The 54,458-nt window shown below is 69.3% G+C and carries 48 protein-coding genes; 27 read left to right on the forward strand and 21 right to left on the reverse strand.

Annotation, left to right across the window (positions count from 1 at the left end; genetic code table 11):
• From HNR76_RS13875 to HNR76_RS13915, 9 genes are all read right to left on the reverse strand, one after another.
• Window positions 1-95: serine dehydratase beta chain (locus HNR76_RS13875; RefSeq protein WP_183982109.1), on the reverse strand; the 95-nt coding region annotated here is incomplete at its 3' end.
• A gap of 17 nt (window positions 96-112) precedes the next feature.
• Window positions 113-673 (reverse strand): cytochrome b, encoded by a 561-nt coding sequence (locus HNR76_RS13880; RefSeq protein WP_162312016.1) that lies wholly within the window; start codon window positions 671-673, stop codon window positions 113-115.
• Window positions 670-1,962: an MFS transporter gene (locus tag HNR76_RS13885; protein WP_162312015.1), complete on the reverse strand. Its 1,293-nt coding sequence runs from the start codon at window positions 1,960-1,962 to the stop codon at window positions 670-672. Before HNR76_RS13885 ends, HNR76_RS13880 begins: the two co-directional genes overlap by 4 nt.
• Window positions 1,963-2,020: 58 nt before the next feature.
• Window positions 2,021-2,218: a tautomerase family protein gene (locus HNR76_RS13890; protein WP_162312014.1), complete on the reverse strand. Its 198-nt coding sequence runs from the start codon at window positions 2,216-2,218 to the stop codon at window positions 2,021-2,023.
• Between the two features lie 2 nt (window positions 2,219-2,220).
• Window positions 2,221-2,988, reverse strand: a complete 768-nt coding sequence (locus HNR76_RS13895) for a 2-keto-4-pentenoate hydratase (RefSeq protein ID WP_162312013.1) — start codon at window positions 2,986-2,988, stop codon at window positions 2,221-2,223.
• Window positions 2,985-4,037, reverse strand: a complete 1,053-nt coding sequence (gene dmpG / locus HNR76_RS13900; protein WP_162312012.1) for a 4-hydroxy-2-oxovalerate aldolase — start codon at window positions 4,035-4,037, stop codon at window positions 2,985-2,987. The genes HNR76_RS13895 and dmpG overlap by 4 nt, the downstream gene beginning before the upstream one ends.
• Entirely contained in the window at window positions 4,037-4,978 is a 942-nt protein-coding gene (locus tag HNR76_RS13905) for an acetaldehyde dehydrogenase (acetylating) (protein ID WP_162312011.1), read from the reverse strand. Before HNR76_RS13905 ends, dmpG begins: the two co-directional genes overlap by 1 nt.
• A 5-nt stretch (window positions 4,979-4,983) precedes the next feature.
• On the reverse strand, window positions 4,984-5,799 hold the full coding sequence (locus HNR76_RS13910; protein ID WP_162312010.1) for a 2-keto-4-pentenoate hydratase: 816 nt from the start codon (window positions 5,797-5,799) through the stop codon (window positions 4,984-4,986).
• Complete coding sequence (locus tag HNR76_RS13915; protein WP_162312009.1) at window positions 5,780-7,273, reverse strand: 2-hydroxymuconic semialdehyde dehydrogenase; 1,494 nt, start codon at window positions 7,271-7,273, stop codon at window positions 5,780-5,782. The genes HNR76_RS13910 and HNR76_RS13915 overlap by 20 nt, the downstream gene beginning before the upstream one ends.
• A 243-nt stretch (window positions 7,274-7,516) precedes the next feature.
• Between HNR76_RS13915 and HNR76_RS13920 the strand changes: the two genes are divergently transcribed.
• The 5 genes from HNR76_RS13920 to HNR76_RS13940 all read left to right on the forward strand — a co-directional run bounded on the left by HNR76_RS13920 (window position 7,517) and on the right by HNR76_RS13940 (window position 11,848).
• Entirely contained in the window at window positions 7,517-8,671 is a 1,155-nt protein-coding gene (locus HNR76_RS13920) for an amidohydrolase (RefSeq protein ID WP_162312008.1), read from the forward strand.
• Between the two features lie 67 nt (window positions 8,672-8,738).
• Entirely contained in the window at window positions 8,739-9,629 is an 891-nt protein-coding gene (locus HNR76_RS13925; protein WP_162312007.1) for a VOC family protein, read from the forward strand.
• Window positions 9,626-10,483, forward strand: coding sequence for a VOC family protein (locus HNR76_RS13930; RefSeq protein WP_162312006.1), 858 nt, complete (start codon window positions 9,626-9,628; stop codon window positions 10,481-10,483). Before HNR76_RS13925 ends, HNR76_RS13930 begins: the two co-directional genes overlap by 4 nt.
• Window positions 10,480-11,166: a class II aldolase/adducin family protein gene (locus HNR76_RS13935; protein WP_162312005.1), complete on the forward strand. Its 687-nt coding sequence runs from the start codon at window positions 10,480-10,482 to the stop codon at window positions 11,164-11,166. Before HNR76_RS13930 ends, HNR76_RS13935 begins: the two co-directional genes overlap by 4 nt.
• 43 nt (window positions 11,167-11,209) lie before the next feature.
• Window positions 11,210-11,848, forward strand: a complete 639-nt coding sequence (locus tag HNR76_RS13940; protein ID WP_162312004.1) for a ChuX/HutX family heme-like substrate-binding protein — start codon at window positions 11,210-11,212, stop codon at window positions 11,846-11,848.
• Window positions 11,849-11,883: 35 nt separating this feature from the next.
• Here the strand turns inward: HNR76_RS13940 and gcvT are convergent, their stop codons facing one another.
• From gcvT to kbl, 4 genes are read right to left on the reverse strand one after another with little or no spacing between them, the layout of a single operon-like run.
• A complete protein-coding gene (gene gcvT / locus HNR76_RS13945; RefSeq protein WP_162312003.1) occupies window positions 11,884-13,005 on the reverse strand; it encodes a glycine cleavage system aminomethyltransferase GcvT in 1,122 nt (373 codons plus the stop codon).
• A 38-nt stretch (window positions 13,006-13,043) separates the two neighbouring features.
• Complete coding sequence (gcvH, locus tag HNR76_RS13950; protein WP_162312002.1) at window positions 13,044-13,424, reverse strand: glycine cleavage system protein GcvH; 381 nt, start codon at window positions 13,422-13,424, stop codon at window positions 13,044-13,046.
• Window positions 13,425-13,468: 44 nt separating this feature from the next.
• Window positions 13,469-14,431 (reverse strand): NAD-dependent epimerase/dehydratase family protein, encoded by a 963-nt coding sequence (locus HNR76_RS13955; RefSeq protein ID WP_162312001.1) that lies wholly within the window; start codon window positions 14,429-14,431, stop codon window positions 13,469-13,471.
• The gene (gene kbl / locus HNR76_RS13960) at window positions 14,428-15,624 is read right to left on the reverse strand and encodes a glycine C-acetyltransferase (protein ID WP_162312000.1); all 1,197 of its coding nucleotides are present in this window, start codon (window positions 15,622-15,624) and stop codon (window positions 14,428-14,430) included. Before kbl ends, HNR76_RS13955 begins: the two co-directional genes overlap by 4 nt.
• Window positions 15,625-15,709: 85 nt before the next feature.
• Here kbl and HNR76_RS13965 point away from each other — a divergent pair, with 85 nt between their 5' ends.
• A complete protein-coding gene (locus tag HNR76_RS13965) occupies window positions 15,710-16,303 on the forward strand; it encodes a helix-turn-helix domain-containing protein (RefSeq protein ID WP_211373190.1) in 594 nt (197 codons plus the stop codon).
• Window positions 16,304-16,312: 9 nt separating this feature from the next.
• Here the strand turns inward: HNR76_RS13965 and HNR76_RS15705 are convergent, their stop codons facing one another.
• Complete coding sequence (locus tag HNR76_RS15705; RefSeq protein WP_162311998.1) at window positions 16,313-17,278, reverse strand: helix-turn-helix transcriptional regulator; 966 nt, start codon at window positions 17,276-17,278, stop codon at window positions 16,313-16,315.
• A gap of 232 nt (window positions 17,279-17,510) precedes the next feature.
• Between HNR76_RS15705 and HNR76_RS13975 the strand changes: the two genes are divergently transcribed.
• The 5 genes from HNR76_RS13975 to HNR76_RS13995 are packed head-to-tail and all read left to right on the forward strand — an operon-like array spanning window position 17,511 to window position 25,813.
• A complete protein-coding gene (locus HNR76_RS13975) occupies window positions 17,511-20,507 on the forward strand; it encodes a TonB-dependent receptor domain-containing protein (protein WP_162311997.1) in 2,997 nt (998 codons plus the stop codon).
• Window positions 20,504-21,088, forward strand: coding sequence for a hypothetical protein (locus tag HNR76_RS13980; protein WP_162311996.1), 585 nt, complete (start codon window positions 20,504-20,506; stop codon window positions 21,086-21,088). Before HNR76_RS13975 ends, HNR76_RS13980 begins: the two co-directional genes overlap by 4 nt.
• 32 nt (window positions 21,089-21,120) lie before the next feature.
• Complete coding sequence (locus HNR76_RS13985; protein WP_162311995.1) at window positions 21,121-23,007, forward strand: alpha/beta hydrolase-fold protein; 1,887 nt, start codon at window positions 21,121-21,123, stop codon at window positions 23,005-23,007.
• Complete coding sequence (locus tag HNR76_RS13990; protein ID WP_162311994.1) at window positions 23,004-24,896, forward strand: alpha/beta hydrolase; 1,893 nt, start codon at window positions 23,004-23,006, stop codon at window positions 24,894-24,896. Before HNR76_RS13985 ends, HNR76_RS13990 begins: the two co-directional genes overlap by 4 nt.
• 56 nt (window positions 24,897-24,952) lie before the next feature.
• A complete protein-coding gene (locus HNR76_RS13995; protein ID WP_162311993.1) occupies window positions 24,953-25,813 on the forward strand; it encodes an alpha/beta hydrolase in 861 nt (286 codons plus the stop codon).
• A 62-nt stretch (window positions 25,814-25,875) separates the two neighbouring features.
• Here the strand turns inward: HNR76_RS13995 and HNR76_RS14000 are convergent, their stop codons facing one another.
• Window positions 25,876-27,297 carry a HAMP domain-containing sensor histidine kinase gene (locus HNR76_RS14000; RefSeq protein WP_162311992.1) on the reverse strand — a complete coding sequence of 474 codons (1,422 nt, stop codon included), beginning with the start codon at window positions 27,295-27,297 and terminating at the stop codon, window positions 25,876-25,878.
• Window positions 27,275-27,976, reverse strand: coding sequence for a winged helix-turn-helix domain-containing protein (locus HNR76_RS15500; RefSeq protein ID WP_162311991.1), 702 nt, complete (start codon window positions 27,974-27,976; stop codon window positions 27,275-27,277). Before HNR76_RS15500 ends, HNR76_RS14000 begins: the two co-directional genes overlap by 23 nt.
• 141 nt (window positions 27,977-28,117) lie before the next feature.
• On the opposite strand from HNR76_RS15500, the gene HNR76_RS15505 reads away from it, so the two are divergent.
• Together HNR76_RS15505 and ydiJ are read left to right on the forward strand one after the other, a co-directional pair.
• A complete protein-coding gene (locus HNR76_RS15505; RefSeq protein WP_162311990.1) occupies window positions 28,118-28,858 on the forward strand; it encodes a hypothetical protein in 741 nt (246 codons plus the stop codon).
• A 139-nt stretch (window positions 28,859-28,997) separates the two neighbouring features.
• On the forward strand, window positions 28,998-32,066 hold the full coding sequence (ydiJ, locus tag HNR76_RS14015) for a D-2-hydroxyglutarate dehydrogenase YdiJ (protein WP_162311989.1): 3,069 nt from the start codon (window positions 28,998-29,000) through the stop codon (window positions 32,064-32,066).
• A gap of 30 nt (window positions 32,067-32,096) precedes the next feature.
• Here ydiJ and HNR76_RS14020 read toward each other — a convergent pair whose 3' ends face one another.
• On the reverse strand, window positions 32,097-32,825 hold the full coding sequence (locus HNR76_RS14020; protein ID WP_162311988.1) for a GntR family transcriptional regulator: 729 nt from the start codon (window positions 32,823-32,825) through the stop codon (window positions 32,097-32,099).
• Window positions 32,826-33,187: 362 nt separating this feature from the next.
• Here HNR76_RS14020 and HNR76_RS14025 point away from each other — a divergent pair, with 362 nt between their 5' ends.
• On the forward strand, window positions 33,188-36,178 hold the full coding sequence (locus tag HNR76_RS14025) for a TonB-dependent receptor plug domain-containing protein (protein WP_162311987.1): 2,991 nt from the start codon (window positions 33,188-33,190) through the stop codon (window positions 36,176-36,178).
• Between the two features lie 62 nt (window positions 36,179-36,240).
• On the forward strand, window positions 36,241-37,419 hold the full coding sequence (locus HNR76_RS14030) for an alpha/beta hydrolase (protein WP_162311986.1): 1,179 nt from the start codon (window positions 36,241-36,243) through the stop codon (window positions 37,417-37,419).
• 266 nt (window positions 37,420-37,685) lie between these two features.
• Here HNR76_RS14030 and HNR76_RS14035 read toward each other — a convergent pair whose 3' ends face one another.
• Both HNR76_RS14035 and HNR76_RS14040 read right to left on the reverse strand, forming a co-directional pair.
• Window positions 37,686-38,888 carry an amino acid aminotransferase gene (locus HNR76_RS14035; protein WP_162311985.1) on the reverse strand — a complete coding sequence of 401 codons (1,203 nt, stop codon included), beginning with the start codon at window positions 38,886-38,888 and terminating at the stop codon, window positions 37,686-37,688.
• Between the two features lie 163 nt (window positions 38,889-39,051).
• On the reverse strand, window positions 39,052-41,181 hold the full coding sequence (locus tag HNR76_RS14040) for a TonB-dependent receptor family protein (RefSeq protein ID WP_162311984.1): 2,130 nt from the start codon (window positions 41,179-41,181) through the stop codon (window positions 39,052-39,054).
• 206 nt (window positions 41,182-41,387) lie between these two features.
• Here HNR76_RS14040 and HNR76_RS14045 point away from each other — a divergent pair, with 206 nt between their 5' ends.
• Window positions 41,388-42,800: an FAD/NAD(P)-binding protein gene (locus HNR76_RS14045; RefSeq protein WP_162311983.1), complete on the forward strand. Its 1,413-nt coding sequence runs from the start codon at window positions 41,388-41,390 to the stop codon at window positions 42,798-42,800.
• A gap of 19 nt (window positions 42,801-42,819) precedes the next feature.
• Here HNR76_RS14045 and phhA read toward each other — a convergent pair whose 3' ends face one another.
• Complete coding sequence (phhA, locus tag HNR76_RS14050) at window positions 42,820-43,731, reverse strand: phenylalanine 4-monooxygenase (RefSeq protein WP_162311982.1); 912 nt, start codon at window positions 43,729-43,731, stop codon at window positions 42,820-42,822.
• 126 nt (window positions 43,732-43,857) lie between these two features.
• On the opposite strand from phhA, the gene HNR76_RS14055 reads away from it, so the two are divergent.
• Window positions 43,858-44,337: an Lrp/AsnC family transcriptional regulator gene (locus HNR76_RS14055; RefSeq protein ID WP_162311981.1), complete on the forward strand. Its 480-nt coding sequence runs from the start codon at window positions 43,858-43,860 to the stop codon at window positions 44,335-44,337.
• Between the two features lie 9 nt (window positions 44,338-44,346).
• Here HNR76_RS14055 and HNR76_RS14060 read toward each other — a convergent pair whose 3' ends face one another.
• Window positions 44,347-45,291 carry an integron integrase gene (locus HNR76_RS14060; protein WP_281383396.1) on the reverse strand — a complete coding sequence of 315 codons (945 nt, stop codon included), beginning with the start codon at window positions 45,289-45,291 and terminating at the stop codon, window positions 44,347-44,349.
• A 271-nt stretch (window positions 45,292-45,562) separates the two neighbouring features.
• On the opposite strand from HNR76_RS14060, the gene HNR76_RS14065 reads away from it, so the two are divergent.
• The 10 genes from HNR76_RS14065 to HNR76_RS14110 all read left to right on the forward strand — a co-directional run bounded on the left by HNR76_RS14065 (window position 45,563) and on the right by HNR76_RS14110 (window position 53,893).
• Entirely contained in the window at window positions 45,563-45,925 is a 363-nt protein-coding gene (locus HNR76_RS14065; RefSeq protein WP_162311979.1) for a hypothetical protein, read from the forward strand.
• Window positions 45,926-46,044: 119 nt separating this feature from the next.
• Complete coding sequence (locus HNR76_RS14070; protein ID WP_211373189.1) at window positions 46,045-46,626, forward strand: PIN domain-containing protein; 582 nt, start codon at window positions 46,045-46,047, stop codon at window positions 46,624-46,626.
• Between the two features lie 816 nt (window positions 46,627-47,442).
• On the forward strand, window positions 47,443-48,099 hold the full coding sequence (locus tag HNR76_RS14075; protein WP_162311977.1) for a DUF6804 family protein: 657 nt from the start codon (window positions 47,443-47,445) through the stop codon (window positions 48,097-48,099).
• Between the two features lie 1,268 nt (window positions 48,100-49,367).
• On the forward strand, window positions 49,368-49,769 hold the full coding sequence (locus tag HNR76_RS14080) for a VOC family protein (RefSeq protein ID WP_162311976.1): 402 nt from the start codon (window positions 49,368-49,370) through the stop codon (window positions 49,767-49,769).
• 787 nt (window positions 49,770-50,556) lie between these two features.
• Window positions 50,557-50,973, forward strand: coding sequence for a hypothetical protein (locus HNR76_RS14085; RefSeq protein WP_162311975.1), 417 nt, complete (start codon window positions 50,557-50,559; stop codon window positions 50,971-50,973).
• A gap of 101 nt (window positions 50,974-51,074) precedes the next feature.
• Window positions 51,075-51,443 (forward strand): hypothetical protein, encoded by a 369-nt coding sequence (locus HNR76_RS14090; protein ID WP_162311974.1) that lies wholly within the window; start codon window positions 51,075-51,077, stop codon window positions 51,441-51,443.
• Window positions 51,444-52,262: 819 nt separating this feature from the next.
• Window positions 52,263-52,514, forward strand: a complete 252-nt coding sequence (locus HNR76_RS14095) for a hypothetical protein (RefSeq protein WP_162311973.1) — start codon at window positions 52,263-52,265, stop codon at window positions 52,512-52,514.
• Window positions 52,515-52,693: 179 nt separating this feature from the next.
• The gene (locus tag HNR76_RS14100) at window positions 52,694-53,026 is read left to right on the forward strand and encodes a hypothetical protein (protein WP_162311972.1); all 333 of its coding nucleotides are present in this window, start codon (window positions 52,694-52,696) and stop codon (window positions 53,024-53,026) included.
• Window positions 53,027-53,086: 60 nt separating this feature from the next.
• Window positions 53,087-53,362 (forward strand): hypothetical protein, encoded by a 276-nt coding sequence (locus tag HNR76_RS14105; protein WP_162311971.1) that lies wholly within the window; start codon window positions 53,087-53,089, stop codon window positions 53,360-53,362.
• A gap of 57 nt (window positions 53,363-53,419) precedes the next feature.
• Complete coding sequence (locus HNR76_RS14110) at window positions 53,420-53,893, forward strand: hypothetical protein (protein ID WP_162311970.1); 474 nt, start codon at window positions 53,420-53,422, stop codon at window positions 53,891-53,893.
• Window positions 53,894-54,458: the final 565 nt, after the last annotated feature.

Here is a 54,458-nt window from a genome sequence, read left to right on the forward strand (position 1 = left end):
TGGACGAAGCGCGCGGCCGCGCGCATCGGCCCGACGGTATGCGAGGAACTGGGCCCGATGCCAATCTTGAACAGGTCGAACGTGCTGACGGCCATGAGTCTGCCTCCGCCGCTCAGCCGCGCCGGCCCGGCAGCATCCGCCGCAGGGTCGCGTCGCGCGCGATCCAGTGGTGGTGCAGCGCGGCGAGCACGTGCACGGCGACCAGGGCCGCCAGGGTCCAGAACAGCCACAGGTGCGCGGTGTCCGCCGGCTTGCGCCAGGCCGGGTTCCTGTCCGCCAGCGGCGGCAGGTCGACCAGGCCGAACCAGGGCAGCGGCTGGCCGGCGACCGAGTTGAGCAGCCAGCCCGACAGCGGCACCGCCAGCAGCAGGGCGTACATCAGCCCATGCGCCAGGCGCGCCACGCGCAACTGCCAGGCCGGCCCGGGCAGCGCGGCCGGCGCGCGGACGAGCGCGCGCGCCAGCAGGCGCAGCAGGGCCACGCCCAGCACGGCGATGCCCAGCGACTTGTGCAGCCCGTAGCACAGCTTGCGCAGCTCGCTGCCGCGCGGCATGTCCACCATCAGCAGGCCGAGCGTCGCCACCGACAGCAACAGCAGCACGCCCAGCCAGTGCAGCAGTTGCACCGGCAGGGCCCAGCGCGCGGGAGCGGCGGCGGCCACGGCGTGGCTCATGGCGTTCCGGCCACCGGGCGGCGGGTGGTCCCGAACGCGATCAGCGCCAGCGCCAGCGCCGCGCAGAACATGATGTAGTACGCCGGCACCAGCTTGCTGCCGGTCAGGCCGACCAGCGAGGTCATGGTCAGCGGCGCCAGCCCGCCGAACAGCAGCACGCCGAAGTTGTAGGAGATGGCCATGCCGGTGGAGCGCACGCCGGTGGGGAACAGCCCGGCCATCATTCCCGGGGTCGGCCCCCAGATCAGGCTGATGACGATGGCGATGCTGATCTGCGCGGTGAGCAGGCGCGGCAGGTCCGGCGCGGCCACCACCCAGGCGAACAGCGGGTAGGACATCAGCCCGAACACGACCGCGCCGGTGCACAGCACCCGGCGCGCGCCGAAGCGGTCGGCCAGCCAGCCGGCCGCCGGGCACAGCAAGAACAGGATCGCGCCGCAGATGAACGAGCCCAGCAGCGCGTCGGAGAACGGCAGGCCCAACTGCTGCACCACGAACAGCGGCATGTAGATGAACCACAGGTAGTTGGACACCGTGCCCACCACGCACACGCCCAGCCCGGCCACCAGCGCGCCGTAGTGGCGGGTCAGCAGTTGCTTGAAGGTGAGCTGCTCGCCCTGCCTGGCCTTCACGAACGAGGGCGACTCCTGCACCTTGCGGCGGATGTAGAAGCCCACCGGCGCGATCAGCACGCCGAGCAGGAACGGGATGCGCCAGCCCCAGCTTTCCAGGTCCGATGGCGCCAGCAGCGCGCTCAGGCCGAAGCCGAACAGCGCCGCCACCGAGATCGCCAGCGCCTGCGAGCACATCTGCAGGCTGCCGAACAGCATCTTCCTCCCCGGCGGCGCGTACTCCACCAGCATGGCGGTGGCGCTGGCGAACTCGCCGCCCACCGACAGGCCCTGCAGCACCCGGGCCAGGACGATCAGGATCGGCGCGGCGATGCCGATGGCCACGTACGGCGGGGTGGCGCCGATCAGCAGCGTGGACACGCCCATCATCAGGATCATCAGGGTCAAGGCCGGCTTGCGCCCCACCCGGTCGGCGTACAGGCCCAGCAGCACGCCGCCGAACGGGCGCACCAGGTAGGAGATGGCGAAGGTGGCCGTGGCCAGGAGGGTGGCCACGAACACGTCGTCGGCGGGGAAGAACGCCTTGGCGATCAGCCCGGTGAAGAAGCCGTAGATCAGGAAGTCGAACCACTCGAAGGCGTTGCCGATCACCGAGGAGGCGACCGCGCGGCGCATCGCCGCCTTGTCTATATGGACGTGTTCGGATGCTGCGGACATGCGGGTCTCCGGTGCTGCGGACGAGGGCGCGGACGGCACGACGTGGGGGAGGTGCGTATCAGCCGGTGGACGCGGGGGGCGATTTGGGCTCGCCGGCGGTGAACCACTGCGCCGGCGGGATCTCGTGGACCAGCACGCGCACCGCCGAGGCCGGCACCCCCAGGTGGGCGGTGGCCGCCTCGGTGACCGCGCGGGCGAAGGCCTGTTTCTGCTCGGGGCTGCGGCCGGCCAGGATGTGGGCGTGCACGATCGGCATGGCTATTCCTCGACGTGGAAGCCGCAGCGGCCCAGCGCCTCGGCCTCCAGCGACACGTGGGTGCCGGCGATGAGCGCGCTGGCGGCGGTGGCGCCGCCGGCCAGGACGATGTCGCCCGGCTCCAGGCGCTCGCCGGCCTCGGCGACCACCCGCGCGGCGGCCACCAGCGAGCGCAGCGGATGGCCCAGGATCGCGGCGGTGGACCCGAACGCCTGCGGCCGGCCGTCGAAGCTCATCACCAGGCCCAGGTTGTCCAGGTCGGTGGCCGGGCTGCGCCAGGGGCCGACCACGAAGCCGGACGAGGAGCTGTTGTCGGCGACCACGTCGGTCAGCGAGAAGCGGAAGTCGCGGTAGCGCGAGTCGATGATCTCCAGCGCCGGCGCCACCGCCTCGACCGCGGCCAGCGCCTGCGGCGCGGTGACCCGGCCGGCCAGCGGCCGTGCGATCAGGAACGCCACTTCCGGCTCCACCCGCGGATGCACGTAGTCGCGCAGGCGGATGGCGGCGCCGTCCTCGACCAGCATGGCCGAGGTCAGCCGGCCCCAGATCATGTCGGAGACGCCCATCTGCACCATCTTGGCGCGGCTGGTGAAGCCCATCTTGATGCCGATGCGGCGCTCGCCGCGGGCCAGGCGCCGCTCGATGCTCAGCTTCTGGATGGCGTAGGCCTGCTCCAGGCTGATCGCCTGCTCCAGTTGCGGGGTGGCGGTGGCGCCGTGGGCGGCGGCGTCCAGGCGCTGCGCCAGGGCGTTCAGGTCCACGGTATTCATGCGGCGGCCTCCTTGGTGTCGCGCTTGCGCGCCAGCAGGTCCAGCGCGACGTCGACGATCATGTCCTCCTGGCCGCCGACCATGCGCCGCCGCCCCAGCTCGATCAGGATCGAGCGCGCGTCCAGGCCGTAGTCGGCCGCGGCCTTCTCGGCGTGGCGCAGGAAGCTGGAGTACACGCCGGCGTAGCCCAGGCTCAGGGTCTCGCGGTCGACGCGGACCGGGCGGTCCTGCAGCGGCCGCACCAGGTCCTCGGCCGCGTCCATCAGCGCGAACACGTCGCAGCCGTGGTTCCAGCCCATGCGCTGCGCCGCGGCGACGAACACCTCCAGCGGGGCGTTGCCGGCGCCGGCGCCCATGCCGGCCAGCGAGGCGTCCACGCGGGCGACGCCGTTCTCCACCGCGACGATGGAGTTGGCCACGCCCAGCGACAGGTTGTGGTGGGCATGGATGCCGATCTGCGTTTCCGGCTTCAGCGCGTCGCGCAGGGCGCGCACGCGCTCGCGCGCGCCGTCCATGGTCAGGGCGCCGCCGGAGTCGGTCACGTACACGCAGTACGCGCCGTAGTCCTCCATCTTCCTGGCCTGCTCGGCCAGCTCGGCCGGGGCGATCATGTGGCTCATCATCAGGAAGCCGGCCACGTCGATGTCCAGCCGCCGGGCTTCCTCGATGTGCTGCCTGGCCACGTCGGCCTCGGTGCAGTGGGTGGCCACGCGCACCGAGCGCACGCCCACGGTCACCGCCGCGCGCAGTTCGTGCACGGTGCCGATGCCCGGCAGCAGCAGGGTGGTCAGCCGGGCCTGCTGCACGCTCTCGGCCACCGCCTCGATCCACTCCAGGTCGCTGTGGCGGCCGAAGCCGTAGTTGAAGCTGGAACCGGCCAGGCCGTCGCCGTGGGCGACCTCGATGGCGGCCACGCCGGCGCGGTCCAGCGCCGAAGCGATGGCGCGCACGTGGTCCAGCCCGTACTGGTGGCGGATGGCGTGCATGCCGTCGCGCAGGGTCACGTCCTGGATGTACAGACGGTCGGTCTTCGGATCGATGGCGGCCATCACGCCACCTCCTTCTGCAGCGACAGTTCGGCCATGCGCTCGGCCGCGGCCAGCGCCGCCGAGGTCATGATGTCGAGGTTGCCGGCGTAGGCCGGCAGGTAGTGGCCGGCGCCCTCGACCTCGAGGAACACCGAGACCTTCAGCCCCGGCGCGGCGCCGTGCTGGCGCAGGATCGCCGCGCAGGCGGCCGCGTCCAGCGCCTCGAACTGCACGTCCTGCTTGAGCCGGTAGCCGGGCACGTAGCCGGCCACGGTGGCGACCATGGCCTGGATCGAGGCGCGGATGGCGTCCGGGTCGCCGCCCTGGGTCAGGCAGTAGACCGTGTCGCGCATGATCAGCGGCGGCTCGGCCGGGTTGAGCACGATGATCGCCTTGCCGCGGGCGGCGCCGCCGACCGACTCGATCGCGCGCGAGGTGGTCTCGGTGAACTCGTCGATGTTGGCGCGCGTGCCCGGGCCGGCCGACTTGCTGGCGATGGAGGCCACGATCTCGGCGTAGCGCACCGGCGCCGCGCGCGCCACCGCGGCCACGATGGGGATGGTGGCCTGGCCGCCGCAGGTGACCATGTTCACGTTGGCCGCGTGCAGGTGCTCGTCCAGGTTCACCGCCGGCACCGTGTACGGGCCGATCGCGGCGGGGGTCAGGTCGATGGCGCGCTTGCCGTCGGCCTTCAGCAGCTCGGCGTGCTTCGCGTGCGCGCCGGCGGACGTGGCGTCGAACACGATCTCGATGTCGGCGTACCCGGGCATCGCCCGCAGTCCGTCGATGCCCTCGTGGGTGGTGGCCACGCCGAGCCGGCGCGCGCGCGCCAGCCCGTCCGATTCCGGATCCACGCCGACCATCGCCGCCATCTCCAGGTGGCGGCCGTGGCGCAGCAGCTTGATCATCAGGTCGGTGCCGATGTTGCCCGAGCCGATCACGGCGACCTTGCACTTGCCCATGTCTGTCACTCCCCGGAGAAGACGGCCGCGACCCGGCCCAGGCCGGAGATGCGTGCCTCGAAGACGTCGCCCGGCCGCACCGCGGCCATCGGGCCGAGCGCGCCGGACAGGACCGTGTCGCCCGCGCGCAGCGGGCGGCCGGTGCGCGCGGCGGTGCGGGCCAGCCACACCACCGCGTTGAGCGGGTTGCCCAGGCAGGCCGCGCCGCAGCCCAGCGAGACCGGCTCGCCGGCCTTCTCCAGGCTCATGCCGCACAGGCGCAGGTCGAACGCGTCGACCTTCCTCGGGCTGCCGCCGAGCACGTACAGGCCGGAGGAGGCGTTGTCGGCGATGGTGTCGAGGATGCTGATCTTCCAGTCGCGCACGCGGCTGTCGACGATCTCGATGGCCGGCAGCGCGTAGCCGATGGCATTGAGCACGTGGGCCAGGGTCGGCCGCTCCGCGTCCAGGTCGCGCTCGAGCACGAAGGCGATCTCGGCCTCGACCTTGGGCTGGATCAGGCGCGACAGCGGCATTTCCTCGCCGTCGCCGTAGGCCATGTCGTCGAACAGCATGCCGTAGTCGGGCTGGTCCACGCCCAGTTGCTTCTGCACCGCCACCGAGGTCAGGCCGACCTTGCGCCCGACCAGGCGGCGGCCGCCGGCCAGCGCCTCCTCGGTGAGCAGGTGCTGGACCGTGTAGGCGGCGTCGATGCCGTCGGTTTCGATCAGCGGCTTGACCGGGTCGCAGGCGGTTGCCGTGCGCGCGGCCTGCCCCAGCAGGCGCGCGGCCTCGCGGACCGGGCCGGACGCGGCCAGTACGTCAAAGCTTGATGCAGACATTGCGCAGCTCCGTGTAGAACTCCAGCCCGTGGACGCCGCCCTCGCGGCCGATGCCCGACTGCTTGGCGCCGCCGAAGGCGGTGCGCAGGTCGCGCAGGAACCAACTGTTGACCCAGGCGATGCCGACCTCGATGGCCGCGGCCACGCGGTGGGCGCGGGCCAGGTCGCGGGTCCAGATGGAGGTGGCCAGGCCGTAGGGGCTGTCGTTGGCGGCGGCCACCGCCTCGTCCTCGCGGTCGAACGGGGCGATGTGGCAGCACGGGCCGAAGATCTCCTCGCTCAGCACCGTCGAATCGGCCGGCAGCCCGGTCCAGATGGTCGGCTGCACCCACCAGCCGCCGGACAGCGGCGCCGGCAGCTCCGGCACGTCGCCGCCGGTGACCACGGTGGCGCCGTCGGCGCGGGCGCGGGCGTAGTAGCCCAGCACCTTGTCGCGGTGCTCGCGGCTGATCAGCGGGCCGAAGTCGGTGCCCTCGGCGTTCGGGTCGCCCGGGCGCAGCGCCTCGGCGGCGGTCTTGAGCCGCTGCACGAACGCGTCGAAAACCGGCCGTTCCACGTAGATGCGCTCGGTGCCCAGGCACACCTGGCCGGCGTTGAGGAAGGCGGCGCGGGCGATGCCGGCCACCGCCGCGTCCAGGTCGCAGTCGGCGAACACCACCGCCGCGTTCTTGCCGCCCAGCTCGAAGGACACCGGGCGCACGCCCGCTGCGGCGGCCTTCATGATCGCCGTGCCGGTGCGGGTCTCGCCGGTGAAGGTGATGGCGTTCACCCCGGGGTGCTCGGCCAGGTACTGGCCGGCGCTGTCCGGGCCGAAGCCGTGGACCACGTTGAACACGCCCGGCGGCACCCCGGCCGCGTTCATCACCTCGGCCAGCAGGGTGGTGGTGCTGGGCGTCTCCTCCGAGGGCTTGACCACCACGGTGTTGCCGAAGGCCAGGGCCGGCGCCACCTTCCAGGTCATCAGCAGCAGCGGCAGGTTCCACGGGCAGATCACCGCGATCACCCCGCGCGGGGTGCGCAGGCCGTAGTTCAGGGCCACGCCGCCGTCGGAGGTGGGCGAGCGGAACGCCTCGGTGGCCGAGTTGGAGATCTGGTCGGCGAACAGGTCGAAGTTGGCCGCGCCGCGCGGGATGTCCAGGTGGCTGGCCAGGCCGGCCGGCTTGCCGGTATCGCGGATCTCGGCGGCCAGGAACTCGTCGAAGCGGGCGCGGATGCCGTCGGCCAGCCGGCGCAGGATGTCCGCGCGCTGGGCGTCGGTGAACGCGCCCCAGGGCCCGCGCAGCGCGGCGCGCGCGGCGTTCACCGCCTGGTCCACGATGCCGGCGTCGGCCTCGTGGACGTGGCCGACCACCTGCCCGGTGGCGGGATCGACGTTGGCAAACGTCGGCCGGCTGGATGCGACCGGCCGGCCACCGATGTAGTGGGTCAGGACGGGGAGCGGGGCTTCCTGGAGTTGCGCTGCGGGATTGTTCATGGGCTGGCCGTAGTGGAGTCCGTTCGGATTTACGAAATTCCCGGGGGACGGCGCGATGCCGTAGGCGGCTGTCCGCGAGGAATCTAAGGTAAAAAGTCGAAATTCGTCAATTCAACGAGCCGGATCATGCACCATTTCGCGCCCGTTGTCGCGTAAATATCGAAATTATGTTTGACAATGCCAGGCGCCTCTGGTCTGATCGATGCTGTCAAGTCCTTCCCCGAACCGGAGCTGCGTTCCCCCATGGCCGTCGTCCCCGCCCCCCTGCTCGCCCTCGCCCCCCGCATGACCGAATGGCGGCACCGCATCCATGCCTGGCCCGAGCTGGGCTTCGAGGAGGAGCGCACCGCGGCGCTGGTGGCGCAGGTGCTGGGCGGGCTGGGCCTGGAAGTGCACGCCGGGCTGGGCGGCACCGGCGTGGTGGCGGTGATCGACAGCGGCAAGCCGGGCCTGTCCATCGGCCTGCGCGCGGACATGGACGCGCTGCCGATGGACGAGCACAACGACCTGCCGTACCGCTCGCAGCGTCCGGGCGTGGCCCATACCTGCGGCCACGACGGCCACACCTCGGCGCTGCTGGGCACGGCCGAGTACCTGGTCGCGCATCCGCCGGCCAGCGGCCGGGTGGTGCTGATCTTCCAGCCGGCCGAGGAAGGCGGGCGCGGCGCGATCAAGATGGTCGAGGACGGCCTGTTCGAGCGCTGGCCCTGCGACGAGGTCTACGCCTTCCACAACATGCCGCTGCTCGGCACCGGCCGGGCCAGCGTGCGCACCGGCGCCACCCTGCAGTCGCTGGCGGTGTTCGAGATCGGGATCGAGGGCGTGGGCGGCCACGCCGCCGCCCCGCACAAGGCCACCGACCCGCTGCAGGTGGCCGCGCGCCTGGCGGTGGACATCGGTGCGATCGTCGGACGCCACATCGACCCGATGGAGGCGGCGCTGATCAACGTCGGCAAGCTGCAGGCCGGCACCACCCACAACATCATCCCCTCCACCGCCTCGCTCAGCGGCACCATCCGCGCGCTGTCCAAGGACGTGCACGAGGAGATGCTCGGCCGCCTGCACGCGCTGTGCGAGGGCCACGCGCGGATCTCCGGCTGCACGATCGACCTGCAGATCCCGCATTCGTGCCCGCCGTGCGTCAACGCGCCCGAGCAGGCCGCCCTGGCCGCGCAGGCGCTGGGCGACGTGCTGGGCGCGGAGAACGTGGAGACCGACCGCCGCGCCTATCCGTTCTCCGACGACTTCTCCTACATGCTGGAGCAGTGGCCGGGCGCCTACCTGTTCCTGGGCATGGACAGCGCCATGTGCCACCACCCGACCTTCCGCTTCGACGACCACCTGCTGCCGGTGGCCGCCAGCGTGTTCGCCCGCATCGTGCAGCGCCGGCTGGGGTGAGGCCCGGCGCCCTGCGGCGCGCGGCAGCACCGAGGCCCCACGAGCCCACCGATCGAAGAGGCCCTTCATGAGCAAGCTGATCGAACAACTGCGCTACGTCCACCTCGGCAGCCGCGACCCGGAAGCCGCCGCCCGCTTCGCCGAGGACCGCCTGGGCCTGCGCGTCGTCTCCCGCGAGGACGGGCAGTGGCTGTTGCGCGGCGACGGCCGCGCCTACTGCCTGGCCTTTTCCGCCTCGCGCACCCAGGCCGTGGGCCTGCAGGTGCGCGACGAGCAGGCGCTGGACCTGGCCGCCGAGCGCCTGGCCGCGCACGGCATCGCCGCGCGCCGCGACGATGCCCTGGCCGCGCGCCGCCTGGCCAAGGCGCTGCTGGCCTTCACCCTGCCCGGCGGGGTGGAGGTGGAACTGGTGGCGCGGCCGCTGGACCAGGGCTGGCGCTTCTTCCCCAGCCGCGAGATCGGGCAGCAGGGGCTGGCCGACGTGGCCCTGCGCTCGACCCGGGTGGCCGAGGACGAGGCGGTGCTGGTCGACGCCCTGGGCCTGCGCGTGAGCGACTGGGTGGGCGACGCGGCCTACCTGGCGCTGGACGCGGCCCACCACCGCCTGTCGCTGCACCCGTCCCCCGCCACCGGCGTGCTGGCGGTGGAATTCCAGCTCGATTGCCTGGACCAGATGATGCAGGCCTGGTACCGCCTGCGCGACGCCGGGCAGGCGCCGGCGCACGGCCCGGGCCGCCGCCCGACCTCCGGCCAGGCCTTCCTTGCTTTCGACGGCCCGGATGCGACGTACTTCGGCTTCGTCGCCGAAGGCCGGGTGCCGGCCGAGGGCGAGCGCCCGCGCCAGTTCGCCCCGGACGCGGCCTCGTACTGCACCTGGGGCAGCGAATGCCGCATCGCCGAGTACGGCGCGCAGGCGCCCGTGCGCGGCCGCCCGCACCTGCGCGAGGTGGGCGCATGATCGAGCTGCGCGACATCACCTACGTGCGCCTGGGCACCCGCGACCTGGAGGGCGCCACCCGCTACGCCACCCAGATCCTCGGCCTGGAGGTGGCCGAGCGCAGCGGCCAGGCGGTGTACTTCCGCTCCGACGCGCGCGAGCACACCCTGTGCTACTTCGACGGCGACCCGGCCGACCACGTGGCCGCGTTCGAGGTGGCCAGCCGCGCCGAGCTGGACGCGGCGGCGGCCGAGCTGGAGCGCATCGGCCACCCGGTGCACGCCGGCACCCGCGCCGAGTGCGAGCAGCGCAAGGTGCGCGACTTCATCGCCTTCCACGACCCCACCGGCAACCGCATCGAGCTGGTGTGGCGGCCGCAGATGAGCGGCAGGCGCTTCCACGGCACCCGCGACGCCGGCATCACCGGCTTCAGCCACATCGGCCTGTGCACCACCGACGCCGCGCGCGACGAGGCGTTCTGGACCCGGGTGTGCAACGCCCGGGTGAGCGACCACATCGGCGAGGCGCCGCTGCTGCGCATCGGCAAGGTGCACCACACGCTGGCCCTGTTCCCGACCGACCGCAAGGGCATCCAGCACGTCAACCACCAGATGGCCAGCACCGACGACATCCAGCGCGCGTACAACTTCATCCGCGAGCGCAACGTGCCGGTGGTGTTCGGGCCGGGCAAGCACCCCACTTCCTCGGCGCGCTTCCTGTACTTCGAAGGGCCCGACGGCATGGTCTACGAGTATTCCTCGGGCGTGTGCGAGATCGACGACGAGGCCGCCTGGCGCAACCGCCAGTTCGAGGCCGCCCCGCGCGGCTTCTGCGAGTGGGGCGCCACGCCGGACATCAAGGAATTCAAGGCGTGAGCACGGACCTGGAGGCGCTGGCCCGCACCGTGCGGGTGGCCGCGCGCGCGCTGGGCCGGGCCGGGCTGGTGCACGCCTACGGGCATTGCAGCGCGCGGATCGACGCGGCTTCCTTCCTGGTCGCCCCCTCGCGCCCGCTGGGCCTGGTGCAGCCGGGCCAGGCGTGCAGCGTGGTGCCGCTGGACGGCCCGCTGCCCGAGGGCGTGCTGCCGGAAGTGCGCATCCACCGCGAGATCTACCGCCGCCGGCCCGACGTGGGCGGCGTGGCCCGCGTGCAGGCGCCCAAGACCATGAGCCTGAGCGTGCTCGGCCTGACCCCGGTGGCGCGGCACGGCTTCGGCGCGTACTTCCACCCGCGCCCGCCGTTGTGGGACGAGCCGCTGCTGCTGCGCTCGGACCCGCAGGCGCGGCAACTGGCCGAGCAATTGGGCCAGGCGCGCGCCATCGTGATGCGCGGCAACGGCGCGGTGACCGCGGGCGAATCGCTGCAGGCGGCGGTGGTCCTGGCCTGGTACCTGGAGGACGCCGCGCGGGTGGAACTGGACTGCCTGGCCGCCGGCCCGCACACCCTGCCGACCTGTTTCACCGACGAGCAATCGGCGGTACGCGCCACCTGGAACGGGCGCCTGCTCGAACGCATGTGGGACTACCTCACCGCGGGCGATCCGGAGACCAGCGGCTGAGGCTGGACCTGAATTTCCCTCCACTCCTTCCACGGGAACCGAAATGAAGAAGCTGTTGACCCTGTCGCTGCTGGCGACCCTGGGCCTGGCCGGCCACGCCAGCGCCTCCGACACCTGTGCCTCGGCCGACGACGCCAAGGTGGTGCAGCACTACTACGCCAAGGTGCGCCCGGGCGCGCCGCCGCCGCCGGTGGGCCGCCTGTTCCGCATCCCGGAAGCCACCGTGGTCAGCGCGCTGGCGGCCGACCAGGCCTACGGCATCCGCTCCAACCGCTTGTTCTTCGAGCAGGTGTGGAAGTCCATCGACGCATGGGGCAAGGACACCCGGATCGGCCTGGTGTTCACCTCCGGCGGCATGCACGCCTGGAACTTCCCCGGCACCGTGCCGCAGACCCAGGCCAGCTCCTCGCAGATCTGGTACGACATGTACGCCGACGACGGTGCCGGCGTGCACGGCCACATCACCCCGCAGGAGGTGGACCAGATCTGGGCGCTGCAACTGCCGACCACCGACCCGGGCAAGTTCACCCGCATCCTGTCCTTCTACGGCAAGGACGGGCACCTGATCGTGGGCCTGTACGTGTCCGAGGGCGTGAAGGACTTCGACCCGCGCGCGGTGGCCGGCTTCGAGAAGACCCGCGAGCTGCTCAAGACCCAGCCGCGGATCTGCAGCCGCGACTGAGCGTGGCGGCGCCGGCGTCCAAGGCCGGCGCCGTCTCAGTCCCGGTGGTAGCGGTGCGGCACGAACGGGGTACGGGCCACGCGCAGCGGTACTGGCCGGCCACGCACCAGGGCCTGCACCGGCGCATCGACCTTGGCCAGGGCCGCGTCCAGGTAGCCCATCGCCACCGGCGCGCCCAGGGTGGGCGCGAAGCCGCCGCTGCTGATGCGCCCGACCGCCTGTCCGTCCGCATCCACCAGCCCGGCACCCTCGCGCACCGGCATCCGGTCCTCGACGAGGAAGCCGACGCGCCTGCGGGCCACGCCCTCGTCCTGCTGCGCCTGGAGGCGGGCGGCACCCGGATAGCCGCCGGGACGCGCACCGCCGATGCGACGGCTGCGCGAGATCGCCCAGCCCAGCCCGGCCTCGATCGCCGTGGTGCGGGCGTCCATGTCGTGGCCGTACAGGCACAGGCCGGCTTCCAGGCGCAGCGAATCGCGCGCGCCCAGGCCCACCGGCCGGACCTCCGGCTGCGTCAGCAGGGCACGGGCCAGGGGCCCGGCAGCCGCCGCCGGGACCGATATCTCGTAGCCGTCCTCGCCGGTATAGCCGGAGCGGCTGACCTGGCACGGGTTGCCAAGCAGATCGGCCCGGGTCCACTGCATGAAGGCCATCGTCGCCAGCGACGGTGCCAGCCGTGCCAGCACGGTGGCCGCGGACGGCCCCTGCAGCGCCAGCAGGGCGCGCTCCTGGAACAGCGGCTCGATCCTGCAGCGGTCACCGATACGCTGCCTCAGGTGGGCCAGGTCGGCGTGCTTGCGGGCGGCGTTGACCACCAGCAGCAGGGACCGGCCGGTGTTGGCCACCATCAGGTCGTCGAGGATGCCGCCATCGTCGCCGGTGAACAGCCCGTAGCGCTGCCGGCCCGGTGCCAGGCCGACGATGTCCGCCGGCACGAGCGTCTCCAGCGCGCGGGCGGCATCGGGCCCGTGCAGGAGGATCTGGCCCATGTGGGAGACATCGAACAGGCCGGCGGCGCTGCGGGTGTGCAGGTGCTCCTTGAGCACGCCGGCGGGATAGTGGACCGGCATTTCGTAGCCGGCAAAGGACACCATGCGCGCGCCCCGTTCCAGGTGCAGGTCGTACAGGGGCGTGCGTCGGAGGGAGGGGTCGCTCACGGCGGTTCTCCGGGAATGGGCAGGGGGATGTCGCGCGGTCAGGCGCCGAGGCCCTGGAGCATCCGCGCGTAGGCGGCCGCGTCCAGCAGGGACGCCCACGGTCCGGCGTCGTCGGCGCGGATGCGGAAGCACCAGCCCTCGCCCAGCGCGTCCTCGTTGAGCAGGCCGGGCCGCCCGTCCAGGGCCGCGTTGACCTCCACCACCTCGCCGTCCAGCGGCATGAGGACGTTGCCGGCGGCCTTCACCGACTCCACCACCGCCACCTCCGCCCCATGCGCGTAGCGGCCGGGCCCGGGCAACTGCACGTAGACCACGTCGCCCAATGCCTGCGCCGCATACGGGGTGATGCCGACGGTCAGCAGGCCGTCGTCTTCCAGGCGGAGCCATTCGTGTTCGCGGGTGTAGTGCAGTTCGCTCATCGGTGTGTCCGTTCCGGGATAGCGGGGGCGTGGTACGAAGGAACTCAGGCCGCGGCGCCGGCCGGCCCTTCGCGCGGCGCGGCCAGATGGGCGAGCATGTCCCCGACCATGGCGTCCAGGTCGTAGCGCGGTGCCCAGCCCCAGTCGGCCCGGGCCTGCGAATCGTCCAGCGAGCGCGGCCAGGTGCGCGCGATCGCCTGGCGGAAGTCCGGCGCGTAGTCGATCCGGAAGCCGGGCACGCGCTCGGCGATGGCCGCGGCGATCTGCGCGGGCGTGAAGCTGATCCCGGCCAGGTTGTAGCTGCCGCGCTCGGCGATCGCCTCGGCCGGAGCTTCCATCAGCTCGATCGTGGCCCGCAGCGCATCGGGCATGTACATCATCGGCAGCGCCTGGTCCGCTTCCAGGAAGCAGGTGTAGTGCCGGTCGCGCAGCGCGGCGTGGAAGACCTCCACCGCGTAGTCGGTGGTGCCCCCGCCGGGCGGGGTCTTCCAACTGACCAGCCCCGGGTAGCGCAGGCTGCGCACGTCCACGCCGTGGTTGGCGTGGTACCAGCGGCACCAGCCCTCGCCGGCCAGCTTGGAGATGCCATAGACGGTGCCGGGCTCCATCACCGTCCGCTGCGGGGTCCGGTCCTGCGGCGTGGACGGGCCGAAGGCGGCGATCGAGCTGGGCCAGAACACCCGCTCTAGGGCATGCGTCCGCGCGACCTCGAGCACGTTGAGCAGTCCGGCCATGTTGAGGTTCCAGGCCCACATCGGCTTCGTCTCGCCGGTGGCCGACAGCGCGGCGGCCAGTTGGTAGATGCGGGTGATGCGGTGGCGCTCGACGATCCGGCGCAGCGCCTGCGCATCGGTGACGTCCAGGACCTCGTGGACCCGCCCAGGCCCCCGGCCCCGCGGGGCCAGGTCGCTGGTGATCACGGCGTCGGCGCCGTGGCGCCGCGCCAGGGCGTCGGCCAGCTCGGTGCCGATCTGGCCGTTGGCGCCGGTGATGAGGATGCGGGTCATGGCAGCAGCCCCAGTTCGTGGCCGGCCCGCACGAACGCATCCACCGCCGCCTGCAGGTGGTGGATGTCGTGGGCCGCGCTCATCTGCACGCGGATGCGGGCCTGGCCCCGGGGCACGACCGGATGGAAGAAGCCCACGGCGTACACGCCCAGTTCCAGCAGGCGCGCCGAGAGCGACTGGGCCAGTCCGGCCTCCTGGACCAGGATCGGCACGATCGGATGTTCGCCCGGGCGGATATCGAAGCCGGCCTCGGCGATGGCCCGGCGGAACCAGCGGGTGTTGCGCTCCAGCCGGTCGCGCAGCCCGGTCGAGGCCTCCAGCAGGTCCAGCGCGGCGATCGAGCCGGCGACGATGGAGGGGGCGACGGTATTGGAGAACAGGTAGGGGCGCGAGCGCTGGCGCAGCAGTTCGATGACCTCGCGGCGGCCACTGGTGAAGCCGCCGGAGGCGCCGCCCAGCGCCTTGCCGAGGGTGCCGGTGATGATGTCGACCTGGCCGAACAGGCCGCCGTGCTCGTGGGTGCCGCGGCCACGGGCGCCGAGCACGCCGGTGGCATGGCACTCGTCGATGCCCAGCAGCGCGCCGTAGGCATCGCACAGGGCGCGCATCCGCTCCAGGCGGGCGACGGTGCCGTCCATGGAGAACACGCCATCGGTGAACACCAGGCCGAAGCGCGCGCCGTCGGCGCGGGCCCGGGCCAGGCAGCGCTCCAGGTCCTCCATGTCGTCGTGCCGGTAGCGGTAGCGGCGCGCCTTGCACAGGCGGATGCCGTCGATGATCGAGGCGTGGTTGAGCTCGTCGCTGATGACCGCGTCCTGCTCGGCCAGCAGCGGTTCGAACAGGCCCGCGTTGGCGTCGAACGCGGCGGCGTAGAGGATCGTGTCCTCGGTCCCCAGGAATGCCGACAGGCGCGCTTCCAACTGCTTGTGCAGGTCCTGGGTGCCGCAGATGAAGCGGACCGAGCCCATGCCGTAGCCGTGGGTGCGCAGCGCCGAGGCGGCCGCCTCGACCACGGCCGGGTGGTTGGCCAGGCCCAGGTAGTTGTTGGCGCACAGGTTGATCACCTCGCGCCCGTCCGCCAGCCGCACGGTGGCGTCCTGGGTGCCGACGATGATCCGCTCGGACTTGTACAGCCCGGCGTCGTGGATGCCCTGCAGTTGTTCCTGGAGGTGCTGGAAGAAGGCTGCGCTCATGGTGGTCCGGCCGGGGGGATCTGTGGCAGGCTTGCCGTGCGTCACATCGAATTGTGTTCGATATATCGAACTAAGGTCCAGTATCGTGAATAAGATCGCAGCGGTCAACAGCCCGGCCGGCGAACCGCCGTGCGTCGGCGCCACCCTGCAGTCCCTGCGGCGGGCCCGGGGCCTGTCCCTGGACGAGCTTTCGCGCAGGGCCGGGGTGTCCAAGTCGATGCTTTCCCAGATCGAGCGCAACCAGACCAACCCCACGGTCGCGGTGGTATGGAGGCTGGCCAATGCGCTGGGCGTGTCCATCGGCGAGCTGCTGGACGGCGGACGCCCCGCCGAGCCGTCGCTCAGCGTGCTGCCGGCCCACGCCACTCCCACCCTCAGGAGCCCGGACGGGCGCTGCGAGCTGCGCATCCTCGGCCCGATCGATCTGGCCGGGCAGTACGAGTGGTACGAGCTGCACGTCCAGCCGGGCGGCGTCCTGGAGTCGCAGCCGCACGAGCCGGGAGCGCGCGAGCACCTGACCGTGCTGTCGGGCAGCCTGGAGGTGGAATCCGGCGGGGAGCGCGCGCGCGCGCGGCAGGGCGAGACCGTGCGCTATGCGGTGGACGTGCCCCACGCGATCCGCAACGGCGCCAAGTCGCACGCCACGGCCATGCTGGTGGTCGCCTACGGGCGGGGCTGAGCGCTACGCTCAGTAGCCGTGCCGCGCCTGGCGCGGGGTGACGCCGAACAGGCGCTTGAACGCGGTGGCGAAGTTGGCCGCGCTGGTGTACCCGGCGATCGCCGCGGCCCGCTCCACGTCGACCCTGTCCCGGCTCAGGGCGGCATGCGCCAGGTGCAGCCGACGCTGGCGCTGGTATTCGAAGATCGTGGTGCCGGCATGGCCGCGGAAGGCGCGCTGCAGGCTGGTCGGATTGCTGCCCACGTGGCGGGCGATGCGCTGCAGCGACCAGTCGTCGGCCACGCGGCTGTCGAGCAGCTCGACCAGGCGATCCATCCGCTGGCGCTCGCGCGGGTTCTGGCGTGGCGGCGGCCGGGTGCCGGCGATCATCCCCAAGGCCTCGACCACGATCTCCAGGCAGTGGGACTGCATCCACAGCGCCTGCAGGGCGGGCACCATCGGGGGAGGAGCGAGGATCCGCTCGGCGGCGGCGAGCACCCGGGGCGAGGGGATCCACTCGTGTTCGGACAGGTGCTGGCGCTTGAAACGCTCCAGCCCCCGGTACTCCTCCAGGCAGTCGAAACCCCCGGCCTCCAGCCACTCCCGCTTGAGGGTGATGGAGACCTTCCTTTCCTCGCGGCCGTTCCGCCATTGGCGATGGAACATGTCCGGCTCGGCCAGCGACACCAGCGCGCCGCGGTTGCGCGCGCCGGGCCGGGCCTGCGGTCCCAGGTGGTAGCGCCGGGTGCCGAAGGAGAACTGCGAGGCGCCGCCCACCAGCATGCTGAGCTTGATCCCCGGGTGCTGCATGACCTGGGTGTCCAGGTCCTTCAGGTCGCGCACCTGGGCGCAATGCAGCACCAGCCCGGGCTGCAACTCCTTCAGGAAGAACATGTGCCCTTCCAGCAGCGGCTCGGCATCGTCCAGGCGCTTGCTGAAGCGGAAGACGTCGCCGACCAGGTCGATGCCATGGGCCAGGTCGGCGTAAGTGAACACCCTGGGCGCGGCGGCCGCCCCGGATTGATGTTCCAGCAAAGATTTTTCTGTCGCCGGCACAGTTTTCATGGAGGGCAACCTGGAATACTGGAATTTCGAAATTCGGGTCTTCAATAGCGAGGGCCCGGGGCCAAGTCAAGGTCGATCGTGGGCCGGGAGGCCGTGCCGTTCAATGGCCGGCCGTCTCGACCCTTCCAGTCACCAGTTTCGGATGCATGAGGGGACAGTGCGGATGAGCAAGGCTTCGACGGGAATCAAGGGGCGCGGCATGGCGGTCACATGGCTCGCGTTGGCCATCTCCGGCGCGTTGCAGGCGCAGGAAGTGGACGGGGCGCAGCCCCGGACCCTGGACACGGTGGTGGTGACCGGCACCAACATCCGGGGCGCCAAGCCGGTGGGCAATACGGTTCTGACCATCGAGTCCGAACAATTGCGCGCCTCGGGCCGGGCCACCCTGGGCGACTTCCTGCGCGAACTGCCGGCCAACTTCGCCGGCGGCGTGGCCACGTCCGACAACATCCAGGGCGCGCAGGACGCCAGCTCGGCCGGCAGCAACCTGACCGGCGGCCAGGGCGTGAACCTGCGCGGCCTGGGCGCGCTGTCGACCCTGGTGCTGGTCAATGGCCGCCGGGTGGCCGCCTCCGGCCAGTTCGGCGACTTCGTGGACCTGTCCAACATTCCGCTGGCGGCGATCTCGCACATGGAGGTGCTGCTGGACGGCGCCTCGGCCGTGTACGGCTCCGACGCGGTGGGCGGCGTGGTCAATGTCATCCTCAAGCGTTCCGGCGACGGCACCGCCGATACCGTCCTCAAGGTCGGCACCACCACCCAGGGCGGCGGCGAGCAGGTACAACTGAGCCAGACCTGGGGCACGTCCTGGCAAGGCGGCGGCCTGTTCCTGGGCGTGGAGCATCATCAACAGAACCGGGTGCGCTCCTCCGACCGGAAGATCTTCAACGGCGGCGACTTCACCGACCGCGGCGGCTCCAACTGGCAGCGGGCCAACAACCGGGTCTCGCCGACGGCCAACATCTTCGCCGGCGGCGCCGCCGGCAACGGGACGGTCCGCTGGACCGTGCCCGGCGGCAACGGGGTGGGCCTGACGACGAACGACCTGGTCCCGGTGGCCGATGGCGTGGGCAACACCTTCGACCCGTGGAGCAACCTCGACATCCTGCCCGAGTCCAGGCGCCACAGCCTGTTCGCCTCCTTCGAGCAGTCCCTGGGCGATTCGGCCCGGCTGTTCGGCGACCTGCGCTACACCCGCCGCGAGAACGACTACAACACCGGCTACCTGATGCTGTACGGCAACGTGCCGTCCACCAGTGCGTTCCACATCCCCGGATCGACCAACAACTTCGGCGTGGTCGTCGACGACCTCGGGTTCAAGCGCATCGGCAAGGTGGACAGCCTGGGGCTGGACCTGGGCGTGTCCTTCGACCTTCCCCGCGACTGGCGAGGGGAGGCGGCCGTCACCTACAGCCGCGAGGACCAGAGCCGCGACGGCCATGCCCAGCGCAACCTCAACTACTACGACTTCATCCCCGGGGCGGGCGCGCCGGCGCAGGCGCCCAGCGCCACCGCCTGCGCCTTGATGGGCCTCACCCCCGAGAGCGTGGCCGCCCTGCCCGGCGGAGGCACCCCCGCGCAGCGGTACTGCGCCGCGCTGGGCTACACGGCATTCAACCCGTACTCCACCGAGCCGCTTCCGCGCGAGGTGGTGGACCAGTTGATCGGCTACGAGAACGTGGACTTCGATTCCTGGCTGGTGCAGGCCAGCGCCAAGGCCGACGGCACCGTGGCCGAGCTGCCCGGCGGCGCCCTGCGGCTGGCGCTGGGCGTGGACTGGCGCCGCGAGTTCATGAGCGGCCATCTGGATTTCAACACCCGCGGCACCCGCGATACCCACGTGCCCTACGGAGCGACCGCGCGCAACGTGCTGGCCACCTACGCCGAAGCGGCCATCCCCGTGGTAGGCAAGGGCAACGCCCTGCCGTGGCTGCGCGAACTGGAGCTTTCCCTGGCCGCGCGGCACGAGCGCTACACCGGCCTGGGCGAATACGAGACCACCAACCCCAAGCTGGGCATCCACCTCAAGCCGACCGACGCCCTGACCCTGCGCGGCAGTTGGGGCACCTCGTTCCATGCCCCGCCGATGCGCTTCATGTACACCGGTGCGCAGCCGGTGGGCGGCGGCAACGCGGCCAGCGTGCAGACGGTGGCCCGCATGGCCCCCTGCGACACCGCCCGGGTGCCGCTCAACGGGATCGTCGGCACGCCCGGCGGCGGCGGCAACTGCTCGTTCACCGCCTTGGTGGTGTCCGGCGGCGCCGGTCCGGAACTGCGTCCGGAGGAGTCCAGGACCTGGACCCTGGGCTTCGACTACTCGCCGGCCTGGGCGCCGGGCCTGAAGGTGGGGGCCGGCTACTTCAGGCTCAGCGTCGAGGATCGCATCGTCCGCATCCAGGGCGGCACCCTGCCGGGCATCCTGGACGAATACTTCGCCACCGGCACCACGCCGTACATGGGCAGCCTGCGGCCCAACCCGGACCTGGCCGAGGTCCAGGGCCTGTTCGACGACCCGCGCTTCATCGGGCAGGTCGGCGTCGGACCGCAGCAGGCGCCTTCGGACGTGGCCATGATCATCTACGCCACGCAGAGCAACCTGGCCACGCTGCGCATGGACGGCGTGGACTTCTCGGTCGGCTACGGCTTCGACCTGGCCGACGGCAGCGTGCTGGACCTGTTCGGCCGCGGCACCTCGCTGCGCTCGTACGAGGTCAAGGGCTCGCCGGCCGACGACTACGTCGACCAGCTCGGCAGCTACAGCTCGCTGGGCAATCCGGTGAAGCTGCGCAGCCAGCAGGGCGTGCGCTGGAGCAAGGGTGAATTCTCCGCGGCCCTGACCGCCCACTACGTGGACGACTACGAATGCCGGGTGGGCTGCTACGTGGCCGGCGCGAACGGGATGCCGGTGCTGGCCGCCGCGCCGGTGAAGATCGGTTCCTGGACCACGTTCGACCTGAACATGGATTACGACCTGTCCCGCTTCGGCGGCATGTTCGACGGCCTGCGCATGGGCTTGGCCGCCACCAACCTGGCGGACAAGGCCCCGCCATTCGTCAACGGCGGAACCGCCGCCTCCGACGCCATCCCGGACCCGTACGACGCGGCCAATGCCACGGTGATCGGCCGCACCGTGAACCTGACCCTGAGCAAGCGGTGGTGAGCCGGGGCATCGCCCGTTCCACCCGCGCCCCGTGCCGGCGGGCGGGCGGGCACCGGGGAGCGGCCGCCGCCGCGCTGCTGGTGGCGACGCTCCTGCTCCCGGCCCCGCGCCTGTCGGCGGAAGCCGCGCCGCCGCGGGTGCCCGATGCCTGGGAATACGTGGCCATGTCGCCCGAGCAGCGCCATGAACTGCGCGAACGCGTGCGCCTGCTGCCGCAGGCGCCGCGCCGCGCGTTCGATCGCGCGTTGATGGAGCAGGTCCGGAGCCTGCCGGACTGGCTGTACGAGGCGCTCAGCAACGAGCGCGTCGCGGTCGATTGCGCGGCCGGGCGGATGGGCCAGGAAGCGTTGCCGCCGCCGCCGGAACTGAGCGCGCGCCAGTACCTGGAGCGGGTGCCCCACCAGCGCTACCACTTCCGCCTGCGCGCCCGCGCGCTGCCGCCCCAGGAACGCCAGGGATACGAGGCCCGCCTGGCGGCCGAGCTCTCGACGCTGGCGCCATGGCTGCAGCGGGCGCTGGCCGAGGAGGCCGCGCGCGAGGACGCGCGCTACGGCCCGGTTCTGTGCCCGGCAGCGCCTTGAGACTCCCTGTTCCCGCTATGCCGGAGACCCGAATGAAACGCGCACTCAGCCTGGCCATTCTTCTGGCGGCCCTGTCGTCTGCCGTGGCGCCCGCGGCGCCCCCACCTCCCCCGGATACGCCGGTGCAACTGCCGGGCACGCACGCGTTCGGGCTGCATTCCCGCGCCGGCCTGGAATACCGGATCTTCGTGTCCGAGCCGGCCGCGCCGGCCCCGCCTTCCGGCTGGCCGGTGGTGTACGTGCTCGACGGCAATGCCTGGTTCGCCCACGCCGCCCAGCAGGTCCGGGTGCGCGGCGGCAAGCGTCCGGACAAGACCGGTGTGCTGCCGGCCCTCGTGGTCGGGGTGGGCTATCCGGGCGACGCCTATATCAACAGTCCCAGGCGGACCCCGGACTTCACCCCGGACGTGCCGTTGCGCACGCCCAATCCGGCCGGGTGGGCCGCCACCGGGGGCGCGGACACGTTCATGGCCTTCCTGGTGGACGAACTGAAGCCGCTGATCAATTCGCGCTACGCGACCGACCAGGACAAGGAGATCCTCTTCGGGCACTCGCTCGGCGGCCTGTTCGCCTTGCATGCCTGGTTCAACCATCCCGCCGCCTTCGACGGGGTGGTCTCGGCCAGTCCCTCGACCTGGTGGAACGAGGAGGTCGCCCTGGACTGGGCCCGCCGGTTCGCCGGCAGCGCCGATGCGGCCGGGCGCAAGCAGCCCTTGCTGGTGGCCACCGGGGCCGCCGAACTGGAGTCGATGGTGGCCGGCGCGCGCGGCCTGGAGCGGATCCTGGCCGGCGCGACGGCGGCGGGCGCGCCGGTGCAGGTGGCGCTGCTGGAGGACGAGGACCACCTGTCGGCGGCGCCGGTCGCCATCAATCGCCTGGTCCGGCGCTTCCTGGCGCCGTCGCGGGACGACATCGACCATGCCCTGGCCCTGCTGGCGGATGACGGCAAGGCCGATGCGCTGGTCGGCCGCGAGCGCAGCCTGGTCGGGGCGGCCGACGGCCGGGGCTACCGGGTGCGCGAGTATCGGCCGGCCGGCGTGGCCGCCGAGCAAGTGCGGCGGACGATCTACGTGCTGGAGGACGGCGAGGTCCTCCAGGCGGCGCTGCGCCAGGCGCGCGGATCGGCGGTGCCCACGGCGGTGGTCGGCTTGCGCCAGGGCGACGGCCGGCCGTTGCAGCCGCGCGCGTTCACGCCCACGCCCGACGGCGACCCGGAAAACCGGGCCGGCGCCGAGGACCTGCTGAAACTGCTGCACGCCCAGGTGGTGCCGGAAATCGCCGGCAGCCGTGGCCCGGGTGGCGAAGACCGGGTCCTGGTCGGCAGCGCCCGGGCAGGACTGTTCGCGCTGTATGCGGTGGCGAACGCACCGGAGACCTTCGCCGCGGTGGTGGCGGTGGCGCCGGAACTGGACTGGCGCGGCGGCTTCGTCCTCAGCCCCAACGTGATCGGCCGGATCGGCCCGAAGCTGGCGGTGCAGGGCCGCGCGGCGCGGGTGGTCCTCCTCCAGGAAGACATCGCCGATCCGCTGTCCGCGCGCCTGCGCCAGTCCCTGGAGGCCATCGAGGGCGTGCAGGCGCCGGGCCTGGCCCTGGGCGAGGCACCGGTCCAGGCCGTGGCGGCCGCCCTCGATACCGCCTTCGGGCTGGCGGATACGGCGCGTCCGGCGCGCATGCCGGTGTTCGCGGAGGACACCGGGCTGCCGGTACCCGATGCCGACGCCTATGTCGCGCTGACGCCACAGCAGCGCTTCGATCTGCGCATGCGGTTGCGGGCGCTGCCCAAGCCGCGGCAGGACGCCTGGGTGCGCCGCTTCAAGTTCAACCTGGATGCGGCCCTGTGGTTCTACGAGCACCGGCTGCTGCACGAGGAGAAGACCCGCATGGACGCGATCAACGCCTACGAGGCTCCGGCCCCATGACGCCATCCCGCTTTTGCGCGCGCGCCGGCGCCTTCTTTCCGGCCCGTCCGACCCGTCTCGCGGCCGCCCGGGACGCGACCCTCGCCCGGGCCGTGCGCCGCGCCGCGCCGGCGCTCCTGCTCGGCGCATTGGCGTGGCTGCCCGCGCATGCCCGCGCGGCCGAGACCACCGCCGCCTCCAGCGTACCCGACGCGGCGTGCGCCGCCGCCGCTTCCCCCGCCTCCTGGAGCGAATACAGCGTCCCCGTGGAGGGAACCGAGGTCCGGGTGATGCAGGCCGACAACGGACGCCGCCACCGTGTGTACGTCTGGGCCCCGCCGGGTCCGGCACCGGCGCACGGCCGCCCGGTGATCTACGTGCTCGACGGCGAGACCACCTTCATGCTGGTGCGCGACCTGGCCCTTGCGCTGGCGGAGCACTATCCGGGCACCGAGCTGCCGGTGGTGGTGGCGCTGGGCTACGACTACGCGCAGCCGTATTCGGCCGAGGCGCTGCGCGGCACCCTGGTCGAGCGCACCTTCGACTACACCCCGGCCGTGCCCGAGTCGCTGCTGGGCGAGTCGTTCAACGCGCAGCCGTGGCCGCCCAGCGGCGGAGCCGACGAGTTCCTGGACTTCATCGAGTGGCGGCTCAAGCCCGCCATCGCCGGCGAGCATGCGATCGACCCGGACCGCCAGGTCCTGATGGGCCATTCTTTCGGCGGGCTGCTCACCCTGCATGCGCTCTTCACCCGCCCGTACATGTTCGACACCTATGTCGCGTCCAGTCCTTCCCTGTGGTACGGCGCCGGGTACCTGGGCCGGGCGCAGGCGCGCTTCGCCGAAGCCTGGGCCGGGCGCCTGGCCGGCAAGCGCCTGCTGCTGACCGTCGGCGACCTGGAGCAATCGCGCGCTCCGGACCGCGGCGAATGGGGCCGGGCCGAATGGCTGGCCGGCAACCGCATGGTCGAGGGGCTGGAGCAGATGGTGCGGCGGCTGGAGCCGCTGCGCGCCCTGGGGCTGGAACTGCGGTCCCGGCGCTATGAGAACCAGACCCACCTGAGCGTGAAGCCGCCCGCGCTCGACGAAGGGCTGCGTTTCGCGCTGCGGCCGCCGACGGGCGCGGGCCGGTCCAGCCCGGCCGGGGCGGCGTCCGCTGCCGGCCGCCCCCCCGTCTACCGCATGCCCGCCCGCCAGCGCTGGGAGATGGACGGCCACGAGGTGAGCGTGATCCTGCCGGTGTTCCCGGACAGCCTGCAGGCGCCGGAGGCGGGCTATCCGGTGGTGTTCCACCTGGGGGGATCGCCGGGCATCTATGCCGACAGCCTGCGCCGGCTGGAAGGCGCAGCGGTGACCGAGCCGGCCATCGTGGTCGGCGTGCGCTCCCTGGATGCGGACCGTGCCGCCCCCGGCGAGGCGGCCCTGGCCGCGATCGGGCGCGCGGTGCTGCCCTGCCTGCGCGCGCGCTATCCGGTCGATGCCTCGCGCCTGTCGTTGCTGGCGCATGGCCGCACCGCCGCCGCCGCGCTGCGCGAACTGGGCCGCGACGGGTCCGCGTTCGGCACGGTGGCGCTGCTGCATCCGGATGCGGAGGCCATCGAGGCGGCCGCTGCCGATCCGGGCCTTGCCGAGCACGCCAGGGCCGCGCGCGGTCGCCGGTTGCTGGTGATGGTGGGCGATGCGCCCAACGGCCGCGATGCGCCTGGTTCGGCGGACGACTCCGACCGGGTCCCGGCCGCGGCGCAGGCGCTGGTCGGCCGCCTGCGGGCCGGGGCGCCGCGGGCACCGGAGGCCGGCGTGCGCGTCCTGCATGGCGAGGACAACGTCTTCAGCATCGCCGCGGTCGCCGAAGCGCTGATGTTCAGCGTCGGCCGCGCGGCTTCCCTGCGCGCCGTCGACCCCGGCCCGTGACCGCCTTCGCGCCAGGCATCATGCATCCGCCCGTTCGTCTCGAGGAAACCCCGCCGATGTTCCTTCGCCGCCTTGCCCTGCCACTCGCCCTCCTGCTGGGATGCGCCGCCGCCGGGCCGGTCATGGCGCGCCAGGGCGCGGCGCCGGAAGGCGTTGCGGCGACGATCGCCGACGCACGCCAGTTCGACCTCCAGTCGGCGCAGGGGCACGCCTACCGGATCTTCGTCGCGGCCCCCCAGGGCGAAGCGCCGGCGGCCGGATATCCGGTGATCTACCTGCTCGACGGCAACTCGGTGTTCGGCACCGCGGTGGAAACGGTTCGCCTGCAGCGCGCCGCCCTCGGCCCGGCGGTGATCGTGGCCGTCGGCTATCCGGTCGGGACGCCCTTCGACGGCCCGGCCCGCTTCCGCGACTACACCCCGCCGACCGATCCTCGGCACATACCGGAGAAGTTCGACCGCAGCGTGGTCACCGGGGGGCAGGACGCGTTCCTGGACTTCCTGGTCGCGCAGGTGCGCCCGCTGGTCGAGAGCCTGCATCCGATCGACCCGCATCGCCAGGCGCTGTTCGGTCATTCCCTGGGCGGGCTGTTCGTGCTGCACACCATGTTCACGCGTCCGGAGCTGTTCCAGAAGTACGTGGCGGGCAGCCCCTCGATCTGGTGGAACGGGCGGTCGGTGCTGGCCGAGCTGGACCGGTTCGCCGCCCTGCCGAGCGCGGCGCGGCGCGATGTCGGCCTGATGGTGGTGGTCGGGGGCGAGGAACTGGGCCACATCGTCCTGGATGCGCGCGACCTGATCACCCGCCTGCCGCCCATCCGCGACCGTTACCTGGAGGTCGCCGGCGAAGGCCATGTGTCCGTCCTGCCGACGGCGATCAACGAGGGCCTGCGGTTCGCGCTCGGATCCGGCCACTGAGCCGGGCGCCGGGGACGTCCGATCCTGCCGGACGCCTGCATCCGCTCGGGCGCGTCGCGCGATCACCCGCGCGCGGAAGGCGAAGCCGCGGCGCCGGGCAGGCGCACCCGCACGCGCAGGCCCGGCGCGTTTTCCTCCAGCGCGATGCGCGCGCCGTGCATGCGCGCGATCGCCTCCACCAGGGCCAGCCCCAGGCCGCTGCCGGGCGTGGTCCGGCTGCGCTCCAGCCGGTACAGGCGACGGAACACCCGTTCGCGCTCGGCCTCCGGGATGCCGGGGCCGTCGTCGGCTACCGTCACCCACGCGCCGCCGCCGTCGGCCGCCGCGTCCAGGGCGATGCGCGCGCCCTCCGGGCAATGGCGGCCCGCGTTCTCCAGCAGGTTGGCGAAGAGCTGGCCGAGCAGGTCGCGGTCGCCGTCCACCTCCAGCCCCGGCGCGATCGCCGCCGTCAGGCTCTGCCCGCGCGCCTCGAACGCCGGCTGGTAGACCTCGGCCAGCGTCTCCAGCAGCGTCGACAGGTCCAGCGGCCGCCGCCGCGCCTGGCGCGGGTCGCTGCCGATCTGCGCGATGTGCAGCAGCGAGGCGAAGGTGCGCAGGGCCGCGTCCACCTCGGTGGTGGCGCGCTCCAGCACCGCGTGCAGGGCGTCCGGGTCGCGCAGGCGCTGGCCGCGCTCGAGCTGCTGGCGCAGCCGGCCCAGCGGCGTGCGCAGGTCGTGGGCGATGTCGTCGCTGACCTGGCGCAGCGCGTCCACCTGGGCCTGGATCCGTTCCAGCATCGCGTTGACGCTGGCCGAGAGGCGGTCGAACTCGTCGCCGCCGGCGCCCACCGGCCGCCGCCGCGACAGGTCGCCGAGCATGATCGCGCGGGTGTCGCGGTCGATCCGCTCGACCCGGCGCAGCAGCAGGTGGCTCATCAGCGCGCCGCCGCCCAGCGCCAGCGCCAGCGCGGCCAGCAGCGCATAGCCCATGTCGCGCGCCAGTGCCCGCTGCAGGGCGGCGAACTCCTCGGTCGCCTTGCCGGCCTCGCCGACCAGCAGGTAGCGGCCGTCCTCCAGGCGCAGGCCGTGCGCGCGCACGCGGCGCTGCTGGTGCGGCTTGTCGCCCTTGGGCATGTGGAACCAGAAGCGGCCCTCGACCGGCGCCTGCGCGGGGGCGTTGCCGGCCAGCACGCGGCCGTCGCGGTCCTGCAGCAGGTAACGCATCGACTTCATCAGCGGCTGCTGCAGGCGCTGCTCGATCAGCGCCTCCAGCGCGTGCGGCCCGCCGTCGCGCGCGGCGCGGCGCAGGTAGTGCAGCTCGCGGCCGACGATCTCGTCCTGCAGTTCCACGGCGTAGGCGCGCACTTCCAGGTAGACCACGCCCAGCAGCACCGCCAGCGAGGCGACGAACAGCCCGGCATAGAGCAGGGTCAGGCGGAAGCTGCTGGTGCGCAGCAGGCGCCCGCGCGGGACGCGGCGCGGGTCAGCGGCCATCGTCAGCGGCATCGGCCGGCGCCTCCAGCCGGTAGCCGGCGCCGCGCACGGTGTGGATCAGCGGCATCGGCCGGTCGCGGTCGATCTTGGCGCGCAGGCGGCTGATGTGGCTGTCCACCACGTTGGTCTGCGGGTCGAAGTGCAGGTCCCACACGTGCTCCAGCAGCATCGTGCGGGTGACCACCTGGCCGGCGTGGCGGGCCAGGTATTCCAGCAGGCGGAACTCGCGCGGCTGCAGGTCCACCGGCTGCCCGCCGCGGCGCACGCTGCGCGCCAGCAGGTCGATCTCCAGGTCGTGCACCTGCAGCCGGGTCTGCGGCGCCAGCGCGCGCGGCCGCCGGCCCAGGGCTTCCACCCGCGCCGACAGCTCGGCGAAGGAGAACGGCTTGACCAGGTAGTCGTCGCCGCCGGCCTTCAGCCCCAGCACGCGGTCGTCCACCCCGCCCAGCGCGGTGAGGAACAGCACCGGCACCTGCGAGCCGGCGCTGCGCAGCGCCTTGACCAGCGACAGCCCGTCCAGGCCGGGCAGCATGCGGTCGACCACGGCGATGTCCGGCGCCGCCGCGCCCAGGGCCAGGTACAGGCCGTCGCGGCCGTCGGCGGCGTGGCTCACCTGGTGGCCCTGCTCGCGCAGGCCCTCGCCGATGTAGTCGGCGGTCTCGGCATCGTCCTCGACCAGCAGGATGTGCACGCCCGATTCCTCGTCCGCGGTTGCCGGCGAGCATAGCGCGCGCGCCGCCGCGCCCGGATTACCGATGCGCAATGTCGCGGGCAGCGACCGGTAACCGCCGCACCGCCACCGTGGCCCTTCCGATCCTTCTGGAGTGCCGCGATGTCCCTTCTCCCGCCGTGCCGCCTGTCCCTGCTCGCCGTCCTGCTGGCGGGCGCCGGCGCGGCCTCGGCCGGCCCCTACGAGGTCGGCAGCACCAGCACCGCCCAGGGCGTGAAGTTCAAGAGCAACGTGCAGCGCAAGCACACCGCGTCCAAGGACACCTGGGTGCTGCCCAAGGTCGGCGTCGGCGGGCCGTTGAGCGAGCGCCTGGAGCTGACCATGGGCGGCGGCTACGGCGTGGTCTCCAGGGCCGATGGCTGGACCCGCGGCGGCCTGCGCGACCTGTCGGTGGGCATGAAATGGCGCATGCGCGACGAGGACGACGCGCACGCGGCCCTGGCCATCGAGCCTTCGCTCGGCCTGCCCATCGGCGACGAGGCGGCCGGCATCGGCAAGGGCGCCTATGCGCTGGAACTGCCGCTGCGTGCCAGCCGCCGCCGGGGCGCGCTGCGCCTGACCGGCGAGGTCAGCGCCAGCCGCACCTTCGGCCGCGACGAGGACCAGCTCGGCGCCGGCGTGCTGCTGGAATACTTCGGCGGCCCGGCGTGGTCCTGCGGCATGGAGCTGGTGGCCGATGCGCCGCGCACCGAGCCGGAGGCCTGGCACCTGCGCGCCAACGTGGGCGCCAAGCGCAAGTTCGGCCCGCACGTGGAGTGGCAGGCGCTGGCCGGGCGCACCGTGGAGAACCGCCGCGGCCAGGCCACGACCACCTTCAAGCTGGCCTACGAATACCGGTTCTGAGCGGCGCGCGGGCGGCGGCGGGTGCCGAGCGGAGGGCGGCGGCATATCATTCGTGTCCTCCCTTCCCGCCATCGCCACCGGATCGCTTCGACGAAGGCCCGTGCCTCGCCGAAGCCGCCCGGGAGCCCGCCACGACACGATGATCGCCCGACTCGCCGCGCACGAGGCATCCCACGCACGCTACCGCGCCTTCCTGCGCGCGCTGCGCGGCCGCGGCTTCGAGGGCGAGATCGACTGCGAGCATGCCGCGCGCACGGTGCTGGCCACCGACAATTCCATCTACCAGCGCTTTCCCCAGGCGGCGGTGTTCCCGCGCCACGCGCGGGACGTGCAGCGCGTCGCCGCCCTGGCCGCCGAGCCGCAATACCGGCAGATCGTGCTGGCGCCGCGCGGCGGCGGCACCGGCACCAACGGCCAGTCGCTCACCGACGGCCTGGTGGTGGACCTGTCGCGGCACATGAACGCGATCCTGGAGATCGACCCGCAGCGCCGCTGGGTGCGGGTGCAGCCGGGCGTGGTCAAGGACCAGCTCAACGCCGCGCTCAAGCCGCACGGGCTGTTCTTCGCCCCGGAACTGTCCACCTCCAACCGCGCCACCGTCGGCGGCATGATCAACACCGACGCCAGCGGCCAGGGCAGTTGCACCTACGGCAAGACCCGCGACCACGTACTGGAACTGGACACGGTGCTGCTGGGCGGGGAGCGGCTGCGCACCGCGCCGCTGGCGCCGCCGGAACTGGAGCAGGCGCTCGCCCGCCCCGGCGCGGCCGGCCGCCTGCACAAGAGCCTGCTCGCCCTGCACGAGGAATACGACGAACGGGTCCAGGCCGGCTTCCCCAGGCTCAACCGCTGCCTGACCGGCTACGACCTGGCCCACCTGCGCGACGCCCGGGGCCGCTTCGACCTCAACAGCCTGCTGTGCGGCTCGGAGGGTTCGCTGGGCTTCGTCGTCGAGGCGCGGCTGAACGTGCTGCCGATCCCCAAGCACCGGCGCCTGGTCAACGTCTCCTACGCCGGCTTCATGGACGCGCTGCGCGACGCGCGCGCGCTGATGGCGCGCGCGCCCATCTCCATCGAGACGGTGGATTCCACCGTGCTGGGCCTGGCCAAGGGCGACATCGTCTGGCACGACGTGGCCGGGTATTTCCCCGACCGGGGCGACACCCCGGTGCTGGGCATCAACCTGGTCGAGTTCAACGGCGACGACCTGGATGCGCTGGAGGCGCAGGTGGCCGCCTTCGTGCGCCACCTGGAGCAGGACGCCGGCGTGCGCCGCCTGGGCCACACCGTGGCCGCCGACGCGGCCTCGGTCGGGCAGATCTACGCGATGCGCAAGCGCGCGGTGGGGCTGCTGGGCAACGTCCAGGGCGAGGCCCGGCCGCAGCCGTTCGTCGAGGACGCGGCGGTGCCGCCGGAGGCGCTGGCCGACTTCATCGCCGAGTTCCGCGCGCTGCTGGACGGCCACGGCCTGAAGTACGGCATGTTCGGCCACGTCGACGCCGGCGTGCTGCACGTGCGCCCGGCGCTGGACATGAAGGACCCGGCCCAGGCCGCGCTGGTGCGCCCGGTCTCCGACGCGGTGGCCGCGCTGGCGCAGAAATACGGCGGCCTGCTGTGGGGCGAGCACGGCAAGGGCGTGCGCTCGGAGTACGCGCCGGCGTTCTTCGGCGACCTGTATCCGGCGCTGCAGGCGGTCAAGCAGGCCTTCGATCCGTACAACCAGCTCAACCCGGGCAAGATCGCCACGCCCGCCGGTGCGGCCGAGGCGGCGCTGCTGCGGATCGACGAGGTCGGCATGCGCGGCCAGTACGACCGCCAGATCGACCCGCGCGCCTGGGCCGAATACGGCGCGGCGGTGCACTGCAATGGCAACGGCGCCTGCTACAACTACGACGACGACGACCCGATGTGCCCGTCGTGGAAGGCCACCCGCGACCGCCGCCACTCGCCCAAGGGCCGCGCCTCGCTGATCCGCGAATGGCTGCGCCTGCAGGGCCGGGCCGGGGTGGACCTGATCCGCGTCACCGAGCGGGTGCGCCGCGGTGGCGCGTGGCCGGGCTGGCTGGCGCGGGTGCGCAACAGCCTGGGCAAGCGCCTGGGCGAGCCGGATTTCTCCCACGAGGTGTTCGAGGCGATGTCCGGCTGCCTGGCGTGCAAGTCCTGCGCGGGGCAGTGCCCGGTGAAGGTGGACGTGCCCGACGTGCGCTCGCGCTTCCTGGAGCTGTACCACGCGCGCTACCTGCGTCCGCTGAAGGACTACCTGATCGGCTCGCTGGAGTTCACCGTGCCGTACCTGGCCCGGGCGCCGTGGCTGTACAACGGGGCGATGCGCCTGGCGCCGGTGCGCTGGCTGCTGCGCGTGGGCGCGGGCATGGTCGACAGCCCGCTGCTCAGCCGGGTCGATCCGCGCCCGGCGCTGGCGCGCTGGGGCGTGCGGGCCGCCAGCGCGGAACGGCTGGCCGGCATGCCCGAGCGCGAACGCGCGCGCTGCGTGGTGCTGGTGCAGGATGCGTTCACCCGCTACTTCGAGACCGGGCTGTTCGTCGAGACGGTCGAGACCTTCTCGCGCCTGGGCTACACCGTGCTGCTGGCGCCGTTCGCGCCCAACGGCAAGCCCTTGCAGGTGCTCGGCTTCCTGGGCGCGTTCGAGAGGGCGGCGCGGCGCAACGCGGCCATGCTCAACGCCCTGGCGGCACATGGCGTGCCCCTGGTCGGCCTGGACCCGGCCATGACCCTGGCCTACCGCCACGAGTACCGCAAGCTGCTGGGCGAGGCCGCGCCGCAGGTGCTGCTGCCGCAGGAGTGGCTGGCCCGGGTGCTGGCCGCGTCGCCGCCGCCGGCGCCCATCGCTGCGCCGGCGGGCGCGCGCTTCCGCTTGCTGGTCCATTGCACCGAGAAGACCAACGCCCCGGCGCAGGCGGCGATGTGGCCGCTGGTGTTCCGGCGCCTGGGGCTGGAGCTGGACCTGGTGCCCAGCGGCTGCTGCGGCATGTCCGGCACCTACGGCCACGAGGCGGCCCACCTGGCCACCTCCGAGCGCATCTTCGACCTGTCCTGGCGCCCGGCCATCGCCGCTCATGCGGCCCATGGCGACCAGGCCCGGCTGCTGGCCAACGGCTATTCGTGCCGCACCCAGGCCCGGCGCTTCGGCGATGCGCACCTGGCCCATCCCATCCACGCCATCCTGGAACGCCTGCGGGCCACCTGACCGGACCGGCGCGGCCGGGAATCGCGGGAATCAGGCGCTGCCGGCCTCGGCGCTCTCCACCTGCAGCCGCGCCATCGTCGAGCGCACCGCGTGGAAGGTGCTCATCAGGTGGTCCTCGGTCAGGCGGCAGGCGCGCAGCGCGTTGCGCGCCATCGCCGCCTCGTAGATCGCCACGTGCTCGTCGTGGACGAAGCGCCGGCCCAGGGAGTGGTTCAGCGACACCCGCCGGTAGCGCTCGGCCTGGTGGTACAGCAGCTCCTGCAGCTTGATCAGCCACGGCGAGCGGCACGCGGCGATCAGCGCGGTGTGGAACTGGTGGTTGCACTCCTCCCACAGGTTGAGGGTTTCCTGGGGGAGGGGCTGCTGCATCTGCGGCAAGCCCAGTTCCACGTCCGACAGCGCCTGGAAGGCCTCGCGCACGCCCCGTTCCCAGGCGTCGTCGCCATGCACGATGGACAGGCGCAGGGCCTCGGTCTCGATCAGGTTGCGCACCCGCGAGATGTCGTCCAGCTCGTCCAGCGACAGCGGGGCCACCCAGAAGCCGCGCTGGTCCTCGGTCTTCACCAATTGGTCGCCGACCAGCCGGGCCAGCGCCTCGCGCAGCGGCGACATGCCGATCTCGTACTGCTGGACCAGCGCCTCCAGCTTGAGCTTGCTGCCGGCGGCCAACTGGCCGTGGACGATGTCCAGGCGCAGCCGCTGGTAGGCGCGGCGGGCCAGGGTGCGGGCGGAGGAAACGGTGGCGACCCGTGCGTTCATGCGTCGAGTGTGCGACTTGAATTTCGAAAATCAAGCGCCCTGGAATGCGGCATCGCAACACTTGCCCCCGAAATTTCGATAACCGGGCCGGGAACGCATCGAACGACATAGATGTAAGTCGTTGTAAATATTAGGTGACTCATTAGTTTTTAAAGAAACGTTAAGACGAGACCTCTCTGTCTTCACAAAAATATCGTAATTATTGTTGACGCGGTGAATGCGATTTGCTGTCATCGGGCCGCACTCCACACACCTTCCATCCGCGGCATCCGCCGCCCCGCGCCTCGAGGCCGGGTCCGAGTCGCCGGGAGGGAACCGGCATCCATACATCCGTCAGCCATATCGAATCCGTGAGGGGAATGATGAGCAGTCGAGCAGGTCGTACCCGTTGCATCGCCGGTGGCGTATCGGTGCTCGCGATGTGCATCGCCGGCGTGTTGCACGCCCAGGAAGCCGCGCCGGAGCAGCCCACCCAACTGGACACGGTGATCGTGACCGGTACCAACATCCGCGGCGCCGAGCCGGCCGGCAACGCCGTGCAGGTGATCAGCGCCGAGCAGATCCGCGACAGCGGCAAGGCCACCATCGGCGACTTCCTGCGCGAGCTGCCGGCCAACTTCGCCGGTGGCGTGGGCATGAGCGACAACGTCCAGGGCGGCCAGGACGCCAGTGTGGCCGGTTCCAACATGACCGGCGGCCAGGGCGTGAACCTGCGCGGCCTGGGCGCGCTGTCCACCCTGGTGCTGGTCAACGGCCGCCGCCTGGCCGCCGCGGGCCAGTACGGCGACTTCGTCGACATCTCCAACATCCCCACCAACGCGGTCTCGCACATCGAGGTGCTGCTGGACGGCGCCTCGGCCGTGTACGGCTCCGACGCGGTGGGCGGCGTGGTCAACATCATCACCAAGCGCAGCGACGACGGCGCCCATACCAGCGTGCGCGTGGGCACCACCACCCAGGGCGGCGGCGAGCAGTACCAGGTGGGCCAGACCTGGGGCACGCACTGGGACCGTGGCGGACTGATCGTCGGCTACGAGTTCAACCGCCAGAACAACGTGCTGGCCAACGACCGCGGCATCTACAACGGCGGCGACTTCAGCGACCGCGGCGGCGTCAACTGGCGCAAGGCCAACGCCCGCGCCGGCAGCGCGGCCAACCTGTTCTCCGGCAATGCGGCGGCCAACGGCAACGTGGCCTGGACCGTGCCCGGCGGCGCCGGCACCGGCCTGACCGCCGGCAGCCTGGTGCCGGTCGCCGACGGCGTCGGCAACACCTACGACGCCTGGGACCGGGTCGACATCGTCCCGCAGATGGACCGCCACAGCGTGTTCCTGGGCTTCGAGCAGGACGTGGGCGAGTCGACCTCGCTGTACGGCGACCTGCGCTACACCCGCCGCCGCGGCGAGTACAACCAGGGCTACCAGGCCCTGTACGGCACCCTGGCGCCGACCAACCCGTACTTCATCCCCGGCGTGGCCAACAACTTCGGCGTGCTGATCGACGACCGCCCGCTGCAGCGCGAGGTCGGCGTGGACAGCTACGCGGCCGTGTTCGGCGCCAGTTTCGAGCTGGGCGGCAGTTGGCGCGGCGAGGCCACCGCCTCGTACAGCCGCGAGGAGCAGTTCCGCGACTCGGACGTGCAGCGCAACGCCAACATCTACGACTACCTGCCCACGCCCGCGGGTGGCCAGGCGCAGGCGCCCACCGCGATCGCGTGCAGCCTGATGGGCCTGACCGCCGCCAACCTGCCGGCCAACGCCAACGCGCAGCAGCGCTACTGCGCCGGCCTGGGCTATGCCGCGTTCAACCCGTGGACCACCGAGGGCCTGTCCGAGCAGGTGCTCTCGCAGCTCATCGGCTACGAGAACCTCAACTTCACCTCGTGGCTGGCGCAGGCCAGCTTCAAGGTCGACGGCGACCTGTTCGAGATCGGCGGCGGCGCGGTCAAGCTGGCCGCCGGCGCCGACTGGCGCCGCGAGAACATCGGCGGCGACCTGGACTTCAACTGGCGCAGCACCTCCGACCAGAGCACCGTGTTCGGCACCACCGAGCGCGACGTCGGCGCGCTGTTCGCCGAGCTGGCCATCCCGCTGGTGGGCAAGCAGAACCAGAAGGCCTACGCCAAGAAGTTCGACGTCTCCATCGCCGGCCGCTACGAGCGCGGCAGCGGCCTGGGCGACTTCTCCACGTTCAACCCCAAGGTCGGCTTCGACTACAAGCCCACCGACAACCTGACCGTGCGCGGCAGTTGGGGCACCTCGTTCCACGCCCCGCCGATGCGCTACGCCTACAACGGCGTGCAGCCGATCACCGGCGGCAACGGCGCGTTCATGCGTGCGGACCTGTACAACGCCCCGTGCAACACCAGCATGGTCCCGCTCAACGGCGTGGGCGGCACCCCGGGCGGCGACGGCAACTGCACCTTCACCGCCATCGTGGTCAGCGGCGGCGCCGGCCCGACGCTGAAGCCGGAAGAGTCCAGGACCTGGACCCTGGGCCTGGACTACAAGCCCGAGTGGGCGCCGGGGCTGAGCCTGGGCGCCGGCTACTTCAACCTGAAGATCGACGACCGCATCGTCCGCATCCAGGCCGGCACCTTGGGCAGCATCCTGGCCCAGTTGTTCTCCACCGGGACCACGCCGTACATGGGCAGCCTGGAGCTCAACCCCGGGGTGGACCGGGTCCGCGACCTGATCGAGAACGACCCGCGCTACCTGGGCCAGCTCGGCGCCGGCCCGGTGCAGAGCCCGGCCGAGGTGGCGATGATCATCAACGCCACCCAGCTCAACCTGGCCTCGCTGAAGATGGACGGCGTGGACTTCAACCTCGGCTACGGCTGGGACACCGAGGCGGCCGGCGCGTTCGACCTGTTCGCCCGCGGCACCTGGCTGAACTCCTACGAGGTGCAGTCGGCGCCGGGCGCGGACTACGTGGACCAACTGGGCAAGTACAGCGCCGGCGGCAACCCGGTGCAACTGCGCTCGCAGCAGGGCCTGCGCTGGACCCGCGGCGACCTGCGCGCGACCTTGACCATGAACTACGTGGACGACTACGTGTGCGCGGACGGCTGCTACGTACCCAACGCCGCCGGGCTGCCGAGCCTGTCCGCCACCCCGGTGAAGATCGACGCGTGGACCACCTTCGACCTGTCGCTGGACTACGATCTGTCGCGGCTGGGCGGATTCTTCGGCCAGTCCAAGCTGAACTTCACCGCGGTCAACTTCACCGACCGCGACCCGCCCTTCGTCGACGGCGGCACCGCCGCCAACGACGCGCTGGCCGATCCCTACGATCCGGCCAATGCGACGGTGCTGGGCCGTACCCTGGTGTTGTCCTTCGACAAGCGCTGGTGAACCCCCGCCGGGGGCGGACGGCCGCCGCGCCGCCCGCCCCGGGGCAGACAGAGGAAACAGGCATGCATTGGCGTTACGGCGGCAAGTGGTTGGCGATGGCGGTCCTGGCCGTGGGCGGCGCGACGGGAGCCGGCACCGCGGCGGCGGCGGCCACGGCGGTCGCGCCGGTACCGATGACCCTGGCCGGTTCGTTGCAGTGGGACCAGAAGGCCAGCGCCAGCGGGCGCGAGTACCGGGTGTTCGTGTCCATCCCCGACCGGCCGCCGCCGCCGGCCGGCTATCGCGTGCTGTACGTGCTCGACGGCAACGCGATGTTCCTGACCGCGGTGGAGGCGGCGCGCGCCATGGAGCGCCGCCCCGACGTGCCGCGCGACGCGCCGGCGGTGGTGGTCGGCATCGGCTACCCGCCCGGCACCGACATCGGCGCCGCGCGCGCCTTCGACCTCACCCCGCCCGGCAGCGAGCATGCCCGGATCCGCGCGGCCACCGGCGGCGCCGACGCATTCCTGGACTTCATCGAGCGCGACCTCAAGCCGGCGCTGGCCGCGCAGGTCGCGCTCGACCCCGCCCAGCAGGCCCTGTTCGGCCACTCGTTCGGCGGCTTGTTCGTGCTCCACGCATTGGCCGCCCGTCCCCAGGCTTTCCAGACCTGGATCGCGGCCAGCCCGTCGGTGTGGATGATTCCTCAGGGCTTGCGCGAGGCGATCGGGTCGCTGGCCGGCCGGCGCGATGCCGCATCGCCGCCGCTGCGGCTGCTGGTGACGGTGGGCGAGCACGAGCAGCGCCCGGCGCCGGCGCTGCGCGCCCACCCGGATGCACGCAAGCTGATCGCGCTGCTGCAGGAACGGACCCAGGTGGACAACGCGCGCGCGATCGCCGCGCTGGCCGGCGGCGTGCCCGGCATCGAGGTGCGCCTGGACGAGATTGCCGGCGAGGACCACGGCACCGTGGTGCCGGGCGCGATCGGCCGCGCGGTCTGGTTCGCGCTGGCGCCGCCGCTGCCGGCGCCGCCGCTGCCGACCGCGCAGGAGTACCTGCGGATGACCCCGGAGCAGCGCTACGACCTGCGGCTGTGGGTGCGCGAGCTGCCCGACGGCCGGCGCATTCCCTGGCTGGCCGGGCTCAAGCGGACCCTGCATGACGGCCTCACCGCCGAGCAGGTCCAGGCCCTGCATGCCGAGCGCAACCGAATGGACCAGGAGTACGGCACCCGCCCGCACGAGGTCAACGCGCCGAAGTAGCGCAACCCCCCACGGCCGGCCTCCCCCCGGCCCGCGGCAGAGGCGACGGTGCAACGCCGTCCTCTCTGCCGCATTTCTCGCATCGTCCTTTCCCGGCATCGCGCGGGGTGCGCGCGGGCATGCGATCGCCGCCACGGCGTGCACCGCACCGACGCCGCGCTCGCGGAGCCGGGCAGGGACGGAAAACGAAAAGGCCCGGCTGTTGCCGGGCCCATGAGGGAGCGGGGAAGCGCGCGGCCGCGATGCCGCGCGCCTTCCGTGCCGCGTCAGCCGCGGCCGACGGTCGCCACCGCGTTGGCCACGTAGTCCAGGTTGCCCTGGTTGAGCGCGGCCACGCAGATGCGGCCGGTGCCCACCGCGTAGATGCCGAACTCGTCGCGCAGGCGGTCCACCTGCGGCTTGCTCAGGCCCGAGTAGGAGAACATGCCCGCCTGGCGGCGGATGAACTCGAACTCCGGTGCGCCCTGTTCGGCCAGCTTCCCGACCAGGCCGTCGCGCAGGGCGTGGATGCGGGTGCGCATCTGGCCCAGCTCGTCCATCCACAGCGCGCGCAGTTCGGCGCTGCCCAGCACCCCGGCCACCAGCGCGGCGCCGTGGGTGGACGGGCTGGAGTAGATGGTGCGGATGATGCGCTTGATCTGCGACTGCACGGCCTTGGCCTGCTCGGCGGTGGGCGCCACGATCGACAGCGCGCCCACCCGCTCGCCGTACAGCGAGAACGACTTGGAGTACGAGCTGGCGACCACGAAGGCGTCGATCCCGGCCTCGACCAGGATGCCGATGGCGGCGGCGTCCTCGGCGATGCCCTTGTCGAAGCCCTGGTAGGCCATGTCGATGAACGGGAACAGCCGGCGCTCCTTGAGCACCGCGGCCACCTGCTTCCACTGCTCCACGGTCAGGTCCGCGCCGGTGGGGTTGTGGCAGCAGGCATGCAGCAGCACGGTGGTGCCCGGCTGCAGCTTGCCCAGGTCGGCGAGCATGCCGGCGAAGTCCAGGCCGTGGCTGGCCGCGTCGAAGTAGGTGTAGTCCACCACCTCGAAGCCGGCGGCGGAGAACACCGCGCGGTGGTTCTCCCAGCTCGGGTCGCTCAGGGCCAGGGTGGCGTGCGGCAGCGTCTTGCGCAGCAGCTCGGCGCCCACCCGCAACGCGCCGCTGCCGCCCACGGTCTGGGTGGTGGCGACGCGGCCGGCGGCCAACAGCGGCGAGTCCTTGCCGAACAGCAGTTCGCGGGTGGCCTGGGTGTAGGCGGCCAGGCCGTCGATCGGCAGGTAGCCGCGCGGGCGATTGGCGGCGGCCAGCGCGTGCTCCACCTGCTGCACCGCTTTGAGCAGCGGGATCCGTCCCTGTTCGTCGTAGTAGATGCCCACGCCCAGGTTGACCTTGGTGGCGCGGTTGTCGGCGTTGTAAGCCTCGGTCAGGCCCAGGATCGGATCACCCGGGACCAGTTCGACGTTCGAGAAGAAGGACACGGCTTGGCTCTGCGTTGTTGAGTGGGGAGCGTCGCGGGCACTGTGGGCCACCGTGGCGGCGGCCGGCCAGCAAACCGCCCAATCCTAGCAGGCCGTCGGGGCGTCCTGATGGTTTCCGCTGTGACGAGGGTGCGGCGACGATGGCCGGCCGGCCGAGGGCTGGCTAGCGGAGTCGCCATTCCAGGCCGAGCAGCAGGCTGCGGCCGGGCCCGGGTTCGTAGTAGCGGCCGTTGCCCTCGTTGACGATCACCGAGCCGACGTGGCGCCGGTCCAGCAGGTTGTCGGCGCGGGCGAAGCCGCGCAGCCGGCCGGCGCGCAGCGACCAGTCGCGCCCGGCCTCCAGGTGCAGCAGGCCATGGCCCGGCGCCGTGGCGCTGCCGAGGTCGTTCGCGCTCACCGCGCCGCTGCCGCTGGCTTCCACCGCCGCCTGCCAGTCCGTGCCCTGCCACTGCAGGCGCAGCAGGCCATGGCGCCCGGGCACGCCGGGGATGCGGGTGCCGGCGGCCACCGTGGCATCGGGAATGGTGCAGCCGGCGCCGGCGCAGATGGCGAAGTCGTCGCGGAAGCGGGCATCCAGCCAGGTCGCGGCCAGGTGCAGCGTCCAGGCGCTCCCCATCGGTACGCGCGCGACCAGTTCGGCGCCCTGCCGGCGCGCATGGCCGGCGTTGCGATAGCTGCTGCGCCCGCCGCTGTTGCGCGCCACCGCCAGCTCGTCGCGGGTGTCGGCGCGGAACAGTGCGCCTTCCAGCGCGATGCCCTGCGGGCCGCGCCACTTGGCGCCCAGCTCCAGGTTGTCGCTCACCGCCGGGCGCAGGTCCAGGGCCAGGCCGGCGGCGCCATCGGCGCGGTAGGCCAGCTCGTTGAAGGTCGGCGTCTCGAAGCCGCGGCCGGCCGACAGGTACAGGCGCAGGTCATCGCCGGGGGCGAACACCAGCCCGGCCACCGGGGTCAGCCGCGAATACTCCACGCGGCCGCTGTCGTCGGGGTTGGCGCCGGCCAGGTAGCGGTCGTCGGAGCGGAAGCGCACCGTGCTGTAGCGCGCGCCGGCCTGCAGCGACCAGCGCGGCGCCAGCCGCCACCACGCCTGCGCGTACTGGTCGAGGCCGGCCACGATGTCGTGCTGGTCGCGCCGCAGCGCGCCGCGCACGCCCAGCCGCGCGCCGTCGAAGTTCTCGTAGCCGCGGCGCTGCTGGCGCTGGCGCTCGGCGCTGGTGCCCACGGTCAGCTCCAGGCCGCCATCGTCCCGGCGCCAGGCCACGCGCGCGTCCAGCCCGCCGTAGCCGCCGTCCAGGTCGACCACGCCGCCGGCACTGAGCGGGCTGGCCTGCGCGGCCACCGGCACGGCCAGGTACTGGGTCACGGCGCGCTGGCCGCCGTGGCCGGTGACCCGCAAGGTGGCCGCGCCGCCCAGCGGCTGGGTCCAGTGGGCGCCCAACTGGCCCTGGCGCACCGACTTGCGGGTGTCGTACTGCAAGGCCTGGGGCGTGGCCTGGCGCGGGTCGGCACGCCATTGCTCGCGGTCCAGGCCGAGCGGGTCCTGCGCATTCGGCGCGTCCAGCAGGTTGCCCACCAGTTCCAGGCGCCCGCCGCCGCGCAGCTCGTGGTGCAGCTTGGCGTTGAACATGCGCCGCCGCGCCGCGCCGTGCTCGCGGTAGCCGTCGGTATCCAGTTGCCAGGCGGACAGGTGGTAGCCGCTATCGCCGTCCTCGCCGCCGCCGCGCAGGTCCATGCTGGCGGTGCTGGCGCCGTACCGCGCCGCGGTGGCGCGCAGGCGCAGGGACGCGGGGCCGTGGCCGTCGGCCGTCCACAACTGGACCACGCCGCCGGAGGAGTTGCCGTACAGCGCCGAGAACGGCCCGCGCATCACCTCGATGCGCTCGCCGGCGGCCAGCGCGAAGTGCGAAAGCTGGCCCTGGCCGTCGGGCATGGTCGCGGGAATGCCGTCCGCGTACAGGCGCACGCCGCGCACGCCGAAGGTGGAGCGCGCGCCGAAGCCGCGGATCGAAAGCTGGGTGTCCTGGGCCAGGTTCTGGCGGTCGCGCGCCAGCAGTCCCGGCACGCCGCCGAGCGCCTCGGAGAGGCTGGCCTGCGGCCGCAGCGCGCCTTCGCCCAGGTCGATCACATCCAGCGAGGCAGGCAGGTCGAAGGCCGGCGCCGATTCCACCCGCGTGGTCACCGCCACCGGCGGCAGCAGCGGCGCGGCCCGGTCGCGGGCCGTCGCGGGCAGGACGGCGCAACCGGCCAGCGCCAGGGCGGCGCAACCGGACCGCCAGCGGGATCGGAGGGGCTCCATGCGGTGGCCAGTATAGGAATTCCCGCCCCCGCCACCATGCCGGCGCCGCCACGCCGATGCGTGCCGCCGCCGAGCTTCATTTCCATCGGTGATGTGCTTGTATCCAACCGTTCGCAACGAATACGCCCGCGTAACCGCGTCTTTACCCACCATGACGGCCGCCCCGGGTACTACTGGGGCATTCCGGAGGACGGAGGAGGGTTGCGATGCGGATCACCATCATCGGCGCGGGCTTCAGCGGCAGCGTGCTGGCCACCGAGCTGGCGCGCAATGCGCCGCCGGGCGTGGACCTGTGCCTGGTCGGCCTGGCCGACGGCTACGGCCGCGGCGTGGCCTACGGCGAGGCCCGGCCCGAGCACCTGCTCAACGTGCGCGCCCGCGACATGGGCGCCACCCAGGACCAGCCGGCCGAGTTCGCGCGCTGGCTCAACCTCACCCGGCGCGCGGAGGAAAGCTTCCTGCCGCGCCTGGTGTACGGCGAGTACCTGTATTCGCGCCTGCAATCGGCCGCGCAGGTCTCGCTGGCCGGCTTCAACCAAGTGCAGCAGGAGGCGGTGGCGGTGGACCGCGAGGGCGGCGCCTTCCGGGTGATGCTGGCCGACGGCTCGGACTTCCTCACCGACCGCGTGGTGCTGGCGGTGGGCACCCTGCCGCCGCAGCGGCTGCAGGGCGTGGGCCCGCGCCTGCTGGTCGACCCGGCCTACGTCGCCTGGCCCTGGCAGCGCAACCTGCGCGGCGCCGACGCACTGGCCGACGTGCCCGACGACGCGCGCGTGCTGATCGTCGGCACCGGCCTGACCATGGCCGACACCGTCGTCACCCTGCGCCGCCGCGGCCACCACGGGCCGATCACCGCGCTGTCCCGCCACGGCCTGCTGCCGCACCCGCACCTGGCCGAGCCCGGCCTGCCGATCGCGCTGCCGCCAGCGGTGCTGCACGCCCTCAACGGCGCCGACGTGCGCGCCCTGTTGCGCGCGCTGCGCAGCCTGGCCCCGGTGGTGCCGGACTGGCGCAGCCTGGTCGATGCGCTGCGGCCCAGCCTGCAGGGCTACTGGAAGACCCTGCCCGACGAACAGCGCGGGCGCTTCCTGCGCCACCTGCGCTCGTACTGGGAAGTGGTGCGCCACCGCCTGGCGCCCAGCCTGCACGAGGAACTGGAACAACTGCGCGGCGAAGGCCGCCTGCGCCTGCGCGCCGGGCGCCTGCTGCGCGCGCGGCGCGGCGAGGCCGCGGTGGAAGTGCTGATCCGCGAGCGCGGCCAGGCCCACGCCAGCGCCGAGCGCTACGACGTGCTGGTCCGCGCCACCGGCCTGGATACCGACATCGAGCGCACCAGCCATCCGCTGGTCAGCCAGTTGCGCGACGCCGGCACCGTCAGCGCCGACCCGCACGGCCTGGGCCTGCGCGCCACCCCGCAGTTCGAGGTGCTGGACCGCCATGGCGCGCCGGTGCGCGGGCTCTACTGCCTGGGCCCGCTGCTGCGCGGCCAGTTGTGGGAGATCACCGCGGTGCCGGAACTGCGCGTGGCCGCCCGGCACCTGGCCGAGCACCTGCTCGCCCCGGCGCCCTCCCGCGTGGTGCGCGAGATGGCGCCGCGCGTGGCGTCGCGCGTGGGCTGAGGTTTCGTCGCGCGGCCGCTCACACGTCGCCGTCCGCCGCCCAGCCCTCGCCGCTGCCGCGCTGCAGGACGGCGTCGCCATCGAGCACCTGCCCGGCGGGGATCGCCGCCTGCCCGGCCAGCCGCGCATAGATCGGCGCGAAGTCCGGCGCGGTGGCCCGCATCAACTGCTCGAAGCCGTCGATCACGAAATAGGTCTTCTGGAAGGTGTCGATGCGGTAGCGCGTGCGCATGATCCGCTCCAGGCCGAAGCCGAGCCGGTTCGGCGCGGCCGACTCCAGCGCGTGCCGCGACTCGCCGCTGGAGGACACGATGCCCGCGCCGTAGATGCGCAGCCCGCCGTGCTGGCGGATCAGCCCGAACTCCACCGTGTACCAGTACAGCCGGGTCAGGTGCTGCAGCGCTTCGGCGCCGATGCCGTGCGCCTTCACCCCGCCGCGGCCGTAGGCCTGCATGTAGTCGGCGAACACCGGGTCCATCAGCAGCGGCACGTGGCCGAACAGGTCGTGGAACAGGTCCGGCTCGGCGATGTAGTCGATCTGCTCCGGGCGCCGGATCCACCAGGTCACCGGGAAGCGGCGGTGGGCCAGGTGCTGGAAGAAGTCCAGTTCCGGCAGCAGCCCCTCCACGCCGACCAGGGTCCAGCCGGTGGCCGCGGCCAGCGCCTCGTCGAGCTGGGCGAAGCGCGGGATCGCGCGGTCGTCCATGCCCATTGCGTCCTGCGCCTGCAGGAACTCGTCGCAGGCGCGGCCGGCCAGCCGCGCGCGCTGGCGCCGGTACAGCGTGCCCCAGGTGGCGTGGTCGGCGGGGGTGTAGTCCAGCCACGGCTGCTCGACGGTGGCGGTGGCGTAGACCGGGACGTAGCCCTTGTCGGTCTGCTGGCCCTGGGCGGGGGCGTACTCGACGCGGCGCGGGATGACGGTCTCGGCCATGGCGGCGTGCTCCTGTGCGGATAGCCCCAGCGTAGGCCGCAATCCACGCAACGGGGTTGCAAAGTTGCCCAGAAAAGCGCTTTATCCGCAAGATCATTGCGCAAATCCTATGTTGCAGGGCAATACATGGCCGCCATCATCGAGCTGGACCGCACTGACTTGCGCCTGCTGGCCCTGCTCCAGCACGAAGGCCGCGCCACCAATGCCGAACTGGCCACCCGGGTGAACCTCTCGCCCTCGGCCTGCCTGCGCCGCATCCAGCGCCTGGAAGCGTGCGGCGTGGTGGCCGGCTACGCTGCCCGGCTGGACCCGCAGGCCCTGGGGCTGGGCCTGCAGGCCTTCGTCCGCGTGCAACTGGACAAACACGGCACGCCCGGCATCGAGCGCTTCGTCGAGCACGTGCAGGACTGGGACGAAGTGGTGGCCTGCCACGCCCTGACCGGCGACATGGACTACCTGCTGCACGTGTACGTGCGCGACCTGGAGCACTTCTCCCGCTTCCTGCTGGACCGCCTGCTCAACGACGCCGGCGTGGCCGACGTCAATTCCAGCTTCGTGCTGCGCACGGTGAAGGCGTTCCAGGGGCTGCCGCTGCCGCACGCCTGAGCGCGCGGTTCAGCGGTCGAGCGGGCTGCGCACCCCCGAGGCACCGCGACCCAGCACATGGGTGTAGATCTGGGTGGTGGCCACGTCCTTGTGCCCCAGCAGCTCCTGCACCGTGCGGATGTCCTGGCCGCGTTCGAGCAGATGGGTGGCGAACGAGTGGCGGAAGGTATGGCAACTGGCCGGCTTGGCCAGGCCCGCCTGGCGGCAGGCCGCCTTGACCGCGCGCTGCAGGCCCTTCTCGTCCACGTGGTGCCGGCGCACCGCGCCGCCGCGCGGATCGACGCTGCGGCGCGACGCCGGGAACAGGTACTGCCAGCCGGTCTCGCGTGCCGCGTGCGGATATTTGCGCGCCAGCGCATCGGGGAGCCGGACCTCGCCGAACCCGGCCTCCAGGTCGCGCGCATGCACCCGGCGCGCCTCGTCCACCTGCGCCAGCAGAACCTCGCGCAGCGCTTGCGGCAGTACCGTGCGCCGATCCTTCCCGCCCTTGCCGTGGCGCACCACGATCTCTCCGCGGCCGAAGTCCACGTCCTTGATCCGCAGCCGGACGCATTCCATCAGCCGCATCCCGGTGCCATAGAGCAGGGCCGCCATCAGCCAATGCCGGCCTTCCATGCAGGCCAGCACCCGCCCGACCTCGTCCATCGTCAACACCGACGGCAACCGCTGCGGGCGCTTGGCCCGGCGAATGTCCTCCATCCACGGCAGCTCGCGTCCCAGCACCTCCCGATACAGGAACAGCAGCGCGGCCAGCGCCTGGTTCTGGGTGGAGGCCGCCACCTGGCCGCGTACCGCCAACCCGGTCAGGAAGGCCTCGACCTCGGCCCGACCCATGGCATCCGGATGCCGCCGGCCGTTGGCCAGGATGAAGCGCCGGATCCAGCCGACATACGCATCCTCGGTACGCCGTGCCATGCCCAGCCGGCGCATCCGCGCGCGTACCCGGTCCAGCAGGCGTGGCGGCCCGGATGCCGGCGCCGGGCCAGCGGTTCCATTACCGGCATCCGCCGTTGAAGGAGACAGAAACGGCTGGTAGCGTGGCATCGGACATATCCCGCAGGAAGGCGGCGACATGATTAGGCACAGGGATTACGCCCCACCATCGGGGAAAGCGCTCGTGGGGCGTAGGAAGTCCCACTACTGCGATACCGGAATATCCGGGTTACGCACCCGGGTTACCGGTCGGAATTTCATCGAATAGTGGTTAGGCCACTCTGGAGAGTCTGTGAAACGTCATTATTTAGCGCTTGCTTTATCAACATTTGCATCCGCAAGTGCGGCATCAGAATCTGACCTGTCCGCATACATCAATAACCCTAAAGCACTCTCAATTGTAGCCCCGTACTACCAGTGCATGAAATCAAGAATTTCTACCTACGCAAAAAAATCACCAAGCACACAAGATGCAATTGATGCGGCCAAAGCAGCTTGCAGCAATCAAAGATCCATGATGATCAGCAACACATCGGACGAATTCATTTTAGACATGCCGAGAGACATGGCCGATAGAAATGCAAAAGAGCTTGCCGATGAAATAGATATTAAAATAAGGCCTCTCTATGTAAAAGCTGCATTAGATGCAAGATGAACCCTTTGGCAACCCCGCGACGGTGGCCTAACAATTCATTCAAGCCGACACCGCTTCGCGGTGCGGCTTAATTCAGGCGTTAGCAGCGCTTGCGAGGGAATTGGATGCGGACAAATTACGTGCTCATTGACTATGAGAATGTGCAGCCTTCTGCACTTTCTGTCCTTGAGAAAGAACATTTCAAGGTCATTGTCTTTGTCGGAGCTAATCAGGCCAAAGTTGCCTTTGACGTGGCGGCACAGCTTCAACGGCTAGGCCCGAGCGCCAGCTACGTCAAGATTTCAGGCAATGGGCCAAATGCTCTGGACTTCCATATTGCTTACTACATCGGCCACCTGGCCGCCACAGAACCAGACGCATACTTCCACATCATTTCAAAAGACACAGGCTTTGACCCTCTCATTACGCATCTAAAGTCCAAAAAAATCTTCGCGTGTCGTTCCAAAGACATCGGCGACATGCCTATAGTCAAAGCGGCCAACTCCAAGACTCTCCCTGAAAAGCTTGCCGTGATTGTCACCAACCTCAAGCAACGTGGTGCGGCCAAGCCCCGTACAGTCAAGACACTTTCCAGCACCATCAGCTCACTGTTCCAGAAAGCACTCGCAGAGGATGAACTTGCCGCTATTCTTAAGCACATGGAGCAGCAAGGCTTTGTCACCGTCACTGGCACAAAAGTCGGCTATTCACTTCCGGAGTAGCGCTGCTAACAATTCATTCAAGCCGACGCCGCTTCGCGGCGCGGCTTAATTCAAGCGTTAGGCATAAGGGGGAGATTTGTGGCGCCTGAATTGATCTTTGGAGCCGCCGTGGCGGCTGTCGTGGTTCTGGCCGTAATTGCGAAGCTCCTGCCAAAGCGTCAGCCACCCTCGTCCGTCTTCAAGTGTTCGCGCTGTGGCACGGCCGCCCGACACAACAATCGCACCGCGGAGGCGTGGCGCAACGGCAAAACCAAGTTTTTCTGCCAAGCCTGCCATGCCAAGTGGTTCCAGTCTCGTCCGCCGCAGGAGCGAGAGTCATACACCCGGCACAGTACATCGGGCGGCAATTCCGGCTGCTTGGGCGTTGTAGTACTGTTTGCCTTGTTGCCGTTAGGCGGTTGGCTGCTCTGCGCTTATGCCTAACAATTCATTCAAGCCGACGCCGCTTCGCGGCGCGGCTTAATTCAGGCGTTAGGCCCCGGAACCATCTCTCATGCACGCTGAAATAGAAGACTGGAACAACGGGTGGTATGGGTTGCGACTCAGCTTGCGACCCTCCGAAATCGCACGTCTGATTGAGTTGCTCCAAGATCTGCAGCAAGATCATGGGCAGCACTTTCATATCTCATCCGACTACGCGGGAGAGTCTGGTATTGGAGACATCGAGATCTCGGTTTCTGCTGAGAGCGAGCAAGACAACATGCGACTCAGCGGCCTTGCAATCGCGCCGGGCGCGGACAGGTCAGAATCCGGGACCTAACAATTCATTCAAGCCGACGCCGCTTCGCGGCGCGGCTTAATTCAGGCGTTAGGCCCATGTTGACTAAGACGACAGAACCAAGGGTATGCCGTGCCTGCACCCGCATTATAGGGAGTGGCACCGTAATCTCACTGGTAAGAGATAAACACCCATATCACACGTTCTGCTCACCACTGCCAGAAGATGCTTCATACAAGCATCGCCCGTTACCACCTCCGGATCGCTCTGCAGAGCCTCTTAAAACTGATGCAGAAACAACGCCGGATGTGTCAAGCCCATCCGCATGGCAGCGTTTGATCCCCCATGCCATTGTTGGCTTGCTGCTTCTATTTGCACTTTTTCCTGACAATGAGATCGGCTACTACCGCGTCATGCGGTGGATTGTGTGTGCGGCATTCACCTATATGGCCGTAGCCGCTCACTTCCAAAAAAGAGAATCTTGGGTCTGGATTTGGGGAGTGGCTGCTGGCATCTACAATCCAATCATTCCTGTAGAGGCGTCTAGAGAAATATGGTCCGTAGTTAACTTGGCTTCCATTGGCCTGATCGCATTTGATGGCATTGGTGGAGCAAGGACGATTGGTTGCGCCACCCGTGCAACTGGGCGTTTTGCTCGCACTGCACTGCATTTCATTCTTCGCTTGGCGTTAGCGATTATCATGATCGTTGTATTGCTTCTAGCATTCAACTTCGTGATAACTCACCTGGCCTAACAATTCATTCAAGCCGACACCGCTTCGCGGCGCGGCTTAATTCAGGTGTTAGGTGCCATGAAAGACAATCGCAAACTGGCTAGGACAACCGTCGTTCTTTTGGTTGCCGCTCTTTCTGGCTGTTCCGAAGGTACTTCTTCGCACGCTACGCAACAGGTCAAAGTCTTCAGTTCCGAGACGGAGGTGGCACATGACGGATCCGTCAATCACTCGCCTGTTGTTCCTATTGTTACTTTGGATCGTGGAGCTAAGGTCAGGGTCCTAGATGACACTTATGGCAAGGACTATTGGGCTTGCTACGTTCGCACCGCCAATGGACAAAAAGGGTGGGTGCTTTGCACGTCGCTTGACTACAAGCGGTCGGCTGGCACCTAACCATTCATTCAAGCCGAACGGGCTTCGCCCGTCGGCTTAATTCAAGCGTTAGGTGCGCAGATTGTTCCAGCGGCTCTTTGACATTCCAATCTACTATCGCAGCCCGGAAGAGTTGCGCAGCAATAGACGCTGGCGCTGGTTCTACTTCAATGAGACGGTCGGGTTCATTTGGCTAGAGCCAAGGCCAGATGTAATTCGCGCTGAGTACTGTTTCATTCGGCAGCGTCCAACTCGTGTACTAGTTCGCAGGGAGTTTGAGCCTCGCGGAAAGCTCTTCCAAGTGTCTTGCCGCAGCCGCACAAACACCGAGATCTTCTCCCGTCTTTCATCGGCGCTAGAGGAATTTCAAGTCAGTGGTTTCTTGGCAAAGTTCTGGATCGACCTTGGTGCATTCAATCTTGTCGGCCCGTCGATAGACTGGCAGCATCACGTCCATGGCAAGCGCGCCTAACAATTCATTCAAGCCGAACCCGCTTCGCGGGTCGGCTTAATTCAGGCGTTAGGCCGCAATGAAAATTGAGGAGGATTCGTGAATAAAGAACAAGCTGAGGCAGCCACTGAAGCCTTGCTGCAACCCAGCCGCAAGGAGCAGTCGGAGTTCGCGCGCCGCGCACAGACAAAGTCGGTTTACCTCCAAAGCCGCGAGCGAAAAGTGTGGGGGCTATTCGCACTGATCGGCCTAGTCACAGGCGCTATTTTAGGCCATTTTGCATTCGGGCAAATAGGCGGCGGAGCCATCTTGGGATTCGCAGTGGGTAGCACCGTCGGCGCATTGCTGCGCGGATTCGTGCGGCGTCGGTCTGCGCCCTAACAATTCATTCAAGCCGACGCCACTTCGTGGCGCGGCCTAATTCAGGCGTTAGGCCCCACGAACAAACAAGGATGCTTCCGGCATGAGCTTGTCGTTTCACATCAACTTCAATGGCCAGTGCGAGGAGGCGTTTAGCTTCTACGCTGAGAACCTCGGCGGAAAGATTGGAACCATGCTTAGGGTCAAGGACTCGCCAATTCCCGCCTCTTCTGAGTCACACGGGCAGACGATTGTTCACGCAAACATCTGCATAGATGGGGTTGAGTTGGCCGGCGCAGACGTGGAACCGGACAGGTACGAGAGCCCAAAGGGCTTTTGTGTACTGCTTGGTGTTGATTCAGAAGATAAGGTCAGGTCGCACTTCAACGCATTACAGGTGGGCGGCTCCGTTGTACTCGCACCGCAGCGCACATTCTTTTCACCATGTTATGCAATCGTAGTTGATCGCTTTGGCGTCCCGTGGAAGATCAACTGTGGGGCCTAACAATTCATTCAAGCCGACGCCGCTTCGCGACGCGGCTTAATTCAGGCGTTAGGTGCCTATGATCTGCCTTCGCGCAAACTTGATAGCTGGAGATGCTCACGATCGGTTTGCTGCCGGAACCTCAGTTGCAGCGCTCCTGTTCGTGCGTGCTGACAGTTTGGAGGCTGCGGAGTATTTTGCCGCTCAGGAGTTGTCCGGGCGCGGCTGGTCCAAGATGGAGACTGAGCGTTCAAAGGAAGTTACGGACTACTCGCAGTTCGAGCACCAAGGCGATGTAGTGGGTCAGGCCTTCAAAGATGCAACGGAGTCTGGCTTTGGGGTAGTCATCTATCCCGAGCCAGGCACCTAACAATTCATTCAAGCCGACGCCGTCCTCGGTGCCGTTGTGGGCTGCCGCATCTGGAGCGATACTCCGCTCGACAGGTCGCGGCCGGCGCGGCTTAACTCAAGCGTTAGGCCTCAAATCAGACATCTACGCAACCGCACACAATAGGAAAAGCATGAAGCCATCCTCATCGGCAACTTTATCCAACATAGTCGTTGCGGCGCTTTGCTTCTCATTGCCGTCCTGCGGAAGCTCAAGCTCCGAACCGCCGGCTGTTGAGCATAGTGAAGAGGCCCCTGTTATTGATCTGTCAGAGATAGTCGGGATAAAGATCGGAGGGGAAAAAATGCACCAGAGTGTGAAAAGACTTATCACTCAACAACAGGCGTTTCGTACGCATCTTTTCCAAAGAATGCGCCTTGCTGGAAATATCCACTTTTTGGAGAAAAGTATAAGGAGTCGATGAAGAATAGAAATTCATTCGACAAGTTCCCGTCACCGTTAGAGAACGGCACAAGATTGGACTTTGATCTCGTGTATGAGGAGATGCCTTCTGGCGTCTACCCGAACGCATCAATCACAATAATTGACGGAAAAATCGAAGGAATTGATCTCAACACGCGAGCGAGCGATCAAGAGCAAATAAACAAGCTCCTCATACAGAAGTACGGAGCGCCTACAAATTCAAGCATAGGAGCCCTTCAAAATAGGTTTGGCGCAAAATATTCTAGAATTGAGTCAAGCTGGGTTATGCCAAGAATGTCTGTGTATTTCTATGGCATCTCATCCAATCCTGATGAAGGATACATATCTGCCGTATCTCCCAAGTTGATCGGGTGGTTAAACACTGAAAAAAGCAAGGCAGAGAAATCATTCTAGCTTCGTAAAGACAGAGGGGTACGAGTTGGTGCCAAACAATTCATTCGGACTGAATCCGCTTCGCGGGTCGGATTAATTCAAACGTTAGGCCTACAGAAGCAATGATCACCACTTTGACCGGCCTGCTGACATTCTTTTTAGGCTTGTTGCTAGGCAACTGGCTATCCATTGGGCGCGACAAGCGAAAGGAGTTTAATGATGCTGTTGCGCCGATACGTAGCTGGCTTCTCATGCAGCGAGACGAGCTATCGCCGTATAACAAGAGCCCCTCCCGTGACGAAATTGATCTCTTTATCCACTACCTAAGGCCGTGGCAAAGATCGTCGTTTCGTCGAGACTTGGATAAGCATCGTGCCACTTGCCAAAATTCCATGTATCAAGATAGTGCTGGACAGGCTTGGTATAAGAGCGACGTACCAGAGCTGCATCAAGAGTTGGCCACCCTGCTTAAGTACACTGACCGCAGGTAGGCCTAACAATTCATTCAAGCCGACGCCGCTTCGCGGCGCGGCTTAATTCAGGCGTTAGGCGGCTATGAAAGATTGGCTAGTACCTGCTCTTCTCTTCGTGATGCTCTTACCAGCGCTCAATCTGGTGGCTCGAACAATCACGAGCTCAACTGGTCGCAGTCGGGTTGTAAGAGGGCCGTGGGGGTTGGTTGCTCCACTAGGGGCCGGCGCTGCCGTACTTGTCGTAGGGGCGCTTCTGGAGCCACCCCTTCCCTGGCTCGCATTCACAGCAGGCATTGCAACAGGAGCCTTGGGATTGGTCGTGCAATTCTTTGCAGGGCGGCGCGCCGCCTAACAATTCATTCAAGCCGACGCCGCTTCGCGGCGCGGCTTAATTCAGGCGTTAGAGCGCACAATAAATGGCACAAGCACTCAAGCCAATGCTTCCCTACGTTCTTGCCCACCTTCTCCAGGTGCATGCCTCGGAGTGGGCGCAAGTATCGAGAGGTCTTGCCTCATATGTTGTGCGGCGTGGCAAGGGGGCTACAGTGATCCTTCGCAGCCCAAAGCTTGGCAGCGAGCGATTGGTTTCAGCCCGTGTGCTGGTAAAAGCGCCATCGGATAAGGCTGGATGGCAGGATCTTCGCGCACAGCTTCTCAAGACAGACCCACTTGGCTCAGCGCTTCATCGCTACCTCTTTGTTCCAGAGGCTTCACTTGGTGAGGCGGTTGCAGCAATGAAGCGCAGTCCCGTGCAAGTGCGGTCTAACAATTCATTCAAGCCGACATTGCTTCGCAATGCGGCTTAATTCAAGCGTTAGGCCGCATTGGGAGAGTGCAGTGGCTGATGCATCAACAATCGCAGCATTCCTTGGTGGCCTTGGCGCCGGGTCTGTCGTCACTGCACTCTTGCAACATCATTTGTCTCGCCGTGCACAGCAGGACGATACGCTTCGTAAAGACCGAAGCGAGGTATATGCCGGGCTGTTACAGGCTTTGGAGTCACTTGAAGTGACTGACTCGGTGGAGAACAAGAAGCGCTTTGGCATGGGCTGCTCGCGCTCAAGTTATTGGTTCTTCCGAGGTAATTGAAGCAATAGCGGCAATGCGCCTCACACCACCAAACTCCAGCCAGCGTGACACCGCGCTGGCGTCCTTGCTGCAATGCATGCGCTCTGACCTTCATCCGTCGTAGCATGCGGCCTAACAATTCATTCAAGCCGATGCCGCTTCGCGGCACGGCTTAATTCAGGCGTTAGGGCGCACAAGAGATGTCATTGGTCTTCCCGATTTCCATTCTGGCCTTCGCCTGCGTCACCGCGTTCTACCTGTACGCGTTCTTTCGCTTCTATGGCATCGTCAAGTCCGAGAGGCCTGATTGGCTGCAGGTTCGGGGCTCCCTGAGCTTCTTCTATGACGGCCTTTCTCGTGCCGGCGATCCAAACGTCCAGATGGAGTTGTTGCGCATTGCCTTTGGGTCTCGGGCAGGCCAGCTTCGGACACCCATGGCTGCTTCGTACGCCAAGCGCATCCGGTACTTGTTGCCAGTCGGTCTCGTGCTTTTTGTCGTAGGCTTGGTCGGGGCGCTAGCAAGTGCGCCCTAACAATTCATTCAAGCCGAACGGGCTTCGCCCGTCGGCTTAATTCAGGCGTTAGGCATCGCAATGAAGTTTCTCGCGACCATTCTTCTTGTCGTCGGAGCGCTGATAGTGTTCAGCGCCCCCATCGTCGAATGGAAATACATTCAAGTACAGTCAGCTTTCCCTGACGAAGCATCGGGCCGGGTGCACCAGCGCGTGGTGCGTGGCGGTTCTGTTGTTTATCTAACCCGCGCTGAGTACTGGCTGCACGAGGGGCAATTGGTGGTGGGCATTCTGGTGCTGGCTGCGGGTGGGCTGCTTCACAAGCGCGCTAAGCGAAGTACGGTGGCCGATGCCTAACAATTCATTCAAGCCGACGCCGCTTCGCGGCGCGGCTTAATTCAGGCGTTAGGTGCCATGGACACAGATCGCAAGCCCGAAGATTCAATCACTCAAGTTGAGTCATTGGGTATGTTCAACACGTACTCCGTGGAGGTGCGGTCAAAGATTGATGGCTTGGTAAAGCAGGTCTTGTTCACTAGCGCAGGCGTTCAAGCCATCACTATTGGCGCGTTCTTGTCGGGCAGCCCACCTCAACTCCCCGTCAATGCCATCTACCTGCTCAAGTGTGGCTGGCTCGCTCTGTCCATTAGCATCGTGCTTTCTCTTTGCTTCATGCTTGGCCAAGTTCTCGCAATGGTTGCGGTCGGATTTCGCTTCAAAAGCAAGCTAGAGAGCGGCCGTAAAGGCGCGGAGTTGCTGGTAGCTCCGTTGCCAATGCGGATCTTCAATTGGGTCGTTGGGCTTGGAGCTTTTGTTTCGTGCGCTTTCGGCTCAATGGCGCTCTCGCTTGCTGCAATGCGCCTCGTAGGTGGCCTGGGTGGCACCTAACAATTCATTCAAGCCGAACCCGCTTCGCGGGTCGGCTTAATTCAGGCGTTAGGTGCCTATGATCTGCCTTCGCGCAAACTTGATAGCTGGAGATGCTCACGATCGGTTTGCTGCCGGAACCTCGGTTGCAGCGCTCCTGTTCGTGCGTGCTGACAGTTTGGAGGCTGCGGAGGATTTTGCCGTTCAGGAGTTGTCCGGGCGCGGCTGGTCCAAGATGGGGACTGAGCGTTCAAAGGAAATTACGGACTACTCGCAGTTCGAGCACCAAGACGATGTAGTGGGTCAGGCCTTCAAAGATGCAACGGAGTCTGGCTTTGGGGTAGTCATCTATCCCGAGCCAGGCACCTAACAATTCATTCAAGCCGACGCCGTCCTCGGTGCCGTTGTGGGCTGCCGCATCTGGAGCGATACTCCGCTCGACAGGTCGCGGCCGGCGCGGCTTAACTCAAGTGTTAGGTCCTTTATGCTAGTTAGTCGTCCCTGAAAAACCCATCCCACGCATGAGGTATAGCCGTTTCCGCGCATTTCCTGCGTGCCGGCACTCCCCGTTTTCGCTACGCTGAGC

It is taken from the genome of Pseudoxanthomonas broegbernensis (genome assembly GCF_014202435.1).
In the GTDB taxonomy this organism is placed as follows: Bacteria; Pseudomonadota; Gammaproteobacteria; order Xanthomonadales; family Xanthomonadaceae; genus Pseudoxanthomonas; species Pseudoxanthomonas broegbernensis.

Excerpts from the sequence above, each read along its gene's own strand:
- HNR76_RS13885 (WP_162312015.1), bottom strand. The coding sequence starts at position 1,962 with ATGTCCGCAGCATCCGAACACGTCCATATAGACAAGGCGGCGATGCGC.
- HNR76_RS13995 (WP_162311993.1), top strand. The coding sequence starts at position 24,953 with ATGTTCCTTCGCCGCCTTGCCCTGCCACTCGCCCTCCTGCTGGGATGC.
- HNR76_RS14080 (WP_162311976.1), top strand. The coding sequence starts at position 49,368 with ATGAGCTTGTCGTTTCACATCAACTTCAATGGCCAGTGCGAGGAGGCG.
- HNR76_RS15505 (WP_162311990.1), top strand. The coding sequence starts at position 28,118 with ATGTCCCTTCTCCCGCCGTGCCGCCTGTCCCTGCTCGCCGTCCTGCTG.
- HNR76_RS14075 (WP_162311977.1), top strand. The coding sequence starts at position 47,443 with ATGTTGACTAAGACGACAGAACCAAGGGTATGCCGTGCCTGCACCCGC.
- HNR76_RS14045 (WP_162311983.1), top strand. The coding sequence starts at position 41,388 with ATGCGGATCACCATCATCGGCGCGGGCTTCAGCGGCAGCGTGCTGGCC.
- HNR76_RS13990 (WP_162311994.1), top strand. The coding sequence starts at position 23,004 with ATGACGCCATCCCGCTTTTGCGCGCGCGCCGGCGCCTTCTTTCCGGCC.
- HNR76_RS14100 (WP_162311972.1), top strand. The coding sequence starts at position 52,694 with ATGTCATTGGTCTTCCCGATTTCCATTCTGGCCTTCGCCTGCGTCACC.
- HNR76_RS13985 (WP_162311995.1), top strand. The coding sequence starts at position 21,121 with ATGAAACGCGCACTCAGCCTGGCCATTCTTCTGGCGGCCCTGTCGTCT.
- HNR76_RS14040 (WP_162311984.1), bottom strand. The coding sequence starts at position 41,181 with ATGGAGCCCCTCCGATCCCGCTGGCGGTCCGGTTGCGCCGCCCTGGCG.
- HNR76_RS13925 (WP_162312007.1), top strand. The coding sequence starts at position 8,739 with ATGAGCAAGCTGATCGAACAACTGCGCTACGTCCACCTCGGCAGCCGC.
- ydiJ (WP_162311989.1), top strand. The coding sequence starts at position 28,998 with ATGATCGCCCGACTCGCCGCGCACGAGGCATCCCACGCACGCTACCGC.
- phhA (WP_162311982.1), bottom strand. The coding sequence starts at position 43,731 with ATGGCCGAGACCGTCATCCCGCGCCGCGTCGAGTACGCCCCCGCCCAG.
- HNR76_RS14020 (WP_162311988.1), bottom strand. The coding sequence starts at position 32,825 with ATGAACGCACGGGTCGCCACCGTTTCCTCCGCCCGCACCCTGGCCCGC.
- HNR76_RS14090 (WP_162311974.1), top strand. The coding sequence starts at position 51,075 with ATGATCACCACTTTGACCGGCCTGCTGACATTCTTTTTAGGCTTGTTG.
- HNR76_RS13940 (WP_162312004.1), top strand. The coding sequence starts at position 11,210 with ATGAAGAAGCTGTTGACCCTGTCGCTGCTGGCGACCCTGGGCCTGGCC.
- HNR76_RS13955 (WP_162312001.1), bottom strand. The coding sequence starts at position 14,431 with ATGACCCGCATCCTCATCACCGGCGCCAACGGCCAGATCGGCACCGAG.
- HNR76_RS14085 (WP_162311975.1), top strand. The coding sequence starts at position 50,557 with ATGAAGAATAGAAATTCATTCGACAAGTTCCCGTCACCGTTAGAGAAC.
- HNR76_RS13890 (WP_162312014.1), bottom strand. The coding sequence starts at position 2,218 with ATGCCGATCGTGCACGCCCACATCCTGGCCGGCCGCAGCCCCGAGCAG.
- HNR76_RS14055 (WP_162311981.1), top strand. The coding sequence starts at position 43,858 with ATGGCCGCCATCATCGAGCTGGACCGCACTGACTTGCGCCTGCTGGCC.
- HNR76_RS14025 (WP_162311987.1), top strand. The coding sequence starts at position 33,188 with ATGAGCAGTCGAGCAGGTCGTACCCGTTGCATCGCCGGTGGCGTATCG.
- dmpG (WP_162312012.1), bottom strand. The coding sequence starts at position 4,037 with ATGGCCGCCATCGATCCGAAGACCGACCGTCTGTACATCCAGGACGTG.
- HNR76_RS14110 (WP_162311970.1), top strand. The coding sequence starts at position 53,420 with ATGGACACAGATCGCAAGCCCGAAGATTCAATCACTCAAGTTGAGTCA.
- HNR76_RS13910 (WP_162312010.1), bottom strand. The coding sequence starts at position 5,799 with ATGTCTGCATCAAGCTTTGACGTACTGGCCGCGTCCGGCCCGGTCCGC.
- HNR76_RS13895 (WP_162312013.1), bottom strand. The coding sequence starts at position 2,988 with ATGAATACCGTGGACCTGAACGCCCTGGCGCAGCGCCTGGACGCCGCC.
- HNR76_RS13915 (WP_162312009.1), bottom strand. The coding sequence starts at position 7,273 with ATGAACAATCCCGCAGCGCAACTCCAGGAAGCCCCGCTCCCCGTCCTG.
- HNR76_RS14030 (WP_162311986.1), top strand. The coding sequence starts at position 36,241 with ATGCATTGGCGTTACGGCGGCAAGTGGTTGGCGATGGCGGTCCTGGCC.
- HNR76_RS13880 (WP_162312016.1), bottom strand. The coding sequence starts at position 673 with ATGAGCCACGCCGTGGCCGCCGCCGCTCCCGCGCGCTGGGCCCTGCCG.
- HNR76_RS14000 (WP_162311992.1), bottom strand. The coding sequence starts at position 27,297 with ATGCCGCTGACGATGGCCGCTGACCCGCGCCGCGTCCCGCGCGGGCGC.
- HNR76_RS13905 (WP_162312011.1), bottom strand. The coding sequence starts at position 4,978 with ATGGGCAAGTGCAAGGTCGCCGTGATCGGCTCGGGCAACATCGGCACC.
- HNR76_RS14105 (WP_162311971.1), top strand. The coding sequence starts at position 53,087 with ATGAAGTTTCTCGCGACCATTCTTCTTGTCGTCGGAGCGCTGATAGTG.
- HNR76_RS13930 (WP_162312006.1), top strand. The coding sequence starts at position 9,626 with ATGATCGAGCTGCGCGACATCACCTACGTGCGCCTGGGCACCCGCGAC.
- HNR76_RS13975 (WP_162311997.1), top strand. The coding sequence starts at position 17,511 with ATGAGCAAGGCTTCGACGGGAATCAAGGGGCGCGGCATGGCGGTCACA.
- kbl (WP_162312000.1), bottom strand. The coding sequence starts at position 15,624 with ATGAGCGCAGCCTTCTTCCAGCACCTCCAGGAACAACTGCAGGGCATC.
- gcvH (WP_162312002.1), bottom strand. The coding sequence starts at position 13,424 with ATGAGCGAACTGCACTACACCCGCGAACACGAATGGCTCCGCCTGGAA.
- HNR76_RS13920 (WP_162312008.1), top strand. The coding sequence starts at position 7,517 with ATGGCCGTCGTCCCCGCCCCCCTGCTCGCCCTCGCCCCCCGCATGACC.